This is a genomic window from Aeromicrobium sp. UC242_57, from assembly GCF_044452305.1.
Classification (GTDB): domain Bacteria; phylum Actinomycetota; class Actinomycetes; order Propionibacteriales; family Nocardioidaceae; genus Aeromicrobium.
This window is the reverse complement of record NZ_JBIOAM010000003.1, coordinates 961,503-1,014,861: the sequence shown is the minus strand read 5'-3', so window position 1 is coordinate 1,014,861 and position 53,359 is coordinate 961,503. Positions and strand designations below refer to the sequence as shown.

At 67.5% G+C, this 53,359-nt stretch carries 62 protein-coding genes and 19 pseudogenes (2 of these 81 only partly in view); 21 read left to right on the top strand and 60 right to left on the bottom strand.

Annotated features, from left to right (window positions below):
- Positions 1-360: pseudogene (gene tsf, locus ACHMWU_RS16475) on the bottom strand (translation elongation factor Ts); it reaches 460 nt to the left of the window's first position.
- Positions 361-396: 36 nt separating this feature from the next.
- Positions 397-1,375: pseudogene (gene rpsB, locus ACHMWU_RS16470) on the bottom strand (30S ribosomal protein S2).
- Between the two features lie 331 nt (positions 1,376-1,706).
- Between rpsB and ACHMWU_RS16465 the strand changes: the two are divergent.
- Complete coding sequence (locus tag ACHMWU_RS16465; RefSeq protein ID WP_396045229.1) at positions 1,707-2,375, top strand: peptidoglycan DD-metalloendopeptidase family protein; 669 nt, start codon at positions 1,707-1,709, stop codon at positions 2,373-2,375.
- A 2-nt stretch (positions 2,376-2,377) separates the two neighbouring features.
- Positions 2,378-2,566: a M23 family metallopeptidase gene (locus ACHMWU_RS16460; RefSeq protein WP_396045227.1), complete on the top strand. Its 189-nt coding sequence runs from the start codon at positions 2,378-2,380 to the stop codon at positions 2,564-2,566.
- Positions 2,567-2,570: 4 nt separating this feature from the next.
- Here ACHMWU_RS16460 and ACHMWU_RS16455 read toward each other — a convergent pair whose 3' ends face one another.
- The 13 genes and pseudogenes from ACHMWU_RS16455 to rplS form a co-directional block, all read right to left on the bottom strand.
- Positions 2,571-3,458 carry a tyrosine-type recombinase/integrase gene (locus ACHMWU_RS16455; RefSeq protein ID WP_396046840.1) on the bottom strand — a complete coding sequence of 296 codons (888 nt, stop codon included), beginning with the start codon at positions 3,456-3,458 and terminating at the stop codon, positions 2,571-2,573.
- A gap of 74 nt (positions 3,459-3,532) precedes the next feature.
- Positions 3,533-4,258 (bottom strand): DNA-processing protein DprA, encoded by a 726-nt coding sequence (locus ACHMWU_RS16450; protein ID WP_396045225.1) that lies wholly within the window; start codon positions 4,256-4,258, stop codon positions 3,533-3,535.
- 34 nt (positions 4,259-4,292) lie between these two features.
- Positions 4,293-4,475 (bottom strand): annotated as a pseudogene (locus ACHMWU_RS16445) (DNA-protecting protein DprA); the annotation flags it as partial.
- The gene (locus tag ACHMWU_RS16440; protein ID WP_396045223.1) at positions 4,472-4,669 is read right to left on the bottom strand and encodes a hypothetical protein; all 198 of its coding nucleotides are present in this window, start codon (positions 4,667-4,669) and stop codon (positions 4,472-4,474) included. The gene ACHMWU_RS16440 and the pseudogene ACHMWU_RS16445, both read right to left, overlap by 4 nt.
- Complete coding sequence (locus tag ACHMWU_RS16435) at positions 4,666-5,016, bottom strand: hypothetical protein (protein WP_396045221.1); 351 nt, start codon at positions 5,014-5,016, stop codon at positions 4,666-4,668. Before ACHMWU_RS16435 ends, ACHMWU_RS16440 begins: the two co-directional genes overlap by 4 nt.
- A complete protein-coding gene (locus tag ACHMWU_RS16430; RefSeq protein WP_396045219.1) occupies positions 5,013-5,783 on the bottom strand; it encodes an ATP-binding protein in 771 nt (256 codons plus the stop codon). Before ACHMWU_RS16430 ends, ACHMWU_RS16435 begins: the two co-directional genes overlap by 4 nt.
- The gene (locus tag ACHMWU_RS16425; protein WP_396045217.1) at positions 5,744-6,244 is read right to left on the bottom strand and encodes a magnesium chelatase domain-containing protein; all 501 of its coding nucleotides are present in this window, start codon (positions 6,242-6,244) and stop codon (positions 5,744-5,746) included. Before ACHMWU_RS16425 ends, ACHMWU_RS16430 begins: the two co-directional genes overlap by 40 nt.
- Positions 6,244-6,606 (bottom strand): YraN family protein, encoded by a 363-nt coding sequence (locus tag ACHMWU_RS16420; RefSeq protein WP_396045215.1) that lies wholly within the window; start codon positions 6,604-6,606, stop codon positions 6,244-6,246. The genes ACHMWU_RS16425 and ACHMWU_RS16420 overlap by 1 nt, the downstream gene beginning before the upstream one ends.
- 71 nt (positions 6,607-6,677) lie before the next feature.
- The gene (locus ACHMWU_RS16415) at positions 6,678-7,019 is read right to left on the bottom strand and encodes a DUF2469 domain-containing protein (protein WP_396045213.1); all 342 of its coding nucleotides are present in this window, start codon (positions 7,017-7,019) and stop codon (positions 6,678-6,680) included.
- 9 nt (positions 7,020-7,028) lie between these two features.
- Positions 7,029-7,568: a ribonuclease HII gene (locus ACHMWU_RS16410; RefSeq protein ID WP_396045211.1), complete on the bottom strand. Its 540-nt coding sequence runs from the start codon at positions 7,566-7,568 to the stop codon at positions 7,029-7,031.
- Positions 7,569-7,738: 170 nt separating this feature from the next.
- Entirely contained in the window at positions 7,739-7,981 is a 243-nt protein-coding gene (locus ACHMWU_RS16405) for a S26 family signal peptidase (RefSeq protein WP_396046838.1), read from the bottom strand.
- A complete protein-coding gene (gene lepB / locus ACHMWU_RS16400; RefSeq protein ID WP_396045209.1) occupies positions 7,905-8,396 on the bottom strand; it encodes a signal peptidase I in 492 nt (163 codons plus the stop codon). The genes ACHMWU_RS16405 and lepB overlap by 77 nt, the downstream gene beginning before the upstream one ends.
- Before the next feature lie 120 nt (positions 8,397-8,516).
- Entirely contained in the window at positions 8,517-8,867 is a 351-nt protein-coding gene (rplS, locus tag ACHMWU_RS16395; protein WP_396045207.1) for a 50S ribosomal protein L19, read from the bottom strand.
- Positions 8,868-9,092: 225 nt separating this feature from the next.
- Here rplS and ACHMWU_RS16390 point away from each other — a divergent pair.
- Positions 9,093-9,884 (top strand): annotated as a pseudogene (locus tag ACHMWU_RS16390) (acyl-CoA thioesterase domain-containing protein); the annotation flags it as partial.
- A 111-nt stretch (positions 9,885-9,995) separates the two neighbouring features.
- Here the strand turns inward: ACHMWU_RS16390 and ACHMWU_RS16385 are convergent.
- From ACHMWU_RS16385 to ACHMWU_RS16360, 6 genes and pseudogenes are all read right to left on the bottom strand, one after another.
- Complete coding sequence (locus ACHMWU_RS16385) at positions 9,996-11,216, bottom strand: ammonium transporter (protein ID WP_396046836.1); 1,221 nt, start codon at positions 11,214-11,216, stop codon at positions 9,996-9,998.
- 154 nt (positions 11,217-11,370) lie between these two features.
- Positions 11,371-12,051 carry a tRNA (guanosine(37)-N1)-methyltransferase TrmD gene (gene trmD, locus ACHMWU_RS16380; RefSeq protein WP_396045205.1) on the bottom strand — a complete coding sequence of 227 codons (681 nt, stop codon included), beginning with the start codon at positions 12,049-12,051 and terminating at the stop codon, positions 11,371-11,373.
- A gap of 1 nt (position 12,052) precedes the next feature.
- Positions 12,053-12,586 carry a ribosome maturation factor RimM gene (rimM, locus tag ACHMWU_RS16375; protein WP_396045203.1) on the bottom strand — a complete coding sequence of 178 codons (534 nt, stop codon included), beginning with the start codon at positions 12,584-12,586 and terminating at the stop codon, positions 12,053-12,055.
- Between the two features lie 2 nt (positions 12,587-12,588).
- On the bottom strand, positions 12,589-12,840 hold the full coding sequence (locus tag ACHMWU_RS16370) for an RNA-binding protein (protein WP_396045201.1): 252 nt from the start codon (positions 12,838-12,840) through the stop codon (positions 12,589-12,591).
- Positions 12,841-12,842: 2 nt separating this feature from the next.
- Positions 12,843-13,327: pseudogene (gene rpsP / locus ACHMWU_RS16365) on the bottom strand (30S ribosomal protein S16).
- Positions 13,328-13,511: 184 nt separating this feature from the next.
- Complete coding sequence (locus tag ACHMWU_RS16360; RefSeq protein WP_396045199.1) at positions 13,512-13,763, bottom strand: hypothetical protein; 252 nt, start codon at positions 13,761-13,763, stop codon at positions 13,512-13,514.
- 236 nt (positions 13,764-13,999) lie between these two features.
- Here ACHMWU_RS16360 and ACHMWU_RS16355 point away from each other — a divergent pair, with 236 nt between their 5' ends.
- On the top strand, positions 14,000-14,341 hold the full coding sequence (locus ACHMWU_RS16355; RefSeq protein ID WP_396045197.1) for a zinc ribbon domain-containing protein YjdM: 342 nt from the start codon (positions 14,000-14,002) through the stop codon (positions 14,339-14,341).
- Positions 14,342-14,352: 11 nt separating this feature from the next.
- On the opposite strand, the gene ACHMWU_RS16350 is transcribed toward ACHMWU_RS16355, so the two are convergent.
- The gene (locus tag ACHMWU_RS16350; protein ID WP_396045195.1) at positions 14,353-15,222 is read right to left on the bottom strand and encodes a sterol desaturase family protein; all 870 of its coding nucleotides are present in this window, start codon (positions 15,220-15,222) and stop codon (positions 14,353-14,355) included.
- 47 nt (positions 15,223-15,269) lie between these two features.
- On the opposite strand from ACHMWU_RS16350, the gene ACHMWU_RS16345 reads away from it, so the two are divergent.
- Complete coding sequence (locus ACHMWU_RS16345) at positions 15,270-15,488, top strand: hypothetical protein (protein ID WP_396045193.1); 219 nt, start codon at positions 15,270-15,272, stop codon at positions 15,486-15,488.
- Positions 15,397-15,624, top strand: coding sequence for an arsenate reductase family protein (locus tag ACHMWU_RS16340; protein WP_396046834.1), 228 nt, complete (start codon positions 15,397-15,399; stop codon positions 15,622-15,624). The genes ACHMWU_RS16345 and ACHMWU_RS16340 overlap by 92 nt, the downstream gene beginning before the upstream one ends.
- 84 nt (positions 15,625-15,708) lie before the next feature.
- Here ACHMWU_RS16340 and ACHMWU_RS16335 read toward each other — a convergent pair whose 3' ends face one another.
- The 15 genes and pseudogenes from ACHMWU_RS16335 to ACHMWU_RS16265 form a co-directional block, all read right to left on the bottom strand.
- Positions 15,709-16,131: a hypothetical protein gene (locus ACHMWU_RS16335; RefSeq protein WP_396045191.1), complete on the bottom strand. Its 423-nt coding sequence runs from the start codon at positions 16,129-16,131 to the stop codon at positions 15,709-15,711.
- A gap of 378 nt (positions 16,132-16,509) precedes the next feature.
- The gene (locus ACHMWU_RS16330; RefSeq protein WP_396045189.1) at positions 16,510-18,318 is read right to left on the bottom strand and encodes an ABC transporter ATP-binding protein; all 1,809 of its coding nucleotides are present in this window, start codon (positions 18,316-18,318) and stop codon (positions 16,510-16,512) included.
- Positions 18,315-20,050 (bottom strand): annotated as a pseudogene (locus tag ACHMWU_RS16325) (ABC transporter ATP-binding protein). The gene ACHMWU_RS16330 and the pseudogene ACHMWU_RS16325 overlap by 4 nt, the downstream one beginning before the upstream one ends.
- A 45-nt stretch (positions 20,051-20,095) precedes the next feature.
- Positions 20,096-21,477 (bottom strand): annotated as a pseudogene (locus ACHMWU_RS16320) (gluconate:H+ symporter).
- Positions 21,474-22,001 carry a gluconokinase gene (locus ACHMWU_RS16315; protein ID WP_396046832.1) on the bottom strand — a complete coding sequence of 176 codons (528 nt, stop codon included), beginning with the start codon at positions 21,999-22,001 and terminating at the stop codon, positions 21,474-21,476. Before ACHMWU_RS16315 ends, ACHMWU_RS16320 begins: the two are co-directional and overlap by 4 nt.
- 186 nt (positions 22,002-22,187) lie before the next feature.
- Positions 22,188-23,726: a signal recognition particle protein gene (gene ffh, locus ACHMWU_RS16310; RefSeq protein ID WP_396045187.1), complete on the bottom strand. Its 1,539-nt coding sequence runs from the start codon at positions 23,724-23,726 to the stop codon at positions 22,188-22,190.
- A gap of 84 nt (positions 23,727-23,810) precedes the next feature.
- Positions 23,811-25,055, bottom strand: a complete 1,245-nt coding sequence (locus ACHMWU_RS16305; RefSeq protein ID WP_396045185.1) for an HD domain-containing protein — start codon at positions 25,053-25,055, stop codon at positions 23,811-23,813.
- Positions 25,052-26,089 carry a nucleotidyltransferase domain-containing protein gene (locus ACHMWU_RS16300; RefSeq protein WP_396045183.1) on the bottom strand — a complete coding sequence of 346 codons (1,038 nt, stop codon included), beginning with the start codon at positions 26,087-26,089 and terminating at the stop codon, positions 25,052-25,054. Before ACHMWU_RS16300 ends, ACHMWU_RS16305 begins: the two co-directional genes overlap by 4 nt.
- Before the next feature lie 4 nt (positions 26,090-26,093).
- Complete coding sequence (locus tag ACHMWU_RS16295) at positions 26,094-26,432, bottom strand: P-II family nitrogen regulator (protein WP_396045181.1); 339 nt, start codon at positions 26,430-26,432, stop codon at positions 26,094-26,096.
- Between the two features lie 2 nt (positions 26,433-26,434).
- Positions 26,435-26,797: a hypothetical protein gene (locus ACHMWU_RS16290; RefSeq protein ID WP_396046830.1), complete on the bottom strand. Its 363-nt coding sequence runs from the start codon at positions 26,795-26,797 to the stop codon at positions 26,435-26,437.
- Positions 26,698-27,078, bottom strand: a complete 381-nt coding sequence (locus tag ACHMWU_RS16285) for a hypothetical protein (RefSeq protein WP_396046828.1) — start codon at positions 27,076-27,078, stop codon at positions 26,698-26,700. The genes ACHMWU_RS16290 and ACHMWU_RS16285 overlap by 100 nt, the downstream gene beginning before the upstream one ends.
- 43 nt (positions 27,079-27,121) lie before the next feature.
- Positions 27,122-27,682, bottom strand: a pseudogene (locus ACHMWU_RS16280) (ammonium transporter); the annotation flags it as partial.
- A gap of 141 nt (positions 27,683-27,823) precedes the next feature.
- The gene (locus ACHMWU_RS16275; protein WP_396045179.1) at positions 27,824-28,327 is read right to left on the bottom strand and encodes a cupin domain-containing protein; all 504 of its coding nucleotides are present in this window, start codon (positions 28,325-28,327) and stop codon (positions 27,824-27,826) included.
- 59 nt (positions 28,328-28,386) lie between these two features.
- Positions 28,387-29,456: pseudogene (gene ftsY / locus ACHMWU_RS16270) on the bottom strand (signal recognition particle-docking protein FtsY); the annotation flags it as partial.
- Between the two features lie 82 nt (positions 29,457-29,538).
- On the bottom strand, positions 29,539-30,417 hold the full coding sequence (locus tag ACHMWU_RS16265; RefSeq protein WP_396045177.1) for an ATP-binding cassette domain-containing protein: 879 nt from the start codon (positions 30,415-30,417) through the stop codon (positions 29,539-29,541).
- Between the two features lie 245 nt (positions 30,418-30,662).
- Here ACHMWU_RS16265 and ACHMWU_RS16260 point away from each other — a divergent pair, with 245 nt between their 5' ends.
- The gene (locus ACHMWU_RS16260) at positions 30,663-30,854 is read left to right on the top strand and encodes a hypothetical protein (protein ID WP_396045175.1); all 192 of its coding nucleotides are present in this window, start codon (positions 30,663-30,665) and stop codon (positions 30,852-30,854) included.
- Between the two features lie 88 nt (positions 30,855-30,942).
- Here the strand turns inward: ACHMWU_RS16260 and ACHMWU_RS16255 are convergent, their stop codons facing one another.
- The 8 genes and pseudogenes from ACHMWU_RS16255 to ACHMWU_RS16220 form a co-directional block, all read right to left on the bottom strand.
- Positions 30,943-31,122 carry a hypothetical protein gene (locus ACHMWU_RS16255; RefSeq protein WP_396045173.1) on the bottom strand — a complete coding sequence of 60 codons (180 nt, stop codon included), beginning with the start codon at positions 31,120-31,122 and terminating at the stop codon, positions 30,943-30,945.
- A gap of 469 nt (positions 31,123-31,591) precedes the next feature.
- Positions 31,592-31,978: pseudogene (locus ACHMWU_RS16250) on the bottom strand (ATP-binding cassette domain-containing protein); the annotation flags it as partial.
- Between the two features lie 22 nt (positions 31,979-32,000).
- Positions 32,001-32,309 (bottom strand): annotated as a pseudogene (locus tag ACHMWU_RS16245) (ABC transporter transmembrane domain-containing protein); the annotation flags it as partial.
- A gap of 11 nt (positions 32,310-32,320) precedes the next feature.
- Complete coding sequence (locus ACHMWU_RS16240; RefSeq protein ID WP_396045171.1) at positions 32,321-32,707, bottom strand: hypothetical protein; 387 nt, start codon at positions 32,705-32,707, stop codon at positions 32,321-32,323.
- A gap of 61 nt (positions 32,708-32,768) precedes the next feature.
- On the bottom strand, positions 32,769-33,773 hold the full coding sequence (gene cydB / locus ACHMWU_RS16235) for a cytochrome d ubiquinol oxidase subunit II (protein WP_396045169.1): 1,005 nt from the start codon (positions 33,771-33,773) through the stop codon (positions 32,769-32,771).
- Positions 33,774-33,789: 16 nt separating this feature from the next.
- Entirely contained in the window at positions 33,790-34,263 is a 474-nt protein-coding gene (locus ACHMWU_RS16230) for a cytochrome ubiquinol oxidase subunit I (RefSeq protein ID WP_396046827.1), read from the bottom strand.
- Between the two features lie 88 nt (positions 34,264-34,351).
- A pseudogene (locus tag ACHMWU_RS16225) lies at positions 34,352-34,651 on the bottom strand (cytochrome ubiquinol oxidase subunit I); the annotation flags it as partial.
- A 17-nt stretch (positions 34,652-34,668) separates the two neighbouring features.
- A pseudogene (locus ACHMWU_RS16220) lies at positions 34,669-35,192 on the bottom strand (cytochrome ubiquinol oxidase subunit I).
- Positions 35,193-35,300: 108 nt separating this feature from the next.
- On the opposite strand from ACHMWU_RS16220, the gene ACHMWU_RS16215 reads away from it, so the two are divergent.
- From ACHMWU_RS16215 to ACHMWU_RS16205, 3 genes are read left to right on the top strand one after another with little or no spacing between them, the layout of a single operon-like run.
- A complete protein-coding gene (locus ACHMWU_RS16215; RefSeq protein WP_396045167.1) occupies positions 35,301-35,669 on the top strand; it encodes a BlaI/MecI/CopY family transcriptional regulator in 369 nt (122 codons plus the stop codon).
- On the top strand, positions 35,666-36,088 hold the full coding sequence (locus ACHMWU_RS16210) for a hypothetical protein (protein WP_396045165.1): 423 nt from the start codon (positions 35,666-35,668) through the stop codon (positions 36,086-36,088). The genes ACHMWU_RS16215 and ACHMWU_RS16210 overlap by 4 nt, the downstream gene beginning before the upstream one ends.
- The gene (locus tag ACHMWU_RS16205) at positions 36,033-36,551 is read left to right on the top strand and encodes a M56 family metallopeptidase (RefSeq protein ID WP_396045163.1); all 519 of its coding nucleotides are present in this window, start codon (positions 36,033-36,035) and stop codon (positions 36,549-36,551) included. The genes ACHMWU_RS16210 and ACHMWU_RS16205 overlap by 56 nt, the downstream gene beginning before the upstream one ends.
- Before the next feature lie 151 nt (positions 36,552-36,702).
- Here ACHMWU_RS16205 and ACHMWU_RS16200 read toward each other — a convergent pair whose 3' ends face one another.
- Together ACHMWU_RS16200 and ACHMWU_RS16195 are read right to left on the bottom strand one after the other, a co-directional pair.
- Positions 36,703-36,993 (bottom strand): acyl-CoA thioesterase, encoded by a 291-nt coding sequence (locus tag ACHMWU_RS16200; RefSeq protein WP_396045161.1) that lies wholly within the window; start codon positions 36,991-36,993, stop codon positions 36,703-36,705.
- A gap of 277 nt (positions 36,994-37,270) precedes the next feature.
- Positions 37,271-37,405 (bottom strand): annotated as a pseudogene (locus tag ACHMWU_RS16195) (hypothetical protein); the annotation flags it as partial.
- A 499-nt stretch (positions 37,406-37,904) separates the two neighbouring features.
- Here ACHMWU_RS16195 and ACHMWU_RS16190 point away from each other — a divergent pair.
- Complete coding sequence (locus tag ACHMWU_RS16190) at positions 37,905-38,234, top strand: hypothetical protein (protein ID WP_396045159.1); 330 nt, start codon at positions 37,905-37,907, stop codon at positions 38,232-38,234.
- A 425-nt stretch (positions 38,235-38,659) separates the two neighbouring features.
- On the opposite strand, the gene ACHMWU_RS16185 is transcribed toward ACHMWU_RS16190, so the two are convergent.
- The 6 genes from ACHMWU_RS16185 to ACHMWU_RS16160 all read right to left on the bottom strand — a co-directional run bounded on the left by ACHMWU_RS16185 (position 38,660) and on the right by ACHMWU_RS16160 (position 40,956).
- A complete protein-coding gene (locus ACHMWU_RS16185) occupies positions 38,660-39,007 on the bottom strand; it encodes a hypothetical protein (RefSeq protein ID WP_396046825.1) in 348 nt (115 codons plus the stop codon).
- A 133-nt stretch (positions 39,008-39,140) separates the two neighbouring features.
- Positions 39,141-39,308, bottom strand: a complete 168-nt coding sequence (locus tag ACHMWU_RS16180; RefSeq protein ID WP_396045157.1) for a hypothetical protein — start codon at positions 39,306-39,308, stop codon at positions 39,141-39,143.
- 200 nt (positions 39,309-39,508) lie between these two features.
- Positions 39,509-39,907: a hypothetical protein gene (locus ACHMWU_RS16175; RefSeq protein WP_396045155.1), complete on the bottom strand. Its 399-nt coding sequence runs from the start codon at positions 39,905-39,907 to the stop codon at positions 39,509-39,511.
- On the bottom strand, positions 39,904-40,053 hold the full coding sequence (locus tag ACHMWU_RS16170) for a hypothetical protein (RefSeq protein ID WP_396045154.1): 150 nt from the start codon (positions 40,051-40,053) through the stop codon (positions 39,904-39,906). The genes ACHMWU_RS16175 and ACHMWU_RS16170 overlap by 4 nt, the downstream gene beginning before the upstream one ends.
- 85 nt (positions 40,054-40,138) lie before the next feature.
- Positions 40,139-40,702: an AAA family ATPase gene (locus ACHMWU_RS16165; RefSeq protein WP_396045152.1), complete on the bottom strand. Its 564-nt coding sequence runs from the start codon at positions 40,700-40,702 to the stop codon at positions 40,139-40,141.
- A gap of 53 nt (positions 40,703-40,755) precedes the next feature.
- Entirely contained in the window at positions 40,756-40,956 is a 201-nt protein-coding gene (locus tag ACHMWU_RS16160) for a hypothetical protein (RefSeq protein WP_396045150.1), read from the bottom strand.
- A 158-nt stretch (positions 40,957-41,114) separates the two neighbouring features.
- On the opposite strand from ACHMWU_RS16160, the gene ACHMWU_RS16155 reads away from it, so the two are divergent.
- From ACHMWU_RS16155 to ACHMWU_RS16145, 3 genes are read left to right on the top strand one after another with little or no spacing between them, the layout of a single operon-like run.
- A complete protein-coding gene (locus tag ACHMWU_RS16155; protein ID WP_396045148.1) occupies positions 41,115-41,606 on the top strand; it encodes a PH domain-containing protein in 492 nt (163 codons plus the stop codon).
- Positions 41,593-42,792 (top strand): PH domain-containing protein, encoded by a 1,200-nt coding sequence (locus tag ACHMWU_RS16150; protein WP_396045146.1) that lies wholly within the window; start codon positions 41,593-41,595, stop codon positions 42,790-42,792. The genes ACHMWU_RS16155 and ACHMWU_RS16150 overlap by 14 nt, the downstream gene beginning before the upstream one ends.
- A complete protein-coding gene (locus tag ACHMWU_RS16145; protein WP_396045144.1) occupies positions 42,776-42,919 on the top strand; it encodes a hypothetical protein in 144 nt (47 codons plus the stop codon). The genes ACHMWU_RS16150 and ACHMWU_RS16145 overlap by 17 nt, the downstream gene beginning before the upstream one ends.
- 78 nt (positions 42,920-42,997) lie before the next feature.
- Here the strand turns inward: ACHMWU_RS16145 and ACHMWU_RS16140 are convergent.
- The 5 genes and pseudogenes from ACHMWU_RS16140 to dusB all read right to left on the bottom strand — a co-directional run bounded on the left by ACHMWU_RS16140 (position 42,998) and on the right by dusB (position 48,188).
- Positions 42,998-44,132 (bottom strand): annotated as a pseudogene (locus tag ACHMWU_RS16140) (uracil-xanthine permease family protein).
- A gap of 223 nt (positions 44,133-44,355) precedes the next feature.
- The gene (locus ACHMWU_RS16135; RefSeq protein WP_396045142.1) at positions 44,356-44,919 is read right to left on the bottom strand and encodes a TetR/AcrR family transcriptional regulator; all 564 of its coding nucleotides are present in this window, start codon (positions 44,917-44,919) and stop codon (positions 44,356-44,358) included.
- Positions 44,920-45,017: 98 nt separating this feature from the next.
- Positions 45,018-45,185, bottom strand: coding sequence for a hypothetical protein (locus ACHMWU_RS16130; RefSeq protein WP_396045140.1), 168 nt, complete (start codon positions 45,183-45,185; stop codon positions 45,018-45,020).
- Positions 45,118-46,941 carry an ELWxxDGT repeat protein gene (locus ACHMWU_RS16125; RefSeq protein ID WP_396045138.1) on the bottom strand — a complete coding sequence of 608 codons (1,824 nt, stop codon included), beginning with the start codon at positions 46,939-46,941 and terminating at the stop codon, positions 45,118-45,120. The genes ACHMWU_RS16130 and ACHMWU_RS16125 overlap by 68 nt, the downstream gene beginning before the upstream one ends.
- Before the next feature lie 104 nt (positions 46,942-47,045).
- Positions 47,046-48,188: a tRNA dihydrouridine synthase DusB gene (gene dusB, locus ACHMWU_RS16120; RefSeq protein WP_396045136.1), complete on the bottom strand. Its 1,143-nt coding sequence runs from the start codon at positions 48,186-48,188 to the stop codon at positions 47,046-47,048.
- 143 nt (positions 48,189-48,331) lie between these two features.
- Between dusB and ACHMWU_RS16115 the strand changes: the two are divergent.
- A pseudogene (locus tag ACHMWU_RS16115) lies at positions 48,332-48,430 on the top strand (DUF6458 family protein); the annotation flags it as partial.
- Here the strand turns inward: ACHMWU_RS16115 and ACHMWU_RS16110 are convergent.
- Together ACHMWU_RS16110 and ACHMWU_RS16105 are read right to left on the bottom strand one after the other, a co-directional pair.
- Positions 48,430-49,137: a hypothetical protein gene (locus ACHMWU_RS16110; protein ID WP_396045134.1), complete on the bottom strand. Its 708-nt coding sequence runs from the start codon at positions 49,135-49,137 to the stop codon at positions 48,430-48,432. The pseudogene ACHMWU_RS16115 and the gene ACHMWU_RS16110 overlap by 1 nt on opposite strands.
- Before the next feature lie 25 nt (positions 49,138-49,162).
- Complete coding sequence (locus ACHMWU_RS16105) at positions 49,163-50,548, bottom strand: glycine--tRNA ligase (protein WP_396045132.1); 1,386 nt, start codon at positions 50,546-50,548, stop codon at positions 49,163-49,165.
- Between the two features lie 383 nt (positions 50,549-50,931).
- Between ACHMWU_RS16105 and ACHMWU_RS16100 the strand changes: the two are divergent.
- The 6 genes and pseudogenes from ACHMWU_RS16100 to ACHMWU_RS16075 all read left to right on the top strand — a co-directional run.
- Positions 50,932-51,650 (top strand): annotated as a pseudogene (locus ACHMWU_RS16100) (metal ABC transporter substrate-binding protein).
- Positions 51,647-51,802, top strand: a pseudogene (locus ACHMWU_RS16095) (ATP-binding cassette domain-containing protein); the annotation flags it as partial. The pseudogenes ACHMWU_RS16100 and ACHMWU_RS16095, both read left to right, overlap by 4 nt.
- A gap of 97 nt (positions 51,803-51,899) precedes the next feature.
- Entirely contained in the window at positions 51,900-52,427 is a 528-nt protein-coding gene (locus ACHMWU_RS16090) for a metal ABC transporter ATP-binding protein (protein WP_396045130.1), read from the top strand.
- Positions 52,318-52,749 (top strand): annotated as a pseudogene (locus ACHMWU_RS16085) (metal ABC transporter permease); the annotation flags it as partial. The gene ACHMWU_RS16090 and the pseudogene ACHMWU_RS16085, both read left to right, overlap by 110 nt.
- 106 nt (positions 52,750-52,855) lie before the next feature.
- The gene (locus ACHMWU_RS16080; RefSeq protein ID WP_396045128.1) at positions 52,856-53,317 is read left to right on the top strand and encodes a metal ABC transporter permease; all 462 of its coding nucleotides are present in this window, start codon (positions 52,856-52,858) and stop codon (positions 53,315-53,317) included.
- Positions 53,318-53,327: 10 nt separating this feature from the next.
- Positions 53,328-53,359: the 5' end (the start) of a Fur family transcriptional regulator gene (locus tag ACHMWU_RS16075; protein WP_396045126.1), read on the top strand. 355 nt of this gene lie beyond the right edge of the window; only the first 32 of its 387 coding nucleotides appear in the window; the start codon lies at positions 53,328-53,330; the stop codon falls past the right edge of the window.

Genomic DNA, 53,359 nt, shown 5'->3' with positions numbered 1-53,359 from the left:
CTGGCCGACCGTCTTGCCGTCTTCGAAGACGACCTCGGAGAACGCTGCTGCGTCAGCCGGCTTCGTGGCGTCAGCCAGCTGGGCAAGCTTCTCAGCCAGTGTGATGAACTGCTCGTTCTTGGCGACGAAGTCGGTCTCGGAGTTGAGCTCGACGATGGCGCTGCCGTAGTTGGCGACGAGACCAGCAGTGGCCTCACGCTCGGCTCCACGCTTGGCGGCCTTCGCAGCGCCCGAGATGCGGAGCACCTCGATCGCCTTGTCGAAGTCGCCGTCTGCTTCGGTGAGCGCCTTCTTGGCGTCCATCATGCCCGCGCCGGTGGCGTCGCGGAGCCTCTTGACCTCAGTGGCGGTAATAGCCATGTATGTGTTCTCGCTTCTCAGTAGTCGGGTGCGGCGTCACTCAGCGGCAGGAGCGGCGTCAGCCGTCTCCGCAGCCTCGTCGGATGCGGCAGCAGCCTTCTTGGCGGGAGCCTTCTTGGCCGGAGCCTTCTTGGCGGGGGCCTCTTCAGCAGCCGCTGCCTCAGCAGCAGGTGCTTCGGCGGCGGGGGCCTCGGTCGCAGGAGCGGCTTCAGCGGCCGCAGCAGCCTCAGCGTCCTTCTTCTCGAGGGAGCTCGCGCTCCCAGTCGGCCAGCGGCTCGCCTGCACCCAGCTCGGCGCCCGGCTCTTCTTCACCGGTCTTGGCGCCACCGCGGGCCACCAGGCCCTCGGCAACCGCGTCGGCGATGACCCGGGTCAGCAGGCCGACCGAGCGGATCGCGTCGTCGTTGCCCGGGATCGGGAAGTCGACGTCGTCGGGATCGCAGTTGGTGTCGAGGATCGCGATGATCGGGATGTTCAGCTTCTTGGCCTCGTCAACCGCGAGGTGCTCCTTCTTCGTGTCGACGATCCACACGGCCGAAGGCGTGCGGCCCATGTCACGGATGCCGCCGAGGGTACGCGACAGCTTCGCGTACTCGCGGCTCATGTGAAGGAGCTCCTTCTTCGTGCGGTTGGAGCCCGCGACGTCGTCGAAGTCGATCTCTTCGAGTTCCTTCATGCGCTGCAGACGCTGGTGCATGGTCTGGAAGTTCGTGAGCATGCCGCCGAGCCAACGCTGGTTGACGTACGGCATGCCGACGCGCTTGGCCTGCTCTTCGATGGGCTCCTGCGCCTGGCGCTTGGTGCCGACGAACAGGATCGTTCCGCCACGGGCGACGGTGTTCTTGACGAACTCGTAGCCAGCATCGATGTAGGCCAGCGACTGCTGGAGGTCGATGATGTAGATGCCGTTGCGCTCGGTGAAGATGAAGCGCTTCATCTTCGGGTTCCAACGACGGGTCTGGTGCCCGAAGTGAACGCCGCTCTCGAGCAGCTGGCGCATGGTGACGACTGCCATGGTCGTATCTCCTAGTGGCACACGTGTGCCTGATTTGGTTGACTCATCACCGGTTGGCGATGACCTGGCGCCTGCCCGAAGTGATCCACCGTCCGGCTGTGCCGAACGGACCAGGACCACTATCCCGCATTCAACGTGCGTGTCACGCGGAAGCAGGCGCGCGAATTTCACCTCAGAAGAAGTGATCGGCCGGTCTCAGGGCACGTCACCCCTCCTCGCGAAATCCACAACGACAGCCGTGGGATTCGGTGTCCACAGGTCGGCGCGCGGGGGTGATCCGGAGCTGGATGACGGCTTGGCTGGCGTCATGCCACGCCACGCCACTCTCATCTTGACCGCCATCTTCCTGCTGCCCGGCGGGGCGTCCGCTGACTCGCCGGGTGCCTGGTCGTGGCCGCTCGACCAGCCCTCAGTCGAAGCACGCTTCGCACCACCCGCGGACCGGTACGGGGCCGGTCATCGCGGTATCGACTTGTCGGCCGACGTCGGTGACTCGGTGCGCGCCGTGGCGGCTGGACGGGTCGCCTTCGCCGGTGACGTCGGGGGCGTGCCGGTGATCACGATCGACCACGGCGGCGAGCGCTCGACCTACCAACCGGTGCGCGCCCGTGTTCGGGCTGGCGATGCGGTGGTCGCGCGTGAGGTCATCGGCACCTTGCTGGGCGCCCACAGCCACTGCCCGAGAACCTGCCTGCACCTCGGACGTCGCGCAGGCGAGGACTACCGCGATCCGCTGGAGCTGCTCGCGCAGGCACGGTTCGTGCTGGTTGATCCGCACGGACCACCGCCGATTCCTCCCACGGGATCGGGCGGCGCCTTGCACCGTCCGGTCGGCGGCCCGATCACCTCGCCGTTCGGTCTGCGAGTCCATCCCGTCACGGGCGTGCGCGAGCCGCACGACGGCACTGATTTCGGCGTCGCCTGCGGAACGCCCGTGCACGCTGCTGGGTCGGGACTCGTGACAGCACGCGCTAGTGGCGGGCCTGCGGACTACGCCTGACGGTGCGCCATGCCGCCGGCCTCGAGACGAGCTACAACCACCTGAGCCGGCAGCGGGCCGCGGTCGGCGATCGGGTCGCCGCAGGCGAGGTCGTCGCCTGGTCGGGCAGCACAGGGATGTCGACCGGGTGCCACCTGCACTTCATGGTCATCAAAGATGGCCGACCTACCGACCCCATGGAGTCGTTGTGACCCGTCAAGCCCGTGGGTGGGCCAGCTTGTAGGCATGGCGGAGGCGTTCGTTGCTGACATGGGTGTAGATCTGAGTCGTCCCGAGCGAGGCATGCCCCAAGATCTCCTGGACGCTGCGCAGGTCGGCCCCACCTTCGAGCAGGTGGGTTGCCGCCGTGTGCCGCAGCCCGTGCGGACCGATGTCGGGGAACTCCGTCGACTGCAGCGAGCCGGTCGTGGACGACGCGACGGACGGCTCGCTGATCGATGCGCCCGCCGCGGACGCCCAGAAACACAGCCGCTCCGCTGGACTCCGCCGCCATCTCGGGACGCCCTCGCGCGAGCCACAGCTCGACGGCGTCGGACGCCGGTAGCCCGTACGGCACCGAACGTTCCTTGCGGCCCTTGCCGAACACCCGGACCACGCGTCTCCCCGGTCGAGGTCGTCGATGTCGAGCCCCGCCAGCCGCCCACCCGGATACCGGTCGCGTGAGCAGGCTCGAGGATGGCCAGATCGCGCAAGCCGCGGGCTCCGTCGTCGGTCAGAGCCGCAGTGGTCGCATCGAGCAGCGCCCGGACGTCGGCCTCGCTCAGTGCGATCGGCAGCTCGCGGTGCGACTTGGGGTTGACCAGGAGCGCGCCGGCGTCTGACTCCGCGCGACCGGTGCGAACCAGCCAGGCCGTGAAGACGCGGGCCGACGTCGAGCGCCGGGCCAAGGTGGTGCGCGCCTTGCCCTTCGTCTGGAGAACTGGCCAGCCAGCTGCGCAGCGTGCGGATCGTCAGACCTGCAGGCTCGTCGATGCCCAGACGGTTCGCGTGCGATGCGAGGCTCTGCAGATCGGTCAGGTAGGCCCGCACCGAATGGGCCGACAGGTCACGTTCTGCCACCAGGTGCCGCTCGTAGGCAGCCAGGACTCCCGACCAGGCCTCGGTCAGGTCATCGGCGTCTCAGCGTTCATCTCCTCCAGTGTCGACTGCGTCGCCCGTCACGCGGTGTCGGCGCGCCGAGCCAGCACCCATCCCGATCCCTGCCTGGACGCCAGCCCCTGTCTCTCGAGCACGACCAGCGCGTCGCGCACCTCTCTGGCACCCAGCCGGCTCACCGCTGCGAGCTCCAGCAGCGATCGGGACGTGCGCCAGTCGAGCCCGTCGAGCGTCGCCCGCAGCATCGCGGGCAGTCGGTCGAACTCGGTCGTGGCAACCTCGACCGGGGCCGGCTGCCCGCCGAGCCCGTTCAGCTCTTCGACCACGTCGGCAGCCGCGGTGACCAGGATCGCGCGGCCTTCGCGGAGCGACACATGGACTCCACGTGATGCCTTCGACGTGACCGGCCCAGGCACCCCCATCGTGACCCTGCCCAGCTGATCTGCCCAGCTGAGCGTGTTGAGCGAGCCGCTGCGATCAGCTGCCTCGACCACGACGGTGCCTGCCGCGAGTCCGGCGATGATGCGGTTTCGCGACAGGAAACGCTGCTTCATGGGAGGCTCGCCGGGTGCGTGCTCGCTCACGACGAGCCCCTCCTCGGCGATTCTCGCCAGCAGCGCAGCATGCGACTTCGGATAGTCGACGTCGACCCCGCACGCCAGCACGGCCACCGTCGGCCTGCCCATCGCCATGGCCCCGCGATGCGCGCATGCATCGATGCCGTAGGCCGCACCGCTGACGACGGTCCAGCCGGCGTCGCTCGAGATCGGCGCCGAAGTCGGAGGCACACTCCGCGCCGTAGGTCGTGCAGTCACGTGCGCCCACGACAGCAACCGCCTGCCGGCACAGCTCGGCAAGGTTGGCCCCACCCCGCACCCACAGGCCCACCGGCGCTCCTGTAGACGCCTGTAGCGGCGAGACGTGGTCGAGGTCGTCGAGCTGGGCTGGCCAGTCACGATCGCCCGGGCAGATCCACCGCAGCCCTGATCGCTCGGCCCGGCTCAATGTTCGGTCGACGAGATCGTCGAGATCCTCGCCCGCTCGGTCCAGGCGTCAGGCATCAGGACGTCTGGCACCCTCGGTCCGCCGCGGATCGCTGCGACGATGCGGTCAGGCTCGTGGACCAGCAGCAGGTCACGGAGTCTCGGGTCACCCGGCTGGACCAGCAGGCTCAGCGCCAGGCGCGACTCACGGCTCATCGCGGCTGCACCAGGTCGCGCAGCTGTCCCCCGAGCGCGGTGCCCCGTCGCAGCGACAGGGCGGCTTCCACGTCGTCGGCATCGGGCACGTCGTGACCGTTGAGGTCGGCCACGCTCCACGCGAGTCGCAGGATCCGGTCAGCCGAGCGGGGGTTGAGCTTGTTGCTGCGCAGCTGCTGGTCGACTAGCACCCGCCCCTTCTCAGTGACGGGCCACAGCTTGCGCAGGTCAGTGCCCGGGACGTCGCTGTTGACCCGCCATCGTGTGCCGGCGAACCGGCGGTGCTGCCGCTCACGGGCATCCAGCACCAGGGAGGCGAGCTCAACCGACGAACGCGCTCCGGTCATCGCCGTGACCAGCCAGGCCGGGACAACGCCGACAACGAGCGATGGATGTCGATGCGATCACGGATCGGTCCGGAGAGCCGATCTGCGTACCGACGACGCATCAGCGGTGTGCAGCGGCACTGATCGGCGACTGCCGAGCTCAGACCGCACGGGCAGGGATTCGCAGCGAGCACCAGCTGGAACCTGGCCGGGTAGGCCGCCGTCATCGCTGCTCGCGAGACGATGACGACTCCGCTCTCCAGCGGCTGACGCAGTGCCTCGAGCACGTTCGACGCGAACTCCGGAGCCTCGTCGAGGAAGAGCACCCCGTGGTGGGCGAGGCTCAGCGCGCCAGGCTTGATGGCCCGGCTGCCGCCGCCGACGATCGAGACCGCGCTGGCTGTGTGGTGCGGGTCGAGGAAGGGCGGTCTCACCAGCAGGGGCGTGTCACTGGGCAGCATACCCGCGACCGAGTGGACGGCGCTGACCGACAACGACTGGTCGTGGCTCAGATCGGGCAGCAACCCCGGAAGTCGTTGCGCCAGCATCGTCTTGCCGATTCCGGGAGGCCCCGTCATCAGCAGGTGGTGACCGCCAGCTGCGGCGACGAGCAGAGCCAGTCGCGAGTCTTCCTGGCCAGCGATGTCGGCCAGGTCGAGATGGGCCACCCGATCGGCCGACGTCCACGAGATGCTTGCGACGTCGTCGAGGGGCCGGACGGGCGGGTCGTCCGGCTCGGGCGTGCCCGTCAGCAGCGCCACGGTCTGCCGCAGCGAGCGCACGCCCACGACGTCGATCCCCGTGACGACTCGGCCTCGGGAACGTTGACCTCTGGGACGAAGACCCGGTCGAAACCGGCCTCTGCCGCAGCGAGCGTCGCCGGCAGCACGCCACGGATCGCCCGCAGCCGACCGTCGAGCGCCAGCTCACCCAGGAACACGGTGTCGACGAGCCGCTCGGTCGGCACGAGGTTCTTGGCCGCGAACACGGCCAACGCAATGGCCAGGTCGTAGTGCGACCCGGTCTTCGGCAGGGTCGACGGCGCCAGGTTGATCGTGACCCGCTGATCGGGCCAGGTCGTGCCGGAGTTGGACACCGCGGCACGGCACCGGTCGCGAGCCTCGTTGACCATCGTGTCGGCCAGGCCGACCAGCACGGTCACCGGCAGTCCCCCGCCGATGTCGGCCTCGACCTCGATGGGACGTCCGCTGAGCCCGTCGAGGGTCACCGAGTGCGTTGCGGCCGCCATCACGCGACTCCGGTGATGCGCTCGACGACGGGCCCGCCTCGTGGCGGCACCACGACCGAGACGACGTCGATCCGCACGCTGGGCGGCGAGATGTCGTGGACCTGCAGCCATTGCATCGCGAGACGGCGCAGCCGTGCGGCCTTCTGTCCTGTGATGGCTTCGAACGGGCCACCGTGCCCGTGGGACGTGCGCGTCTTGACCTCGCAGATCACCAAGGTCGCGCCGTCGCGCGCGACGATGTCGATCTCGCCGAACTGACAGGTCCAGTTGGTCGCCAGCACGACCATGCCGATCCCGCGGAGGTGATCGGCCGCTACTCGTTCGCCGTAGGTGCCGACGGCCTTGTTGCGTTGATAAGACATGCCTCGAGCCTGGTCGGCTAGGGCACGGCACACCACGGGTCGTTCACGGCCTGTGGATTCCCGGCGACGCGTCAGAGGCTGTGGACAGCCTGGACGTCACTGCTAGTCGGTGCCCGGCAGCTGAAGTCGGAACCTTGCAGCTCCTCGACGTTGACGTCCTTGAACGTCAGCACCTTGACGTTCTTGGCGAAGCGGGCCGGACGATAGATGTCCCAGACCCACGCATCGTTCATCGACACCTCGAAGTACGCGTCACCGGTCTCGGAGCGCACCTTCACGTCGACTGCATTGCACAGGTAGAAGCGACGGTCGGTCTCGACGACGTACTTGAAGATCGACACGACGTCGCGGTACTCGCGGTAGAGCGCGAGCTCCATCTCCGACTGGTAGCGCTCCAGATCCTCAGAACTCATGGCGCAAGGCTACAGACACGGTTCGGCATGTCCAGCGTGGACCAGTTCGGCGCGCTCGGGAAGTCGCCAGCTGCGGCGGTGGTGATCGCACGGGCCGTGCTCGCGCAGTGCCTCGAGGTGCTTGGTGCTGGCATAGCCCTTGTTCTCGTCCCAGCCGTACTGCGGGTGCTGCTCGGCGAGCTCGAGCATCATGGTGTCGCGCGCTGTCTTGGCCAGGATGCTGGCGGCCGCGACGGCGGCACACCGCAGATCGGCCTTGACCATCGTCACGACCGGCGGGACGTTCACCAGCACGCGTGGCGGTTCTACCAACGAGGTCTGGGCCGGGAAGCTGAGATAGTCGTGATTTCCGTCGAGCAGCACCGTGTCGGGCACGATGTCGAGGGAGCTCAAGGCTCGATGGGCGGCCAGACGCAGCGCGGCGATGATGCCGTACTCGTCGATCTCGGCCGGGGACGAGTGACCGACACCCCAGGCCGCAGCCCAGCCTTGGATCCGAGGCACCAGGGCATGACGTGCCGGGGCCGACAGCAGCTTGCTGTCCCGCACTCCGACCGGTGCCGGGCGGCTGTCGGGCGGTCACCACGACCATGGCGGCCGTCGCAGGTCCGCTGAGGGCGCCACGGCCCACCTCGTCGCATCCGGCCAGCGCCGTCAGACCCGAGCGCAGCATGCGCCGCTCGATCCGCAGGCTCGGTGCAGCTGGACTCATGGAGCGATCACTTGTCGTTGAGGACTTCAAACGTCGACGGCTTGTGGATGAAACCAGCGCGGCCCAACGGCCACACCCGGAGCCAGGCCTTGCCCACGACGTTGTCGACCGACACCTGGCCGCCGCCCGGATCGCCCTGGTGCGCGCGGGAGTCCGACGAGTTGCCGCGGTTGTCACCCATGACCCACAGGTAGCCGTCGCGGACCTTGACCTCGAATGTCTGGTCCTTCGTCGCTGCCTGGTCCTGCAGGTACGGCTCGTCGCTTGACGCCGTTGACCGTCAGCTTGCCGTCGGTGCAGCACTTGACCGTGTCGCCCTCGACGCCGATGACGCGCTTGATCAGGTGACCACCAGTCGGGAACAGGCCGACCTTCTCCAGGCCCTTCTGGATGAAGTTGCTGGCCTGGCGGGAGTCACCCTCGCCCAGCCACCCTCCTGGATCGTCGAACACGACGATGTCGCCGCGCTTGGGCTCGCCGCCCCAGTAGGAGACCTTCTGCACCAGGATCTTGTCGTCGACGAGCATCGTCGGCTCCATCGACTCCGACGGGATGTAGAACGCCTGGAGGAAGAAGGTCTTGACGACCACCGCCATCACCATGGCAGTGGCGACCAGAAGGATCGACTCCTGCCACACAGGTAGCTGCCGCTTCTTGTCAGTCACGCGGAGAGCCTAGCCGCTCATCACAAGATCGTGTGCCGCACCGTGCCGACAAGTTGCCGGAGACGACAACGCGCCCCAGATGCCAGGCATCGGGGGCGCGTCGGCCGTGAAGTCGACGACTCAGATGTCGCGCTTCTCCTTGATCTTGGCTGCCTTGCCGCGCAGGTTGCGCAGGTAGTACAGCTTGGCGCGACGCACGTCACCGCGGGTCACGACGTCGATGTGGTCGATGACCGGCGTGTGCAGCGGGAACGTACGCTCCACGCCAACACCGAAGCTGACCTTGCGGACCGTGAAGGTACGGCCGACGCCCGAGCCCTGGATCTTGATGCAGACGCCCTTGAAGACCTGGATACGCGAGCGGCTGCCCTCGATGACCTTGACGTGCACGTCGAGCGTGTCGCCCGCGCGGAACGTCGGCAGGTCAGTGCGCAGCGAATCTGCGGCGATCTGATCGATGATGTTGGTCATAGCTGTACTCCTCGCCGGTGCCACAGGTCACCCAACGGATGGGGGTGTGAATAAAAGTCGTTGCGGCGATCGACGACGGCTCCCCTGTGGCAGATCCGTCCTACGCCAAGGGTCAATATTGCCATACCGGCCCCCGCACCATGAAATCGCTCCCCTTCGTCACGCGTGAGGCCGCGACGCCTAGGGTTTCTTCTGCTCGTCCCCCAGGAGAGAAGAGCTGATCTGATGGCCCGCACTCGCAGCGAACCGCTCATCTTGGACGCCGCCACGTCGACGATCGGCGTACACCTCGGCCACGATTCTGCTGACCGTCCCGTCCTTCGGCAGGAGATCGGTCCGTGGCTTCACGATCGCCAGGGACGCACGACGTTGGCTTCGGTGGGCGTGCTGGCCGACCTCGTTCTCGGCCTCGGTTCGCTACCGCCGAACAGCACGGCGGTGCTCGCCTCGATCACCGTCTCGATAGTGGGTGATCTGCCTGCCACCGGCATCGTGGCGGGATTCAACGAGCACCACGATCACGATGAGAACACCGCAACGTCCCTGCTCGGCGGGCAGCTCGTCGACGAGTACGACAATCCCCTGATTCGAGTGCGGGGCCGGGCCGCCATCGTCGATCGGCCACGGACGGCCCCTGCCATGGCGGTGTCCGATGCCATCGACCTACGCGTTCGACGAGGAGCGACCGCCGCCCTTGGCCCCTATTCCGAGCACATCGGTCTGGCCCTGAGTGACGCAACCCCCGAGACCGCGCTCGGAACCTGGGCCCCTCCGGCGTGGACCGCCAACGCCGTGGGTGGCGTTCAGGGCGGAGTCGTCCTCGGCGCACTGTCGACGGCAGCTGAACTGGCCAGCGGACCGCTGGCCCAACCGGGTCAGCTACCGCGCCTGGCCGAGATCTCGATCGACTACTTCCGGCCACCTCAACCCTCTTCAGGCGTCCTGACCTGGCGCACGACGACCGTCCGCAAGAGCCGACGATTCGCGAACATCGATGTGGTGCTGACTGACGCCTCGTCCAAGGTCATGGCTCAATCGCGAGGCACCGTCCTGTTTCCCCATCCTCTGAACGCAGCAACGCGCTCGCCAGGCGTGCTGGCGAGCGCGTTGGACTGTGGTTGCAGTAGATCAGTCGAGTGCGTAGCCCTCCGAGCCGTGGAGCACCGGATCGATACCGGCGACCTCTTCCTCGGCGGTGACCCGGAAGCCGAGCGTCGCGTCGATGGCCTTGGCCAGGACGAAGGCCACGACGAACGAGAAGACCATGACGACGGCGACCGGGACGATCTGCGTCAGCAGCTGGTCGAGGTTTCCGCCCACGAACAGACCCGTGTCGGTGGCGAAGAAGCCCAGGTACAGGCAGCCGAGCAGACCGGCGACCAGGTGCAGACCGACCACGTCGAGCGAGTCGTCGAAGCCGAGCTTGTACTTCAGCTCGATGGCGTAGGCGCAGATCACGCCAGCCAGCAGACCGAGCACGATGGACCAGCCGGGCGTCAGGTTGGCGCACGCCGGGGTGATGGCGACGAGACCGGCGACTGCACCGGAGGCGGCACCGACTGCGGTGGCCTTGCCCTCCTTGAGGTGCTCCATGACCAGGAAGCCGATGATGCCAGCGGCCGGCGCGGCGATCGTGTTGAGGAAGATCAGCGATCCCGTGCCGTTGTCGGCTGCTGCACCGGCGTTGAAGCCGAACCAGCCGAACCACAGGATCGCAGCACCGATGAGCACCAGCGGGACGTTGTGCGGGCGGCTCAGCTCCTTGCTGAAGTTCGCGCGCTTGCCCAGCACGAGGGCGAGAGCCAGGGCGGCAGCACCGGCGCTGATGTGGACGACAGTTCCGCCGGCCCAGTCGATCACCGCGGTGTCGCCGAAGCCGAACTTGCCGATCCAGCCGGTCAGGTTGCCGTCACCGTCGAGGCCCCAGACCCAGCCCTGCGAGGGGAAGTAGACGATCGTGGCCCAGAGGCCGGCGAACACCATCCACGGGAAGAAGCGGGCGCGGTCGGCGACAGCACCCGAGATGAGAGCGGTCGTGATGACGGCGAAGGTCGAGCCGAACGCGACGCCGGCGAGGGCCTCAGGGTTGTTGGCCGCCATGTCCGACAGACCGAAGTCCGAGAACGGGTTCGCCAGGACGCCGTCGATGAGGTCGTCGCCGTTCGAGCCCATGTTGAATCCGTACAGGATCCACAGGGTGAACACGAGGCCCATCGCGCCGAAGCTCAGCATCATCATCGAGACGACGCTCTTGGCCTTGACCAAGCCGCCGTAGAAGAACGCCAGACCTGGAGTCATGAACAAGACAAGCGCTGCGCACAGCAGTAGCCAGATAGTTCCCGGTTCCATCATTACCTCTTCACATATGGAGATTCAGGTGTCACCGCAGCGCCTTTGCTGCAAGCAACTGAATCTTCGCGGAGGTACGTTTTCACAGCCTTGCCCGCAGATTGCGGCAAGGTTACGGCGTGTGCCCGGAAGTTAACTTCGCGTGTCGGCCCGCTCAGCCGAGCAGGTCGGGGCGACGAGCCCGAGTGCGGTCGAGCGCCTGCTCGCGCCGCCAGGCCGCGATCGCGGCGTGATTTCCTGAGCGCAGGATCTCGGGGACGTCGCGTCCACGCCAGGTTGCGGGCTTGGTGTAGACCGGGTACTCCAGCAGCCCGTCGTCACCGTGCGACTCTTCGACCAACGAGTCGGGGTTGCCCATGAACCCGGGGATCAGCCGCACGATCGCCTCGATCATCGCGAGCGCCGCGACCTCTCCCCCGTTGAGCACGAAGTCTCCGAGCGACAGCTCTTCGACCCGCCACCGCGAGCCGGCCTCGTCGATGACGCGCTGGTCGATGCCTTCGTACCGCCCGCACGTGAACAGCAGATGCGTCTCACCGCTGAGCCGTTCGGCGATCCGCTGGTTGAACGGGGTGCCTGACGGCGTCGGCACGACGATGACGGTCTCGGCGGACGTCAGCGTGTCGAGCGCCTGCCCCCATGGCTCGGCCTTCATGACCATGCCGGCGCCGCCGCCGTACGGGGTGTCGTCGACGCTGCGGTGCTTGTCTGTCGTGAAGTCGCGCAGGTCGTGAGCGGCGATCTCGAGCAGGCCGGACGACTGCGCCTTGCCGGCCAGCGACAGCTGCAGTGCGTCGAGGTAGGCCGGGAAGATCGAGACGACGTCGATCCTCACGTCAGTCGTCCACGAGGTCGGCGGCGGCGTTCTCGGCCTCCGACGGATCCAGCAGCCCTGGCACGTCGGCGATGGTCACGAAGCCGCCCGGGACGTCGACGACCGGAACCAGCTCGGTCACGAACGGGATGAACACTTCGCGTCCGTCGACGTCGACGGTCAACGTGTCCTGGTAGGGCAGGTGCACCAGGCCGGTCACCGTGCCGACGACCGTGTCGCCACTGCGGACCTGGAGGCCGACCAGCTGGTGGTCGTAGAACTCGTCAGGATCTTCGGGGGCGTCGTGCGGGTCGACGACCGCCTCGAGGATCGTGCCGTGCAGCAGTTCTGCCGCGTTGCGGTCGGGGATCTCCTTGAAGGAGACGACCAGACGACCGCCATGATGACGGGACTTCGCAACGGTCAACGTGCGAGTCCCACACACGACAGACGAGCCCGGGGCGAAACGCCGCTCGGGCTCGTCTGTGCGAATGTCAACGTTCAGCTCACCGCGAATGCCATGAGCTCGGCCGATACGGCCGATGACGACGTGCATCGTCAGTTGCGGCGATCGACGTCCACGAAGTCGATACGCGCGCCGCCACGTCCCGCGATCGCGCCAGCGACCTTGCGGATGGCGGTCGCGGTACGACCTTGACGGCCGATGACCTTGCCGAGATCTTCGGGATTGACCCGGACCTCGAACAGGTCGCCCCCACGCGTCTGCTTGGCGCGGACGTTGACATCGTCAGGATTGTCGACGATGCCGGAGACGAGATGTTCGATGACCTCGATGAGGGGGGCGGCCATGATCAGGCCTTCGCCTCTTCAGACGGTGCAGCGTCAGCGGCAGGCTCTTCAGCCTTGGCCTCGTCGGCGGGAGCCTCTTCTGCCTTGGCTTCGTCGGCCTTGGGCTCTTCAGCCTTCTCGGCCTTCTTGTCAGCCTTCTTGGTGACGGCTGCAGCCTTGGGCTCGGCGTGGAGGTCCTTCAGTGCTTCCTGGAAGATGTCTTCCTTCGAGCGCTTCTCCTCGGCGAACTTGAGGGTGTTCTTGCCACCGATGTCACCGGTGGCTTCAGCAGGGCGGCGACGGCCTCGGTCGGCTGCGCGCCGACTCCGAGCCAGTACTGCGCGCGCTCTCCGTCGACCTTGATGATCGACGGCTCAGCCTTGGGGTTGTACGTGCCGATCTCTTCGATGACGCGGCCATCGCGCTTGGTGCGCGAGTCGGCGACGACGATGCGGTAGAACGGGGTACGGATCTTGCCCATGCGCTTCAGGCGAATCTTGACTGCCACGAGTGTGGTGTCTCCTCAGATGTATGTGTGTGGTTGACCTGCCGGTATCGCGTGGGGACACGACCGACGAAATCTGTGAGCCGGGGGTCATGGGGGTGAGAGGGTCCCCACGTCAACCGGACGCAAGTGCCTATTCTGCCAGAACCACCGCGCAGGCTCCAATTCGGTCCCTGCCCTGGAGTGTTCAGCCCGCAGATCCGGCGATGTTGACCATCCAGCCCACTCCGAAGCGGTCGGTCAGCATGCCGAAGGTGTCGCCCCACGGCGCCTGCTCGAGAGGCACGCCGATCGTCGCGCCCTCGGCCAGCCCGTCCCAGTAGCCGCGCAGCTCAGCCTCGTCGTCGCCGCTGAGCGAGACGGTGATCGACTGCCCCTCGTTGAGCTCCATGGCAACGGGGATGTCGGCGCCCATCAGCGTGAACCCGGCGGGGGTCACGCTGTGAGTGCATGATGTTGTCGTTCTCGGACGGATCAGTCGCTGCCTGGAACTCGGCAAAGGTGTTGGACGTCAGGTCACCGCCGAAGACCGACTGGTAGAACTGCATCGCCTCACGCGCCTGGTTGCGAAAGGAGATGTACGGGTTGAGTGTCGATGCCATGTCCGCTCCTCGAATAGGTCGTTCTCGCATTGTCGACCCCGAGGACGACATTTCCAACAGATAGCCTGTGCCGGTGAATCTTCCCGCCTGCCCGTCCTGCTCCAGCGCCTACACCTACGAGATGGGCGCGCTCCTGGTGTGCCCCGAGTGCGCACACGAATGGTCCGCCGAGCAGGTCGACGACGAGGCCGCAGAGCCGGTCGTCACCGACGCCTTCGGCACTCCCCTGACTGACGGGGACACGGTGACCGTGATCAAGGACCTCAAGGTCAAGGGGCAGTCGCAGTCGATCAAGGTCGGCACCAAGGTGCGAGGCATCCGGCTGATCGACGGCGTCGGCGATCACGACATCGACTGCAAGGTGCCCGGGTTCGGCCCGATGCAGCTGAAGTCGAGCGTCGTCAAGAAGGCCTGACCTCGGCGTCGTCACGGTGCCGAGGCGCCCACCCCGGCGGCCCGAAGACATAGCCGAGCTTGTCCCTGACACTGGTCGCCCGGCTGGCGTCCTGCCAGATCTTGACGTACTCGCCGTACTGCAACGAGAAGACGTTGTAGGTCTCGACCGGATAGGTCAGCCCGTACGTCGGACGGTGCAGCTCGGCCTGGAAGCTGCCGAACATCCCGGTCCCACACGATCAGCATCCCGCCGTAGTTCCGGTCGAGGTAGATCGGATCGGAGCCGTGGTGCACCCGGTGGTGCGATGGCGTGTTGAAGACGTACTCCCACCAGCGCGGGAACCTGCCGATGCGCTCGGTGTGCAGGTGGAACTGCCAGATCAGGTTGATCGAGAAGACGAAGTAGATCATCCACGGCGGGACGCCCAGCAAGGGCAGAGGCAGCCAGATCAGCACCTCGAACCATTGATTCCACTTCTGGCGCAGTGCCGCTGAGAAGTTGAAGTAGATGCTCGAGTGATGTGCTTGGTGTCCGGCCCAGCCGAGCCTGACCCGGTGGGCGAAGCGGTGATAGAGGTACCAGAGCAGGTCGACGCCGATCAGTACCCCGATCCACGTCCACGGGCTGCTGGCCGACAGGTGCCAGGGCGCCAGGTGCACGTAGATGACGGTGTACAGCAGGAAGGCGGCCGTGCGGAACACTGCGGAGAACACCAACGAGATCGCGAACATCGTCAGGCTGGCGCGGGTGTCGACCGCGAGGTAGCCCATGCCGGTACGGGGGCGATCTTCGCGCTCCTCGCGTCGCACCATCGCCATCTCGATGACCATGAACAGCAGGAAGAACGGGATCGCAGCGCCGGCTGGATCCTGCAAGGTGTGCGAAAAGGCCTCCCACATCCGGACATCGTTGCACGACGGAAGGGCGCCAGTCCTACGATCAGGACATGTCTGATGTGACCGTGCTGCACAACTCCGCCTGCTCGACCTCCCGCCACGCGATCGACGAGGTCGCGGCTGCGGGCGTTGACGCCGAGGTCGTCCAGTACCTCAAGAAGCCGTTGACCCGGGACGCTGCTGGCGCTGATCGCCAAGCTGGAGGACCCGGCTGCCGATCTCGTCCGCAAGGACGGCTTCTTCAAGGGGCTCGACCTCGACGCTGCTGACTACACCTCCCCTGAGGCGGTGGCCGATCTGCTCGTCGAGCATCCACGACTGATGCAGCGTCCCGTGCTCGTACGAGGCGAACGGGCGATCATCGGTCGGCCGAAGGACCGGGTCGCACCCTTCCTCGCAGGCTGAACGCGCCTCACAGGCCGTCGGGGACCAAGGAATCTGGTTCTGTCCGCGATATCGCGGACAGAACCAGATTCTTGTGTCTCCCGGTCAGAGCTGGGCGGCGACGTTCCAGAAGTCGGTGTCGGGCTTGTTGACCAGCCGATAGTCGAAGAACGAGCCGTCGGTGAACGTGATCCGTGCGACCGGGACCCCGCCCTGCGCCTTGGTACCCGTGTCGACGAAGGACGCAACATCCTTGCGGGCAACAGTCACGACGTGCTCGGCCGGCAGCTGCGTACCGGTGTAGCCGAAGTCCCACAGCGAGATGGCCGCCTCGCTGATCACGAGCACCCGAAGATCAGACTCGCGGGGCAGGCCCTGGGCGATGGATCCCTCGTCACCGCCGACGTGCCGCGAGCCCGAGACGGCATTGGACGCCGCATCGACGGCCTTGCTGAGCAGCTTGTTCGCGCCCGACCCCGATGCTCCGCCGCGCTCGTAGGCGCTGGGAATCACCTGGCAGTGGGTCACGTAGCGATCGCCATCTGGCAGCACCTGGTTGAGCCAGCTGCGTAGTCGGGCGCTGCGGGGGTCAGCTTCGAGACGAGCTTGTCCATGAATCCCATGTGGTCTCCTGCGGGTGAGATGAATGTGGCATCAGCCTAGTGCGGCGCCCGACAGCAAAGAGACTCCCTGTCACCTCGGCCCTCAGGCGGGACGTAGAAATCTGGTTCTGTCCCCGATATCGCGGACAAAAGCAGATTTCTACGTCCCCCGGAGGTGGTCTCGGGGTGTGGGCGCTTCAGGCCGTCGGAGCGGCGAACTGCGCTGAGTAGAGACGTTCGTACGCTCCGCCAGCCGCGCGCAAGGAGTCGTGCGTGCCCTGCTCGACGATGTGACCGTCCTCCATCACGACGATGTGGTCGGCATCGCGGATCGTCGACAGCCGGTGCGCGATGACGAAGGACGTGCGTCCGGCGCGCAGCTGCTCCATGGCCCCTTGGACCAAGGACTCGGTGCGGGTGTCGACCGGCTCGTCGCCTCGTCGAGCACCAAGATCGAGGGATCGGCCAGGAACGCCCGCGCGATCGTCAACAGCTGGCGCTGACCGGCACTGACGTTGGTGCCCTCGTCCTCGATCACGGTGTCGTAGCCATCGGGCAGCGTCCGGACGAAGTGGTCGACGAACGCCGCCTCAGAGGCCGCGATGATCTGCTCCTCGGTCGCGTCATCGGCGCCGTAGGCGATGTTCTCGCGGATCGTCCCGTGGAACAGCCAGGTGTCTTGCAGGACGACGCCGAAGTTGCGGCGCAGCGGTCCCCGGTCCATGTGCGCGATGTCGACACCATCGAGCGTGATCCGCCCAGACTGCACGTCGTAGAAGCGCAGGACCAAGTTGGTCAACGTCGTCTTGCCGGCCCCCGTCGGTCCGACGATCGCGACGGTCTGGCCTGGTTCGGCCACCAGGTCGAGATGTTCGATGAGCGGCTCATCGGTCTTGTACGAGAACGACACGTCTTCGAACACGACCCGTCCGCGCACCGGATCGGGGAATGGGGCGTCGGCCCGGCCCGGGCTCTCCTCGTCCTCGTCGAGCAGGCCGAACACGCGCTCGGCGGAGGCGACACCGGACTGCAGCACCTGGATCATCGCGGCGAGCTGGGTCAGCGGCTGGGTGAACTGGCGGGAGTACTGGATGAACGCCTGCACGTCACCGATGCTCAGTGAGCCGGACGCGACCCGCAGACCGCCGATCACGGCGACCAACACGTAGTTGATGTTGCTGACGAACATCATGACCGGCTGGATGATGCCCGAGATGAACTGAGCCTTGAACGAGGCGTTGAACACCGCGTCGTTGCGCTGGTCGAACTCCTCGCGCGCCTCGGCCTGACGTCCGTAGACCTTGACGACCTCGTGGCCGGTGAACACCTCTTCGATGTGGCCGTTGAGCCGCCCGGTGCTGGCCCACTGCTTGACGAACTCTGGCTGCGACCGCTTCGTCACGGCCTTCGTGATCATCAGGGCCAGCGGGATCGTGACGAGCGCGACCAACGCCAGCAGCGGTGAGATCACGACCATCATGACGAGCGTGCCGATCACCATCAGCAGCGAGGTCAGCAGCTGGCTCATGGTCTGCTGGAACGACTGCGCGATGTTGTCGATGTCGTTGGTCGTGCGCGACAGCACCTCGCCGCGCTCGGTACGGTCGAAGTACGACAGTGGCAGCCGGTTGATCTTGGCCTCGACGTCATCGCGCAGGTCTGCCACGGTGTGCTGGACCACGACCGTCGCCAGTCGGCCCTGGAACCACTGCAGCAGTGACGCCAGGACGTAGAGCACCAGCACTCCGCCGAGCACCCACGAGAGGCTCTCGAAGTCGATGCCCGATCCGGGTTGCAGGTCGACCGACGACACCAGGGACGCGAGCTTGTCGTCGCCGTCTGCCCGCAGCTGCGCAACGACCTCGGCCTTGGTCGCGCCGTCAGGAAACTGGTCGGACAGGAAGCCGGTGAAGACGATGTCGGTGGCGTGGCCGAGCACCTTGGGACCGATGACCGACAGCGTCGTGGCGATGACGCCGAATGCCACGACTCCCCACACGAGCATCCGGTCGCGCAGCAGCCGTTCGGCCATGCGCCGCAGGCTGCCCTTGAAGTCCTTCGCCCGTGCCGGAGGCATCCCCATGCCGGCCATCGCCGGTCCGCGTCCGCTCATGCCGATGCCTCCTCGAGGGTCAGCTGGGACAGGACGATCTGGCGGTAGACCTCGCAGGTCTCCATCAGCTCCGCGTGCGTGCCGGTGCCGACGACACGTCCTTCGTCGAGCACCACGATGCGGTCGGCGCCGCGGATCGTGGAGACCCGTTGGGCCACGATGACGACTGCGGCATCTGCCGTCACGGGACGCAGTGCAGCCCGCAACGCAGCATCGGTGCCGTAGTCGAGCGCCGAGAACGAGTCGTCGAACAGGTAGATCGGCGGCCGCTTGATGATCGCGCGAGCGATCGCCAGCCGCTGACGCTGACCACCAGAGACATTGGTGCCGCCTTGGGCGATCGGCGCGTTGAGCTGTTCGGGCATGCGTTCAACGAAGTCTCTGGCCTGGGCGATCTCGAGCGCTGCCCAGACCTCGTCGTCGGTCGCGTCGGGGCGACCGTAACGCAAGTTGGAGCCGACCGTGCCGGAGAACAGGAACGGCCGCTGAGGCACCAGCCCGATCGCAGCCCACACGTCTTCGGGCGGACCGATCGGACGTCGTGACCGTCGATCTCGACCGAGCCGTCGGTGACGTCGAACAGCCGCGGGATGAGCCCGAGCAGGGTCGACTTGCCGCTGCCGGTCGAACCGATGATGGCGGTCGTCTCGCCGGGCCGGGCGATCAGGTCGATCGAGTGCAGGACGTCGTGCTCGGCGCCGGGGAAGGCGAAGGATGCGCCACGGACGTCGATCACGCCGCGCTGCACCGTGACCGGCACCGCGTCATCGGGGGCCTGGACGCTCGGTGTGGTCTCGAGGACCTCGGTGATGCGCTCGGCCGACACCTCGGCGCGCGGCCAGAGCATCAGCATGAACGTGGCCATCATGACCGACATCAAGATCTGGATCAGGTAGTTCTGGAACGCTGTCAGGGTGCCGACGTCGAGGTCGCCGCTGCTGATGCGGAATCCGCCGAACCAGGTGGCGAGCACGACCGAGACGTTCATGATCAGCATGACGATCGGGAACATCATCGCCATGAGCCGGCCGACCGCGATCGCGACGTCCATGTTGGCCCGGTTGGCGTCACCGAAACGTTCGGCTTCGTGATCTTCTTTGACGAAGGCGCGAATGACTCGGATGCCCATGATCTGCTCGCGCATCACGCCGTTGATGCCGTCGATGCGCACCTGCATCAGACGGAACAGCGGCCGCATCTGACGGATCACGAGCCCGATGCTGATGACGAGCGCCGGGATCACGAGCAGCAGCAGCGCCGACAGCTCGATGTCTTGGCGCAGGGCCATGACGATGCCGCCGAAGCACATGATGGGCGCCGTGACGAGCAGGGTCAACGCCATGAAGACGATGAGCTGGACCTGCTGGACGTCATTGGTCGATCGGGTGATCAGGGTCGGCGCGCCCAGCTGGGCCATCTCGCGCGCAGCAAAGGTCTCGACCTTGCCGAAGACACCGGCACGCAGGTCGCGGCCCAGCGCCATCGCGGTGCGGGCGCCGAAGTAGACCGCAACGATCGTGCACACGACTTGCAGGACCGTGATGGCCAGCATGATCATGCCGGTACGGATGATGAAGCCCGTGTCGCCCACGACGACGCCCTTGTCGATGATGTCGGCGTTGAGACCTGGCAGGTAGAGATTGGCCAGGGTCTGGACCAGCTGGAACAACAGGACGATTGCGATGGGCCGCTTGTAGGGCGCGAGGTAGGTCCTCAGCAGCGGAAGCAGCATGGGTTCAGGCTACTCAGCCTGTCTGACAGATGTGCACCAGACTGGTCAGATCACGAGGTTGAGCGCCAGCACGACGACCAGGCCGCTGACCGAGAGGATCGTCTCCATGATCGACCAGCTCTTGATCGTCTGCCCGACCGAGAGCCCGAAGTACTCCTTGACGAGCCAGAATCCCGCGTCGTTGACGTGCGAGAAGAACACCGATCCGGCACCGATGGCGAGCACCAGCAACGAGACCTCGGTGCTGCCGAGATCGGCCGCGATGGGCACCATGATGCCGGCTGCCGTGATCGTGGCGACGGTGGCCGAACCGGTGGCGACGCGGATCACGACCGCCACGAGCCAGGCGATCAGCAGCACCGACACCCCGCTGTCCTGGACGAAGTCGGCCACGACCTGGGCGATTCCGGTGTCGACGAGCGTCTGCTTGAACCCGCCACCGGCGCCGACGATCAGGATGATCCCGGCGATCGGCGGCAGGGCGCTGCTCAGCACGTCGGAGACGTCGTCCTTCGACATGCCGGTGCCGATCCCGAAGGTGAATATCGCGACCAGCACGGCGATCAGGAGCGCGACGAACGGCTCACCGATGAAGTCGAGGACCTTGCGCGTCATGGTGCCGTCGTCGACCAGGATGTCGCCGAGTGCCTTGCCCATCATCAGCACGACGGGCAGCAGGACGGTCGCCAGCGTGATGGAGAAGCTGGGACGGCGCTCACGCTTCTCGGTGGAGGCGTCGAACAGGTCGCCAGCCGGGACGGGCACCCACTTGTCGGCGAACTTGGCGAACACCGGACCAGCCACGATGATCGTCGGGATGGCCACGATGACACCGAGGCCGAGCGTGAGGCCCAGGTTGGCGTCGACGAGGTCGATCGCGGCGAGCGGTCCGGGGTGCGGCGGCACGAAGCCGTGCATCGCGGACAGTCCGGCGAGCGCCGGGATCCCCAACGAGATGATCGAGCGTTCGGCGCGCTTGGCGACCAGGAAGATGACCGGCATCAGCAGCACCAGGCCGATCTCGAAGAACATCGGCAGGCCGATGATCGCGCCGATCGCAGCCATCGACCAGGGCAGCATGCGAGGGCTCGACCGGCCGACGATCGTGTCGACGATCTGGTCGGCTCCCCCGGAGTCGGCCAACAAGCTTGCCGAACATCGCACCGAGGGCGATCAGGACGCCAACTCCTGACACGGTGCTGCCGACGCCGGCACTAAAGCCTGCCGACGACGTCGAGCATCTCTCGGCCCGCTATCGCACCGACCGACAGGGAACCGAGGATCAGGGCCAGGAACGGGTGCAGCTTGAAGTAGGTGATCGCGATGACCAGCACCGCGATGCCGATGAGCGCGGCGGTGACCAGCTGACCTGTCCCGGCGACGGCCTTGACCGGCTCCGGGGTGGCGTTGACCAGGGCGTCGATCATGCGTGTCCTCCAAGAGAGAGCTCGTACTGTCCGAGAAAGTCGTCGACGATCTCCGCGGGGCTCGGCGTGATGTCGAACGCCCAGCCCTGCTCGTCGTCCTGCAGCGGCTCGAGCGTCTCCTCCTGCGACTGCAGCAGCGAGGACGGCATGAAGTGCTCGCGGTGGTCCATGCGCGACTTGATGGGCTCGTGGTCACCTGTGAGGTGCAGGAAGACCGTGCGAGGCGCCGCCTTGGTCAGCACGTCGCGGTAGGCGCGCTTGAGCGCGGAACAGCTGATGACTCCCCCGGTCGAGTCGTGATCGGCGAGCCAGGTGCCGATCTCGGCGAGCCAGGGCCATCGATCGTCATCGGTCAACGGCGTGCCCGCCGACATCTTGGCGATGTTGGCCTCGGAGTGGAAGTCGTCTCCATCGGCATAGTCGAGGTCGTAGCGGTCGGCGAGCCATGTCCCACGACCGACTTGCCGACTCCAGAAATTCCCATGACCACGACCAGCGGCGTTCCACTCATGCCAAGACTGTATGCCGAGTGACGCTCCCGCGCTCGCCGCCCACGCTGAGGAGGTGGTTACCGCCCTCCGGGGAGGCGGTTACCGCCCGCGCATCCCATGACATCACTACCTCGCGCCACAGCAGGGACACTTCCCGCGGCGCCACACCGGGGCGGCAACTACCTCCTCATGGGGCGGTAACTACCTCCTCATGGGGTGCTACATGAGGTCCTTGAGCTCCTCGGGCAGCTCGAAGTCTGCGGCACCGCCCTGGCCGGGGAACCCGAACGCGTTGGCAGCGTCGGCTGCCGGCGGTGTGGCAGTCGCCTCGGCGGCGCGCTTGGCCGGATTGCCCGAGACCCGCTTGCCCTTCTTCTTCTGCTGGGGCTTCTGCTTGGCTCCGGCGCGCTTGCCCGCACCAGGCAGCCCCGGCATGCCGGGCATCCCGGGCATGCCGCCGCCCTTCGCCATCTGCTGCATCATCTTGCGGGCCTCGAAGAACCGCTCGACGAGCTGGTTGACGTCCTTGACCTGGGTGCCGGAGCCCTTGGAGATGCGCAGGCGGCGCGAGCCGTCGATCATCTTGGGGTTGTCGCGCTCAGCCGGGGTCATCGACAAGATGATGGCCTTGATGCGGTCGACCTCGCGCTCGTCGAAGTTGGCGAGCTGCTCCTTCATGGCGCCCATGCCGGGCATCATGCCGATGAGCTTGGTCATCGAGCCCATCTTCGACAGGGCTTCCATCTGCTTGAGGAAGTCTTGCAGGGTGAACGAGCCACCCATGATCTTCTCGGCGTCCTTGGCGGCCTGGTCGGCGTCGAAGGCCTTCTCGGCCTGCTCGATCAGGGTCAGCATGTCGCCCATGTCGAGGATGCGGCCGGCCATGCGGTCGGGGTGGAACGCGTCGAAGTCGGTGAGCTTCTCACCCGTCGAGGCGAACATGATCGGACGGCCCGTGATCGAGCGGACCGACAGGGCCGCACCACCGCGGGCGTCGCCGTCGAGCTTGGTCAGGACGACGCCCGTGAAGTCGACGCCCTCGAGGAAGGCCTCGGCCGTGACGACGGCGTCTTGACCGATCATCGCGTCGATGACGAACAGGACCTCGTCGGGGTCGACGGCCGCACGCACGTCAGCGGCCTGCTGCATCAGCTCGGCGTCGATGCCCAGGCGTCCGGCGGTGTCGACGATCACGACGTCGTGCAGCGTGCGGCGCGCCTCGGCGACACCTGCGCGGGCGACCTCGACCGGGTCGCCTACGCCGTTGCCCGGCTCGGGGGCGAACACCGTGACGCCGGCCTGCTCGCCGACGACCTGCAGCTGGGTGACGGCGTTGGGACGCTGGAGGTCGCAGGCCACGAGCATCGGCGACTTGCCCTGCTCCTTGAGCCAGAGTCCGAGCTTTCCGGCGAGCGTCGTCTTGCCGGCGCCCTGGAGGCCGGCCAGCATGATGACGGTCGGCGGGTTCTTGGCGTACTGGATGCGACGGGTCTCACCACCGAGGATGCGGACCAGCTCGTCGTTGACGATCTTGATGACCTGTTGGGCGGGGTTGAGCGCCTGGCTCACCTCGGCGCCAGCAGCGCGTTCCTTGACGTTGGCGATGAACTCGCGGACGACGGGCACCGCCACGTCGGCGTCGAGCAGCGCAACGCGGATCTCACGAGCGACGGAGTCGATGTCGGCTTCGGACAGTCGCCCCTTGCCGCGCAGGTTCTTGAACGCTGACTGCAGGCGATCTTGCAGGGTGTCGAACATACGGCTGTCGTCATCCTCAGGCAGAAGGTTGGGTCAATCAACTCTATCCGAGGGGCTGAACCCCGACACCGGCATGGGGCAATGTCACGCGAGCGCGTCGGCCAGGGCGGTGCTCAGTGTCTCCGCCTCGGAACGCCCCAGGGCATGCCCGTCGCCGTCGACGACGTAGAACACGTCGCGCACCTCGTCGCCGTAGGTCGACATGTGCGCCGACCTGATCGAGTGGCCGAGGGCCGCGATCTGCTGGCACATCGTCCAGACCAGACCCCGACGGTCGTGCGCACGGACCTCCACGACGGTCGCCGTCTCGGAGACGTGCCCGAGCAGCCGGACCCGCGCGTCGGGCAGGTCGGGGATCGACGACAGCTCGAGACGTCCAGCAAGGTCGAGCTCGCCGGCCATCGCCGGGCGCAGTCGATCGCGGATCCGCGCCGGGTCGACCTCTGAGCGGGTGACCTCCCACAACGATGCAGCGACGTCGCCGAGCGTCACGGTGCGGGCCGAACGGATCTCGAGGCCAGCGAGCGCGAGGCCGCCGGCCAGGTCGGCCATGACGCCGGGCCGGTTGGCCGTCACGATCGTCAGCAGCGATCCGCCCCGGTGCGACTCGACGGTCAGGTCGAAGTCGGTGGGCCCGGTGGTGCCTCGGGCCGGGACGCGCACGTGCTCGGGCCAGCCTTCGTAGGTCTCGGCGTCCGGCGTCCGGACCGATTCGTCGAGGACCTCACGCACCTTGGCCACGAGCCCCTCGATCAGGCCCCGTCGCCACGCCGTCCACGCCGACGGTCCGGTCGACTGCGCATCCGACGCCGTCAGGGCGGCCAGCAGGTCGAGGAAGTCTTCGGTCTCGACGATCTCAGCGACGTTCGCCGCTGTCGACGGGTCCTCGATGTCACGGCGGGTCGCGATCGTCGGGAGCAGCAGGTGCCAGCGCACGAGCTTGCCGACGACTGCCGCGTCGGTGGCGTCGAACCCCCATCGTCGGGCGATGCGGACGGCCATGGGCTCGCCGACCTCGCTGTGCTCGCCGTCGACACCCTTGCCGATGTCGTGGAGCAGCGCTGCGACGGCGAGCAGGTCGGGTCGGGCGACGTCACGCTTGATCTTGGCCGCCTGGACGCACGTCTCCAGGCTGTGCCGGTCGACCGTGAAGCGGTGCACCGGTGACGATGAGCCACGCAACCGGATCGCCGACCACTCGGGCAGCAGCCGGTCGACGACGCCGGCGAAGTCGGAGCTCGTCCCAGACCGGGACCAGCCCCTGCCCCGCCGTGAGCAGCTCGACCAGGTGGCGCCGGGCCGTCGTCGGCCACGGGTCTGGCAGGTCACCCATGTTCTGGGCCAGCCGGGCAGCCGTGCCGGGGCTGATCGGCACCCCCTGGCGAGCAGCCGCGGCGGCCGCACGCAAGGCGAGCTCGGGATCGGCGGCCGGGTCGGCGTCCTTGGTCAAGATGACCTCGCCGTCCAGCACGCCCACACCCACGTCGAGCCGTTGGACGAGCGGACCGGTCGCCGTGATGGTCCGCTTGCGGCCGGGTGCGACGGCGTCGTCGATCCTTCGCCAGGCCAACGAGGCCAGGTGGGCGATCCGACGACCGAGCTGACGGGTGTGCAGGTCGAGCCTCTTCGGCGCCCAGGTCCATGAGCCGGGCGACCTCGGGGATCACGTCGGCGTCGAGCCGTTCGGCCCTGCGCCCGGCCACCTCGTGCAGGGCGTCCCGCACGTCGAGCAGCTCGCCGCGCAGCTGCTCGGACTCGTGATGGGGGACGTCGATCAGCCAGGTCGCGACGAGCGCCCGCAACGTGACGCTGTCGCGCAGGCCTCCCCCGGACTCCTTGAGGTCTGGGACGGCCGCGTGGGCGATCCAGCCAGCCCGCTCGATGCGGGCCAGCCGCGACTCGCGGACCTCTTCGACCCGCGCCCGCGCATCACGACGCCAGTCGGCGAGCACCTGCGAGCGAAGCGCCATGACCTGCCCGGCGTCACCGGCCACGGGACGCGCGTCGAGCATCCCCATCGCGGCCCGGTGGTCGGTGCGGGCCGTCTCGCGCATCTGCACCGTGTCTCGTACCGAGTGGTCGAGCGCCACTCCCCGATCCCACAACGGGTACCAGATCGCCTCGGCGACCTCACGGACTACGGACTCCTCGACCGACGGATCGTGCAGCAGGACGACGTCGAGGTCGCTGAACGGCGACAGCTCGGAGCGTCCGTAGCCGCCGACCGCGACGAGGGCCAGACCTGATCCCTCACGGGGATCGTCCGAGTCGTGGGGCGTTGCGGCAGCGAAGAGCTGGCGCAGCAGCCGATCGGCCTCGAGGGCTCGATCCTTGCGGCGCTGCGCCAGCTCTTGACTGATCACTGCGTCAGAGTGCTGCTTCGTCGGTCTCGCCGGTACGGACGCGCACGACCGAGTCGACAGGGACGACCCACACCTTGCCGTCACCGATCTTGCCGGTCTGCGCGGCGCTCGTGATCGTCGCGACGACGGTCTCGACGTCAGCGTCGTCGACCACGACCTCGAGGCGGATCTTGGGCACGAGCGAGACGTCGTACTCGGCACCGCGGTAGACCTCGGTGTGGCCCTTCTGCTGGCCGTAGCCGCTGGCCTCGGTCACCGTCATGCCGGCCACGCCTGCGGCAGCGAGCGCCTCTCGCACTTCTTCCCACTTGTGCGGCTTGATGACTGCTGTCACGAGTTTCATGCTCAGAGCTCCTTCAGGAAGTGGGATCCGCCGGCGCTGCTGCCGACGTAGTCGTACGCGGTCTCGAGGTGCTCGACCTGGTCGATGCCGGTCACTTCGTCCTCCTCGCTGATGCGGAAGCCGATCGTGACGTCGATCAACTTACCGATGACGTAGGTGAGGACGAACGAGTAGGCCAGGACGGCGGCTGCGGCGACGAACTGCTTGACGAGCAGGTCGAGGTTGCCGCCGTAGAACAGCCCGTCGCCGACGGCGAGGAAGCCGATCAGCAGGGTTCCGACGAGTCCGCCGACGAGGTGGACGCCGACGACGTCGAGCGAGTCGTCGTAGCCGGCTCGTACTTGAGGCCGACAGCCAGGGCGCACAGGGCACCGGCGACCAGGCCCAGACCGATCGAGCCGACCGGCGACAGGGCTCCTGCTGCCGGGGTGATCGCGACGAGACCGGCGATCGCGCCGGAGGCGGCGCCAAGGCTGGTGCCCTTCTTCTCGCGGACGAACTCGACCGCGATCCAGCCGATGATCGCTGCAGCGGTCGCAGCCGCGGTGTTGACCAGCGCCAGGCCAGCGATGCCGTTCGCGCCCACAGCCGAGCCGCCGTTGAAGCCGATCCAGCCGAACCACAGCAGTCCCGCGCCGAGCAGCACGAACGGCAGGTTGTGCGGGACGCATCGGGTCACGCTTCCAGCCGACGCGCTTGCCGAGCACCAGGGCGAGCGCGAGGCCCGCAGCACCGGCGTTGATGTGCACCGCGGTGCCACCGGCGAAGTCGATCGCGTCGAGCTTGGTCGCGATCCAGCCGCCGTTGTCACCGAAGTCGAACACCCAGTGGGCGACCGGGAAGTACACGACCGAGACCCACACGACGACGAACACGAGCCATGCCGAGAACTTGGCCCGGTCGGCGATCGCGCCGCTGATCAGGGCCAGGGTGATGATCGCGAACATCATCTGGAAGCCGACGAAGACGTACTCGGGGATCGTGCCGTACGCCGTGTCGACCGAGATGTTCTGCAGTCCGAGTCGCTCGAAGCCGCCGAGGATCGAGCTGCCCTCAGGGCTGAATGCGATCGAGTAGCCGTACAGGACCCACAGGACCGGGACGATGGCGAGCGCCGAGAAGCTCATCATCATCATGTTGAGGACTGTCTTGGAGCGGACCATGCCGCCGTAGAAGAACGCCAGTCCTGGTGTCATGAGCAGGACCAGGGCCGAGCTGGCCAAGATCCACGCGGTGTCGCCGGTATCCATGAGACCTCCGAGGTCGATTCGTGCGGGCTGGTGCCACCCGCTACGTCACAGCCTGATGTCGGAGAGTTTCTGAATACGGCCCTCGGTGTTTCGGGACCGTGACGAAATCACAGGTCAGGTAAACAGCGTGTTACGCAGACCTCAGGCGTCACAGTTCGCGAGATCGGGCTCCGCGAGCGGCTTGCCCTCCGGGATGACGTAGGTGACCCACAGCACGACGTCGTCGTCGCCCTCGTTGCGCCCCTCGTGGGCGTAGCCTGCCCCTTCGATGATCGAGGCGCCCGTCTCGTAGACGTGCACGCCGTCGGGATAGGTGTCGGCGTAGTGCGTGAGTGCACCCTTCTTGACCACGGCGATGAGCTGGCCGTAGTGGCAGTGCTTCCCGGTGCTCGCGCCCGGCGCAAGGGTGATCTCGCGGAACGTGACCCCGACGCCGTCCTGGCCTGCGACCGAGACCTTGACCGGGCCGTCCTGACGCCCCGCAGCATGATCGACCGCTGACACGGGCGCCTGCGTGGCGGCCTCAGCATGCGGCGCGGGGACGCTGTGCCTGCCGCACGACGACAGTGCCAGGGCCAGGACGATCACTGGCGCAAGAAGCAGCGCGCGGAGGAGGGAAGGGGTCGTGCTGCCGAGTCTATTCACGGTGCGCCTTTGAGGTCTCCCCGAACATGTGCCGCGAGGATCGTCCCACGGGGGCAGGGTCAGGACAGCAGGGCGTCGACGAACTCTTCGGCGTCGAACGGGGCCAGGTCGTCGGCGCCTTCGCCGAGACCGACGAACTTGACCGGGACGCCGAGCTCGCGCTGCACCGCGATGACGATGCCGCCCTTGGCGGTGCCGTCGAGCTTGGTCAGCACGATTCCGGTGACGTCGACGACCTCGCCGAACACGCGCGCCTGGGTCAGGCCGTTCTGCCCCGTCGTCGCGTCGATCACGAGCAGCACCTCGGTGACGGGAGCCTGCTTCTCGATGACGCGCTTGACCTTGCCGAGCTCGTCCATGAGACCCGACTTGGTGTGCAGCCGGCCCGCCGTGTCGACCAGCACGACGTCGACACCGTCAGCGATGCCCTTCTGCACGGCCTCGAAGCCCACGCTGGCCGGGTCGCCGGCCTCAGGTCCACGAACTGTCGGGACGCCGACGCGCTCGCCCCACGTCTGGAGCTGATCGGCTGCGGCAGCACGGAACGTGTCGGCGGCGCCCAGCAGCACCGACTGCTCCCCCGCGACCAGCACGCGTGCCAGACGACCCACCGTCGTGGTCTTGCCGGTGCCGTTCGACACCGACGACGAGCACGACGCCGGGCTTGCCCTCGGCACCCTGCGACTTCAGCGACCGGTCGAAGTGAGGGTCGATCAGCCGCACGAGCTCGTCGCGCAGGGCTGCCTTGGCGACCTCGGGATCCTTGATGCCCTCGACCTTGCTTGGTGCGCAGGTTCTCGACCAGCTCGTCGGTCGCCGTGACTCCGACGTCGGCGGCCAGCAGCGTGTCCTCGATCTCCTCCCACGCGGCGTCGTCGAGCGTCGAGCGACCGAGCACCGCGAGCAGTCCCTTGCCAAGCGAGCCCTGCGACTTGGCCAGGCGGGCCCGCAGCCGGACGAGGCGGCCTTGCGGAGCCTCGGGACGGTCGAGGGTCGAGACCGGGGCGACCGGCTCGTCGATGTCAGGCTCCAGCACGACCTCGGGCTGCAGCTCGGGGGCTGACGTCGCGTCCTCGGGCTGCGCGGGCGCCTCGATCTTCGGGTGGGTGCCTTCGGTGGCAGCTGCTCGCGGTTGCGGGTCGTGACGAGCGCCGCGCCTCCACCCAGGAGGATGAGCGCAGCGACGACGATGAGGGCGATGATCGGAGTGGTCACACCGCGATCCTATGGGTGGCGGTGCGTGCGCCGCCAAGTGACGTGACCTGGGCGATCCGATCGAGCACGGCCGCAGAATGACTGATGACCACCAGGCTGCGCTGGGGTGCCAGGGCCAGCAGATCGTCCATCAGCGCCTCCGCTGCGGGCGCGTCGAGGTGCTCGGTCGGCTCGTCCACGATGAGGATCCGGTGTCCACCCAGGACGAGCCTGGCCAGGCACAGTCGCTGACGTTCGCCGCCAGAGAGCCGATTGCCCCGTTCACCGAGCATCGTGTCGAGTCCTTGCGGCAGGGTCGACACGAACTCCGCGAGCCCGGCGGTCGACAACGCCGCCAGCATCTGGGTCTCGTCGGCAGTCGGGTCGGCGATGCGCAGGTTCTCCCGGATGCTGGTGTCGAACACGATCTCGTCCTGGCCGAGGTAGCCGATGACTGAGCGCACCTCGGCCGCCGCCAGCTGGGCGACGTCGACACCGCCGAGCAGCACGTGCCCGCCGCGGGGTTCGACGACCCGGGCGAGGGTCTGGGCCAGGGTGCTCTTGCCGGATCCGCTGGGTCCTCGGATGCCGACGACAGCACCGGGCGGCACGTCGAGGCTCAGTCCTTCGGCGATGGTCGACGTCCAGCCGACTGCGAGGTCACGCACGACGAGGTCGGTGCTCGCCGGGAGCGGCGGAGGCGCACCCGGATCGGTGATCGCGGCCGGGGCGTCCGCCAGCTCGGCCAGCCGTCGCTCGGCGCCTTCGATCTCGGGACGCAGGCGCTCTGCCTCGGTCAGGGCCGTCAGCGGTTCGATGAGAGCCAGAGGCGCCAGCACGACGACGCCGACGACGACCGGCGCGAGCCCACCTGACAGCGCAGCGATCGAGGCCACCGCGAGACCCGTGACGACCAGGACGAATGCCTCGCCGGAGCCGCTCAGCCAGGCTGCCCGCCGTTGCGCCCCGGCCAGGTGCGTGATGCTCTGGTGGGTCTTGTCCTGCAGGACACCGGTTGCCTCGTAGGCGACGAGGTCGGGGGCGGCCAGGACGGATTGGGCGACATCGGCGGCGAGGTCGCCGCGCCGAGCTCGCGGTTTGCGCTCCGGTCGTGCGTACCGTCCACGGGACGATGACGCGGATGAGCAGCATCGCCGCGGCCGCAGCTGCGGCCAGGACGAGGCCCGACGTCACGTCGAGGATCGAGATCACCACGACGGTGATGGACGTCGACGACAGGGCCACGATCCATGGTCCCCGCAGCCGCAGCACCCGGTCCAAGATCGCGTCGACGTCGGAGACGACCCGGCTGACCAGGTCTCCACGCCGGTGAGCCGGCATGCCGGCTGGCGCGATGCGGTCGAGGTCACGGTAGACCTTGACGCGAGCCTCGGTCACCAGGGCGAAGGCAGCGTCGTGGGTCAGCAGCCGTTCGACGTACTGCAGGGCCGCGCGTGACAGCCCCAGAACCTGACCGAGACGATGGCGACCATCAGGTAGAGAACGGGCGGCTGCTCGGCGGCGCGCACGATGAGCCACGCCGACGTGAGCAGCAGGCCGATACCAGCGAGCTGGACAGGACGCCGAACACGCGTCCCCATCCGAGCTTGCTCAGGAGACGCGCCCTCATGCCAGCACCATCCGTCGACTGAGCCGGAGCTCGCGATCTGCGACGGCGATCGTCTCGGGACGATGCGCCACCACGACGACCGTCACGTCGAGGTCGCGGAGCGTCGTCAGCACGATCGTCTCGCGCTCAGCGTCCAGGCCTGCCGTGGGCTCGTCGCAGCAGCACCCAACGAAGCGTCTCCTCGACGCACGCGCAGCACCGCACGGGCGACCGCGATCCGGCGCCGCTCCCCTGCCGAGATGTCGTCTCCGGTCTCGCCGATCGTGCGGTCGAGATCGAGGTCGGCGGCACCGGCTCCTCGCAGCGCATCCGCGACGTCGGCCCGGCTCGACGACGTGTCGCCGAGCCGCACGTTGTCCTCGATCGTGCCCGCCACCAGACCGGGGACCCTGGGGCACCCAGGCGATCTGACGACGCCAGCTGACCGGGTCGATCGTCGCGAGGTCGACGTCGTCGACCAGGACGTAGCCCGACGTCGCGCGGTCGAAGCCCATCAGCACCGACAACAGGGTCGACTTGCCGCAGCCCGACGGCCCGGACACTGCGACGAACTCGCCGGGCCGGATGCGGATGTGACTGATGTCGAGGCTCGGCTCTCGACGGCTCTCGTGACGCACGACGACGCCGTCGAGCACGATCGCGGAGGCCCGCAGGTCTGGCGACGGTGTCGTGCCGAGGTGCCGATCGTGGTCGAGCAGCGACAGCAGCTCGACCGTGGCCTCTGCCCCGGCGGTGCTGTCGTGGAAGTGGGAGCCGAGACGCTTGATCGGCGCGAACGCCTCCGGAGGCCAGCAGCAGCACGAACAGCGCCGGGCCGAGCTCGACATGACCTTCGACGACCCGCAGGCCGATGCTGACCGCGACCAGGGCGACCGAGAGGGTCGCGAACAGCTCCAGCACGAACGACGACAGAAACGCCAGCCGCAGGGCGCGGACGGTCTCTCGGCGGTGCCGGTCTCCGACTTCCCGCAGCCCGGTCTCCTGGCGGCGGCCGAACACCTTGAGCACCGTCAGTCCGTCGAGCACGTCGGCGAAATGACGTCCGAGCCGTTCCAGCGCCTGCCAGCGCCGGTCGATCCGGTCCTTGGTCACCAGACCGACCAGGACGAGGAAGACGATCGCCATCGGCAGCGTCACCGCGATGATGACCGCCGACATGACGTCAGCGGTCAGCATCGCGACGAGCACGAGCGGCGGCACCAGGGCCGACAGCACGACCTGGGCAGGAAGCGGCCGATGTAGCCGTCGAAGGCATCCAGGCCCGGTCCCAGCAGAGCGACGAGGCTGGAGCTGCTGGGTCGTGGTCCGACCCGTCGCGGGTCGAGCAGGTCGTCGACCACCTCGTGCCGCAGCTCGGCCTTGACCGTTGCGGCCGCTCGCGCCGAGACGGCGGTGTGCAGCCAGGCGACCAGCGCACGGACCGCCAGGCCGACGATGATCGCCACACCGAGGCCGGCGATCGGCTGGTCGGCAAACCTGTGCGCGACGACCTCGGAGACGCTGTAGGCGACGGCGATGACCGTCGCAGCGGTCGCGAGGCCCAGCGCGACGCTCACGAGGAGGAGTCGTCGCACTCCTCGTGAGCGTCGGACGAGCCGTGGATCCAGCGGTGCCATGTCAGTGCGCGTCCTCGGGAATGTGTTGCACGCCGATGCGCTGGCGGAACACCCAGTACGACCAGCTCTGGTACAAGATCACGATCGGCGTGAAGACCACCGCGACCCACGACATGATCTTGAGCGTGTACGGGGTCGAGGCCGCATTCGTCGTCGTCAGGTCCCAGGCCGGATCGAGCGAGGACGGCATGACGGCCGGGAACAGCGAGGTGAACAGCATCGCGACGAGCAGCGCGATCGCCAGGGCCGTTCCGGCGAAGGCCCAGCCATCGCGACGACCGAGTGCGGCGACCATCGCGAGCACGAACGAGGCGAGCACCGCCAGGCCGAGGAGCCAGACCACGAGGTCACCGTCGCTGGCCGCCGTCCAGGCCACGAACGCCGTCGTCAGCAGGGCCGCGACGACACCGATCCGCAGGCCGAACGTGATGGCCCGCTCGCGGATCTCGCCGACGGTCTTGAGCCCGACGAAGAATGCGCCGTGCACCAGGAACACCGAGACCGTCACTGCGCCGCCCAGCAGCGCATAGGGGTTGAGCAGGTCGAACAAGTTGCCGACGAACTCCTTGTCGGCGTCGATCGGGACGCCGCGCACGATGTTGGCCAGGGCCACGCCCCAGAGCAGCGCCGGAAGCACGGAGCCGAAGACGATGGCGGCGTCGCAGCGCGCCCGCCACCACGACTCGGGTCGCTTCGAGCGGAACTCCAGGCCGATGATCCTCACGATCAACGCGACCAGGATCAGGAACAGCGGCAGGTAGAAGCCGCTGAACAGCGTCGCGTACCACTCGGGGAACGCCGCGAACGTTGCTCCGCCGGCCACCAGGAGCCAGACCTCGTTGCCGTCCCAGACCGGCCCGATCGTGTTGATCAGCACCCGCCGTTCCTTGTCGCCCCTGGCCAGGAGGCCGACGAGCATGCCGACACCGAAGTCGAATCCTTCGAGCACGAGGTAGCCGACCCACAGCACCGCGATGATGATGAACCAGAAAGTTGTCAGTTCCATGATCACTCTGTCCTCATCAGTAGGCGTACGCGAGCGGCGCGTCGACGTCGTCGGGGTCGTGGGGCGGCTCGAGCTCGGGCAGGCCCTTCTTGACGTACCTCAGCAGGAGCTTGACCTCGATGATCGCCAGCACGCCGTACAGCAGGGTGAAGCCGATCAGGGAGGTGGCGACCTCGGCGACCGAGGTGCTGGGTGAGACACCCGCCGAGGTCTTCATGAGGCCGAACACGACCCAGGGCTGGCGGCCCATCTCGGTGAAGATCCAGCCGAAGGAGTTCGCCACCAGGGGCAGCAACGGCAGCACGATCGCGCCGCGCAGGAACCACTTCGACGTCGGTGTTCGGTCGCGTCGCGTCACCCACAACATCAGCGCGCCCATCGCCATCGCGATGCCGCCGGCGGTGATCATGAGGCGGAACGTCCAGTACGTCACGGGGATGTTGGGCGTGTAGTCGCCAGGACCGAATCGCTCCTGGTACTCGGCCTGCAGCGAGTTGATGCCCGCGCACCTTGCCGTCGAACGTCCCGGTGGCGAGGTAGGACAGGACCTTGGGGATCTCGATCTGGAACAACGGCTCGGAGCCGTCGAGGGTGCCGATCGTCAGAGGCGAGAACGGCGCAGGTTGGGCGTCTTCGTACAACGCCTCAGCGGCAGCCATCTTCATGGGCTGCACCTCGGTCATGACCTTGCCCTGGAAGTCGCCGGTGATGATCGTGCCGAGCCCGGCGACCAGCAGCACGACGGCGCCGAGTCGGAAGGCGGGACGGAAGGCGTCGTCGTCGCGCCCCTGCCCCTTCATCATGTGCCACAGGGCAATTCCTGCGACGAAGGCGCCGGCCACCATGAAGCAGCCGAAGATCTGGTGCGGGAACGTCACGGTCAGGACCTTGTTGGTCAGCACGGCGCCGAAGTCGGGGCGAGCTCGGCGCGCCCCTTCTCGGGGTTCATGGTGTAGCCGACGGGGTTCTGCATGAACGAGTTCGCGGCGAGGATGAAGTAGGCCGAGAAGACCGTGCCCAAGGCGGCGATCCAGATGCAGGCCAGGTGCAGGCCGGGCTTGAGCCGGTTCCAGCCGAAGATCCACAGGCCGAGGAAGGTCGACTCGAGGAAGAAGGCGAGCAGCCCCTCGATCGCGAGGGGCGCTCCGAAGATGTCGCCGACGAAGCGCGAGTAGTCGCTCCAGTTCATGCCGAACTGGAACTCCTGCACGATGCCGGTCGCGATGCCCATCGCGAAGTTGATCAAGAACACTTGCCGAAGAACTTGGTCAGTCGAAGCCAGCGTTCGTTGCCGGTCTTCCACCAGAACGTCTGCATGATCGCAACGAGGACGGACAGGCCGATCGTCAGCGGCACGAAGAAAAAGTGGTAGACGGTCGTGATGCCGAACTGCCACCGCGCCAGATCCAGGACTTCCATGCTCGACTCCTTCGTCTACTACGTCGCGTAGTAAGTACTACCGACTGTAGTAACCATCACGGGTCACTCGCAACACCAGGTACTACTTCACGTAGTAGAATGGGTCACATGCCCCGACTCGGAGAGCTCGAACGCTCCGTCATGAACGTCCTGTGGGACGGTGACACGCCGTTGACCGTCCGCGAAGTGCTCGACCGGCTCGACGAACGCGACCTGGCCTACACCACCATCATGACCGTTCTCGACCGTCTTGGCACCAAGGAGATGGTGCGACGCGAACGAGACGGCCGTGCCTTCCGCTACGCCCCCGCGCTCAGCCGTGACGCCGCGACCTCCGAGCTGTTGCACGCCGCCCTCGACGAGGCCGGCACAGATCGCACGGCCGCACTGGTGCACTTCGCTCGGACCGTCGACCCGGCCGAGGCCAAGGCGCTGCGTGCCGCCCTCGACGAGATCGAGTCCCGGAACTCCGGATGACCCCGCTGCTGCTGGGCCTGATCGGACTTGCCCTCGCGCTGCCGGTTCCGGCGGTCCTGGCCACCATGACGTGGCCACGACTCTCGCCCGCGGCTGGCGTGGTGCTGTGGCAGTCCCTCGCGCTCGCAGCCGTGCTCGCGATCTCCGGCGCTGCCCTGTCGACCGCCCTGTGGCTCGTCACCGACGACCACCTCACCTGGTGGCGCATCGCCCTGCACCTGACGATCCTCGCGATCGGCGTCATGGTGTGGGCCCGCTTCTGGTGGGCAGCCTGGCAGGCATGGAGCGAGACATCGGTCCGGCGGCGGCGTCACCGAGAAGCTCGTCGACCTGCTGGGCGCACCTCACGGCGCCCTGCCCGCGGTGCGGATCCTGGCCGAGCAGACCCCCATCGCCTACTGCATCCCCCGTCGACGTGATCCGCGAGTCGTCATCTCGCAAGGGACGCTCGACGCCCTCGACGACGACTCGTTGCAGGCTGTCCTCGAGCACGAGCGCGCGCACGTGCGCATCCGCCACGACCTGGTGCTCGAGGCGTTCGGCGTGCTGCACCGGGCCTTCCCCCGTCCGCTGCGCACCGATGCCCCGCTGAAGCAGAGCCAGGTGCTCGTCGAGCTGATGGCCGATGACGCGGCCCGCAAGGTCGCCGGCGACAGCGCCCTGGCCCGAGCCATCGTCGCGCTGGCCGGCGGCTCGACACCGGCTGGTGCCCTAGGCGCCGGGAGCGAAGCCATGATCCGACTCGAACGACTCCACGCTCCGCGCCGCAACAGGTGGTCCACAGCCCTGAGCCTGAGCATCTCGGCCGTCGTGCTGATCGTCCCGACCGTCCTGATCGCCATCCCGTGGATGTTCCACGCCTGGCAGACCCTCAACCTCTGACCTCCCCACCGGCGCGGTGACTCAGCGACGCATCCCACGCCAGTCCGGTGACTCAGCGACGCATCCCACGCCAGGATAGGTCGCAGTTGTCACCGCCACGTCCTCTGATAGGTCACAGTGTCACCGCCACGTCCTCTGATAAGTCGCAGTGTCACCGCTTCGGCAGGCTGGCCAGTGGCTCCAGCGCCGCGCGGATCTCGTCGGGGATTGGCGTTGGCTTGCGGGTCGTCGAGTCGACGTAGACATGCACGAACTTGCCGATCGCGGCCGGTTCGTCGGTGTCTCCCTGGAACAGACCGATGCGGTAGACGATGCTCGATGTACCGAGCTTCGTGATCGCCAGCCCTGCCTGGACGTCGCCCGGGAAGTTCAGCTGACGCACAGAGCGCGCAGCCGGTCTCGGCGACCAGCCCCACGGCGGGAAGCCCACGGATGTCGACACCCGTCGCATCCATCAGGTAGCCGTTGACCGCGGTGTCGAAGTACGAGTAGTAGACGACGTTGTTGACGTGCCCGTAGACGTCTTCGTCCTCCCACCGCGTCGAGATCGTGCGCAGCACCCGGAACTCAGAGCGCAGCACCGGTTCGGACGCCATCTCCGGCATCAGGTGGCCACTTCCTCGCGCAGACGCTGACTGATCACCGCGGACACGCCGTCGCCGCGCATCGGACACGCCGTACAGCGCGTCGGCGACCTCCATCGTGCGCTTCTGGTGAGTGATGACGATGAGCTGGGAGTTGGCACGCCAGCTCTCGTACAGCTCGAGCAGGCGGCCGAGGTTGGCGTCGTCGAGCGCTGCCTCGACCTCGTCGAGGATGTGAGAACGGACTGGGCCGCGCCTTGAACAGGGCAACCAGGGAAGGCCACCGCCACCAGCGAGCGCTCGCCACCCGACAGCAGCGACAGGCGCTTGACCTTCTTGCCGGCCGGCCGAGCCTCGACATCGATACCGGTGGTCAGCATGTTCTGCGGGTCGGTCAGCAGGATGCGCCCCTCACCCCCGGGGAACAGGCGGGTGAAGACGTGCTGGAAGGCGCTCTCGACGTCGTACCAGGCCTCGGTGAAGACCTGTTCGACCTTCGCGTCGACCTCTTCGACGATGTCGAGCAAGTCTTGACGGGTCTTGCGCAGGTCGTCGAGCTGCTCGGACAAGAACTGATGACGTTCTTCGAGGGCCGTGAACTCTTCGAGCGCCAGCGGGTTGACCTTGCCCAGCATCGCCATCGATCGTTCGGCGTTGCGCAGCCGCTTGACCTGGGCCTCGCGCTCGTACGGGATTCGGCTCGGCGGGCAGGGAGTCCTCCTCGCCCTCGACCGTGATCGGCGGCACCAGCCGATCGGGACCGTACTCGGTGACCAGCGTCTCTACCTCGATACCGGCTTCCGAGCGCCCGCGACTCCAAGCCTTCGAGACGCAGTCGCAGCTCGGCACGAGCCATCTCGTCCTTGTGGACCGTGTCGGTCAAGCCGTCGACTCGCTGCTGAGCTCGCGCAGGCGTCCACGCACGCTCCGCAGCGCCTCTTCGCTGCCCGAGCGCGAGGCCTCGATCGTGGCCCGCAACGTCGACGCCGCTGGCGATCGACCGGTCGAGCCTGGCCAGCACCTGGTCGCTGGCCAGGATCACCGCCCGGGCCGTCTCGGCCTCGCGCAGCTGGCGGGCGCGACGCTGGGGCGGCCTTGAGCCGGGCATCGCGCTCAGCGGCCGCGGCTTCGAACAACGCCGGCGACCTGCCCGGCCAGTGCCCGGCACGCTCCTCGTTGGTGCGCAGCGCGAGCCGCGCCTCGGTCTCCGGCCTTGCGGCCAGCAGAAGCAGACTCGGCCAGCTGTTCCAGCAGGGCCGTGTCGGGCTCCTCCTCTGGTGCCGACTCGGCCTGACTCAGCCGCTCTTCCAGGCTCGGCCAGACCTGACTCGTCGCCGGCCATCGACTCTTGCGCCTTCTCGATCGCGGCCGACAGCCGGTCGGCCTCGCCGCGCGCGGCGCGAGACGTCGCACCGAGGTGACCGAGATTCTCTGCCACCGCGGCCATCGTGGCATCGGACTCGCGGCCTGCCCAGCGCCGCGCTCGACCTGCTCCTGCGCGGCAGCACGGACGGTCTCGCGCCCTCACGCTCGAACCTCAGCCGTTCGAGGGTGTGCACCGCGTCGGCGAGGTCTTCGTCGGCCTGCGCGATCGCAGCCTGCACCTCGATGAGGCTCTGCTTGGACGTCGAGCCGCCCGCCGCAAAACGCGCGCCCAGCACATCGCCGTCGCGCGTGACCGCCGTGACGTCGGACGCCAGGCGCACGACCTCGTGCCTGAGGCAGCGTGTCGACGACGGCCACCTTGAACAGCAACCGGCGCAATGCACCCTGCAGGGCATCTGGCCCGTCGACGACATCGATCGCATAGGTCGCGAAGTCGGGCAGTCCGGGCCAGGTCGAGTCGTCGACCTCTCCCCCGCCCAGCAGCATCCCGGCCCGGCCGAGGTCTTCGGACTTGCTGTCCCATCGCCGACAGCAGCCGTGTCGAGGTGGTCGACAGCCACCGCATCGGCGGCCGAGCCGAGTGCCGCCGCGATCGCGGTCTCGCTGCCGGCCCGCACGGTCAGCAAGGCGGCCACCGAGCCCAGCAGACCGCTCGATCTCGTCGGTGGCGGGCGAGCAACGCACCGGCGCCGTCCTTGCGGGCCAGGCCCAGCTCGAGGGCCTCCTTGCGGGCCGCCAGGGCAGCCTGCTGCCGTTCGGCATCCTGCACCTGGGTCGCCAGCGCCACGATGACCGCGGCCGCCTGGGTCAGCTTCTCCTCGGCCGACTCCAGCCTCCGTCAAGGCCCGACTCACCGGCGTTGAGCCCGGCGATCTCGTTCTCGAGCGCAGTGAACTCGCCGTTGCGCCTCGACGGCGCGTGACTCGGCCTCGTCGCGCGCGACCGTCAGACGGCCGATCTCCTCGCCGGCAGCCGTGGCACGACTCTCTAGGGCGTTGACCTGACCGTGCAGACGAGCCAGCCCTTCACGCTGATCGGCTGCCGCCCGTAGGAGGCCGGCAACGCGACGCTCCTCGGCCGTGTAGGCCGCTTCGGCCTCGTTGCGTTCGATGATGACCTGTTCGAGAGCTGTCGTCGCTGCCGCAACGGCCGTGCCGAGCTCGCCGTGCTGCTCCTGGGCCCGGCGCGCATCGGCCTCGAGCCTTCGGGCTCGCGTCCCGTCTGACGGTCATCGGCCTCGACCGCCGCCAGGCGCACCCGCTCGTTGGCGAGTCCGGCGGTTCCGCGGATGTGTTCACGCAGACCCGAGAGGCTGTACCAGGTCTCCTGGGCCGCGGACAGCCGCGGCGAGTCCTCACGCTGGTCCTCGAGGATGATCTTGTTCACGCGCGGCGGCGATCGCCTTCTCGACCTCGTCGCGGCGGGCCTTCAGCGCGGTCTCGTCGGCGGCCTTCGGCAATCACGGTGCGGGCCGTGACGATGTCGTCAGCCAGGATGCGGGAACGGGCGTCGCGCACGTCGGCCTGAATCACGGCGGCGCGGCGAGCAACCTCAGCCGACGGCCCAAGGGCTTCGAGCTGGCGCCGCAGTCCTCGGTCAGCACGTCGTTGAGGCGGGTCAAGTTGCCCTGCGTCGCATCGGCTTGCGGAGCGCCTTCTCCTTGCGCTTGCGATGCTTGAGCACGCCAGCAGCCTCTTCGATGAACCCGCGACGCTCCTCGGGGGTCGCCCGCAAGACGCTGTCGGCTGTCCCTGCCCGACGATGACGCGCATCTCGCTGGCCGATGCCGGAGTCGCTCAACAGCCTCCGGACGTCGAGCAGCCGGCAGGTCTGCCCGTTGATCGCGTACTCGGATCCGCCGTTGCGGAACATCGTCCGCGAGATCGTGACCTCGGTGTACCTGATCGGCAACGCGCCGTCGGAGTTGTCGATCGTCAGGACGACTTCAGCACGTCCCAGCGGCGGACGCCCAGAGGTGCCGGCGAAGACGACATCTTCCATCTTGCCGCCGCGCAGGGACTTGGCGCCCTGCTCGCCCATGACCCACGACAACGCGTCGACGACATTGGACTTGCCCGAGCCATTGGGTCCGACGACGCACGTGATGCCCGGTTCGAGCTGAAGGGTCGTCGAGGACGCGAAGGACTTGAACCCACGCAGAGTGAGGCTCTTGAGGTACAACTGGGGCTCCTACGACGTACGACCGGTGGGAGCAACCCTAGTGCGCGCTGCGGCTAGTGGGCGACAGGCTCGGCGAGGTCGCTGGCAGTGACCTGGTCCATGCGCTCGCGCAGGGCCACGAGCAGGCCGTCGTTCTCGACCTTGAGGCGCATCACTTCAGCCTCCAGATCGGCTACCCGCCGACGCAGGACTGCGGTCTGCCGCGCCTGGTCGGCCGTAGGTCCACCGATGTATCCGACAAGTGCCTTGGCCATGACTGTTCTCCGCGAGCTGGACTGGCGATCTTCTGAAGATCTGGGATCGAGGGACTGCGCACTAAGCGGCAGTGGCAGAAACCGACGTCTGCGTCTCTCGAGTCTCCCACTGTCGACGGCATCGGGTCAACCGAGCCCCGGCTGGCTACTGTGGCGGCATGGACGATCTCTTCGCGCCGATCGGCAGCGAGTGGCAGCGGGTGTCCCCGCGGCTTGCCACCGTGCGCCGCATCCTCGTGCTCATCACCGCCGCCATCGCCGCCGTCATCGGCGTCGCGCTGACGATGCTGTGGTCCGATCTCGCGTGGATCGGCATCGTCGTGATCGTCGCTGCCGTCGGTGGCGCGGGATTCGGCTGGTTCTGGGCCGACCGCAACCAGCGCAGCTGGGGCTACGCCGAGAACGCCGACGACCTGCTCGTCACGAGCGGCGTGATGTTCAAGCGCCTGGTGGCGATCCCGTACGGGCGCATGCAGTTCGTCGACGTCCAGGCCGGTCCCCTGCATCGTGCCTTCGGCATCGCCACAGTGACCCTGCACACCGCGAGCACCGAGACAGCCGCCGACATCCCGGGCCTGAGCGCCCCGGAAGCCACGAGGTTGCGCAATCGGCTGACCGAGCTCGGAGAGGCGCACGGTGCCGGGCTCTGACGCCGTGGCCGAGTCGACCGGCCTGCGGACGCACCCTCTCACCGCGATCGTCCAGGGCGCAGTCTTCGCCGCGGCCGCCACGATCGGTCTGTTCGGCTCGATGATGAGTGGCGAGGGACTGGGCAACCTCCACCCTGTCCTGGCGGTGCTCATCGCCCTGGCCGGAGGCATGGCGCTCGGCCTGACGTTCGGCTTCGTGACTTGGCGATTCACCCGCTACGTCATCGACGGCACCGGCTTGCGGATCAACTCCGGCGTCATCACCAAGGCATCGCGTCGCATCCCGTACGAGCGGATCCAGTCAGTCGACATCGCCGAGCCGATCGTCGCCCGTGCCCTCGGGCTCGCCGAGCTCCGCATCGAGATGGCCGGCGGCAAGGAGTCACGCACGACGTTGAAGTTCCTGCGACTCAGCGATGCCCAAGACCTGCGTCATGTCCTGCTGTCGCGTGCGCACGGCGAAGAGGTGGCGTCGAGCCACGACGAGCAGCGCAGCATCATCACGCGGGTGCCACCCGAGCGCATCGTGATCGGCACGCTCCTGTCGCTCGACTTCGTGTTCGCGGCGGCAGGCACGATCGCACTGGTCGCCGCGGCGATCTGGTTCAACCAGATCGTGATCTTCCTCGGTGGCGTGATCCCGCTGGCGACCTGGCTGGGCCAGATCGCGATGGGACGTGTCGTCCAGCAGTGGGACTTCACCCTGTCGCGTGGCGAGCGCGGGCTGCGGATCGAACGCGGCCTGCTGTCGCGGACGTCGCAGACGATCCCCTGGGACCGGGTGCAGGGCATCGCGATCAAGGAACCCTTCGTGTGGCGCCGGTTCGGCTGGCAGCGCCTCGAGGTCGACATCGCGGGCTACGCAGCCGGTGCCGAGGAGCAGGGACAGAACTCGTCGTCGACCTTGCTGCCGATCACCGATCCGGCCCTCGCCCAGGCGATCATCGGCGAGCTGCTCCCCGGCACCTCACTGGGCCATCCTGCGCGGGCCGACCTGGTCCGCACGGGTGCACCGGGCAGGTCGTCGATCTTCGCACCGGTCGGCTGGCGCTACCGGTGGATCGCGGCCGATCCCGCGACGTTCATCGCGCACGAGGGCTGGATCGAGCAGACCACCAGCATCGTCCCCCCACCGCAAGACCCAGTCGGTCGAGCTGCGGCAGGGGCCGTTGCAGCGGTGGCGTGACGTCGCGACCGTCGAGGTGCACAGCCCCAAGGGCCCCGTCGACGCCGACGGCCGCAATCTCGACCAGGTCGATGCCCGTGCCGCGATGCTCGCGCAGCTCGACCGGGCACGAGCATCAAGAACCTGAGCCACCCACCCCCAGGACGTCATCACCTCCGTACGTAGGTCAGCACGTGTGGGATGACGTCCGGGAGCGGCTCGTTGGTCAGCGGGAGCGCAGCCGTTCGATCGTCGACATGACGTGGAACACCACAAGAGCTGCGATCGTGCCCAGGGCGATGCCCTCGAACGTCATGTCACCGACGACGATCGTCATGTTGCCGATGCCGATGACAAGAGCGACGGCAGCCGTGAACTGGTTGACCGGCAGCGAGAAGTCGACGTTGTTGTCGATCCAGATCTTGATGCCGATGATGCCGATCAGGCCGTACAGCGCGACCGTCACACCGCCGAGCACTCCCGGCGGGACCGTGCTGATGAGTGCGCCGACCTTCGGGGAGAGTCCCAGCAGGATCGCCACGATTCCCGCGACCCAGTACGCGGCGGTCGAGTAGACGCGAGTCGCCGCCATGACGCCGATGTTCTCGCCGTACGTCGTGGTGCCCGATCCGCCGCTGGCGCCCGCGAGAGTCGTCGCGATGCCGTCGGCGAGCAGAGCCCGGCCGGTCAGCTGGTTGATCGAGTCATCACCTGACAGCTGGGCGACGCTGCGGACGTGACCGACGTTCTCGGCGATGAGGACCAGCACGACCGGGATGAAGGCCGGCAGCACCGACCAGGCGAAGGTCGGTGACTGGAAGTCGGGCAGGCCGACCCAGGAGGCATTCTCGACCGCCGTGAAGTCGATGGCCCCGGCCGCAAGGGCCACCAGGTAGCCGACCACGACGCCGACCAGGATCGCGAGGCGGGCGATGAGTCCGCGCGCCACGACCACGACGAGCAGCACGACGGTCAGCGTGATGAGTGCCGTCCACGGAGCCTTGGCGAAGTTCGCCGTCGCAGCGCCTGACAGGTTGAAGCCGATCAGTGCGACGATCGCGCCGGCGACCACTGGAGGCATCAGCGCCTCGATCCAGGCCGTTCCGGTGACCAGGACGATGACGCCGACGAGCGCGAGCAGCAGACCGCACGCGAGCACGCCGAACAGCGCCGTGCCGATGTCGTCGCCGCCAGCCTTCGCCGCAGCGATCGGGGCCAGGAAGGCGAAGGACGAGCCCAGGAGCTGGGCAGCTGTTGCCGGTCAGCACCAGGAACAGCAGCGTGCCGATGCCGGAGAAGAAGATCGTCGTCGAGGGCGGGAAACCGGTCAGCACCGGCACCAGGAACGTCGCGCCGAACATCGCGATGACGTGCTGGGCGCCGAAGCCGATCGTGCGCGGCCAGGTCAGCCGCTCGCCGGGGGTGACGATCTCACCGTCTGTCACGGTTCGGCCGTCGCCGTGCAGGGTCCAGGGCAGAGGCATGCGTGTCCTTGTCGTCAGGATGCGCTGGCGCGCGCACCGGGCAGGACGTTATCCGCCTGAGGTCCCGTCCTCGCCAAGGGGGTCGGACGAAGCCGCGCGGTCAGCGCGACCGCACCCCGTTGACCCACTGCTGGATGACCTGCTGGACCTCGGGCCCGTCGGGGTCGAGACGGTAGAGCAGGATCGAGAAGATGACGCTCGTCCCGAGTGCCACCTTGGCGGTGAGGAAGTCGAGCTCTGGATCGACTTCGCCGCGATCGACGCCGCGCTCCCAGATCTGCTGCATCAGCTCCAGCGTGGGGTGAGCCATGTTGTCGAGGAATCGCTGCGAGGACGACTCGTCGGCGATCGCCATGCCGAGCTGAGGACCTGCGACGTTGCGGGGCATGGTCTTGAGCGAGGCGATGAGACTGGCGCAGACCGCGCGGATGTCATCGCCGAACGAGCCGGTGTCGATGCTGACAGCGGGCACCGAGTCTGCGATGTTCAGCGACAGGACGATCTCGTCCTTGTTGGCGTAGCGGCGGTAGATCGCCGGCTTGCTGACATTGGCCTCGACCGCGATCGCGTCCATCGTCAGGTGCTCGACGCCTTCGCGTTCCAGCAAGCGCCTGGTGGCGTGCAGGATCTGCGAGTCGAGCTGAGGATTGCGGGGACGCGCCATGGATCGAGCCTATCTTCTTGACTGTCGCGGACCGGTGCACCGCGGCGGGTACAACGCGGTGGCCGTCCCGGTCTGGGACGGCCACCGCACGTCAGCGCCTACTTCTTCTTGATCTTCGCCGTCTTCTTCGATGTCTTGACGACGGTCGTGTAGCCGGGCTTCTTGACCGTGACCCTGACCTGGATCCGCTTGCCCTTGTCAGCTGAGCGCAGCTTGTAGGTCGACTTCTTGGCAGCGCTGCCCTTGATGGTCTTGCCGTTGCGCAACCACCGGGTCCTCTGCTGACGCCGCTGTCGAAGGAACGCTTCTTGACCTTGAGCGTCCGGCCGACCTTCTTGGTCCCGGTGATGCTGGGCGTCGGCCGCTTGACCTGCGTGCCGGCCTTGACGGTGACGGCTGCCGACGTCTTGCCGAGCGAGACGTTGCCGTCCTTGTGGCCAGTGACTCGAGCGCTGGCTTGTGACCGTGATCCTTGGCGGTCGCTCGGTACGTGGCACCGGTGGCGCCGGGGATCGACACCCCGTCGCGCAGCCAGGTGTAGGAGCAGCTCGCGCCGGCTTCCCAGACGCCCGTGACGGCGGTCAGCATGCGACCCACTGCGGCCTGGCCCGAGATCGACGGCGTGCCGGCCAGGACGACCTCCAACCCGTTGGTCTGCAGGACCCACAACTTCGATCCGCCCTGCCCGTTGGTGCGGAAGAGCGCGCCGCTGCCGACCGCGCCGACGGGCGCCGGATCGCTGGTCGCAGACCCGGGCGCGAGGTCGGAGACCCGCGCGGTGCCGTCGGCCGTGCCGTTGGTGAGCCACAGCTCGACGCCGGAGGACCCGTCGTCGGCGCTGAACAACGTCCGCCCGGTGTCGGGGTTGACCGAGAAGTCGCGTGGACTGCTGCCTGCTGCGCCAGGACGGATGTCCTTGACCAGGCGGGTACCAGCAGCGGAGCCGTCGCTGGTCCACAGCTCGGCGTCATTGGCCGATCCGGCTGCACGGAACACGATCGTGTCGCCGTTCGAGGTGGCTCGTTGGGCGTCGACCCATTGGTTCCCGGTTGGATGTCCTTGACGAGCACCGTGCCGCCGATCGTCCCGTCTGTCTTCCACAGCGTCGCCGTGCAAGGGATCCTGTGCGGTGAAGAACGTCGCTCCCCCGGTGGCCGTCAGGCGCGTCGGATTGCTGTTGGCCGTTCCGGGGTTGATGTCCCGCATCCGGTAGGTGCTCGGCGCGGTGCCCTTGGAGCGGAAGATCTCCCGGCCCTGCGCGTCGACTGCGGAGAAGAGGAGGGTCGAGCCGTCGCTGACCAGCTCGGCCGGGCTGCTGCTGCCATTTCCGGGATTGACGTCATCGACCATCACGGTGCCCCCGGTCGTGCCGTCGGTCTTCCACAGCTCACGACCGTGGGATCCGTTGTGGGCTGCGAAGTACACCTCGCCGTCGTGCAGCGTGAGGTTGCTGGGCGATGAGTCGCCCACGGCGTTGATGTCCTTGAGCAAGGTCGTGCCGGCCGGCGTGCCGTCGGAGATCCAGAGCCGTCGCCGCCGCTGGCCTCGACGTCGGCGCTGAAGACGATCTTGTCGCCGAGAAGCTGCGATGTCGTCGATCGCTGGTCCGCCGGTGCCCGGCACGAGGTCTTCTACCTCGACAGTGCCGCCGGACGTCCCGTTGGTCTTCCACAAGCTCACGCCCGTGCGCTGCCGTGGTCGCGACGAAGTAGGCCGTGCTGCCGGCGCGGGTGAAGAGCCGCGGAGCGCTGCCCGGTCCGCCGACGTTGATGTCCTTGACGCCTTGGGTGCTGGCGGCGGTTGCGCTCGTGCGCCACAGCCGATGCCGGCATCGGTCGATCCTGCGAACAGGAGGTAGGGGCCCATGTCGACGGTCTCGGAGTGGATCTGCAGGCCCACGTTTCCGAAGTTGCCGAGATCGACGGGGGCGGGCGCGGCGGCCGAGGCCGGCGTGGCCAGGAGTAGGGACGAGGCGAGCGCGATCGACGCCGCGCCGCCGATGGTGCGGGATGCAGTCTGCATGGTTGTTCCTTCGGATGAGCGGCCCGACGGGCCATTACGTGACAAACAATTACGTAATGAAACGTAACGTAACGTAATGGCAGTTGCAAGCCCTTCCCGAAAGTTCAGCCGCCAGACGTACCGTCCTCCGCCAAGGGATCGAGCGGGGCGTCGATCGTGCGGCTGTCGAGCCACCCATCGGGCACCGAGACGCGCTTGGGGGTTCCCTGACGTCCCCGTGGCGTGCCGAGCTCGCCGACCGGGTACTCCTCGGTCGGGTCGAGCCGCGACAACAGCTCGTCGAGGTTGGCGAACGACGAGACCATGCCGAGCTGGTGCCGCACTTCCTTGCCGGCCCGGAATCCCTTGAGGTACCAGGCGATGTGCTTGCGGAACTCGATGCAGCCGCGATCCTCGCCCATGATCCCTGCCAGCAGCTCGACGTGCCGGCGCATGATGGCCGCGACCTCTCCGAGCGTCGGCAGCTCCACGACCTGCTCACCGGCGAAGGCAGCAGCCAGGTCGCGGAACAACCACGGCCGCCCCAGGCAGCCGCGACCGACGACGACGCCGTCGCAACCCGTCTGCTCGACCATGCGGATCGCGTCGGCAGCCTCCCAGATGTCGCCGTTGCCGAGCACCGGGATGTTCACGGCCGCCTTCAGCTCGGCGATCGAGTCCCAGTCGGCATGACCCGAGTAGTGCTGCACAGCAGTGCGTCCGTGCAGCGCGATCGCGGCGGTACCGGTGTCCTCGGCGATCCGTCCGGCGTCGAGGAAGGTCAGGTGGTCGTCGTCGATGCCCTTGCGGGTCTTCATCGTCACCGGCACGCCGTACGGTGCCGCAGCCTTGACCGAGGCCGTCAGGATCTGGCCCAGCAGGACGTCCTTCCACGGCAGCGCCGCTCCCCCGCCCTTGCGAGTCACCTTCGGCACGGGACAACCGAAGTTCAGGTCGACGTGGTCGACCCCGTGATCGGCACACAGGATCTCCACGGCACGCCCGATCGTGTCGGGGTCGACGCCGTACAGCTGGACCGACTTGTACTGCTCGTTGGGCGCGAAGGTCAGCATCGACAGGCTGGTGCGATCACCCTCGACGATGCCGCGCGACGTGATCATCTCGCACACGTACAGCCCTGCACCCTGCTCGGCGCACAGCTGACGGAACGCCGCATTGGTGACCCCGGCCATCGGCGCGAGCACGACGGGCGTGTCGACCTCGATGCTGCCGAGCCGCAACGACGAGGGCAGGGTGGCAACAGGCATGGGTCCATTGTCCCCGTCGGCCGCGGCCTTGTCGAAACCGCCACTGTGCGGCGGCCCCGGACCGTTTGACAGTGCGAGAGCCGGGTACGTCACCCATCACCGGCACATCGCCTGTGCCATGACGCTCAACGAGAGGACCGGCCATGTACTTCGGTGGATCGATCGCACTTATTGCCCTCGGCGCAATCCTGGCCTTCGCCGTCCAGGACCGCCTTTCCGGTGTCGACCTCGTCGTCGTCGGCTACATCTGCATGGCAGCCGGTGTCCTGGGCATCGTGCTCAGCCTGGTGGCCAACGCCCAGCGCACCCAGGCCGCGCGGCGGGGACGAGCTTCCCCCGCGCTGACGTGAAGTGGTGCGGTCAGGGCTTCCAGGTGATGGCGTCCTTGGCGCTTCCGGTCTGGAGGTCGACCGAGACCAGCGCGCGACCGGCCGGAACCAGGTAGACCAGGCAGAGCTTGGCGGTCGCCCCGGGCAGGAAGCTGGCGCGGCAGCTTGGCGGTCTGGCAGGGCTTGAACGTTCCGAGGATGTCGCTGGCCTGCAGGTTGGTGTTGCTGTCGTCGTGCGCGTAGATCGGCAGTGCCGCACCGCCGAGTCCGGCCGGGCCTTCGTTCTTGACCTCGACTGTGACGTAGAAGGGCGTCGCCTTCTTGGTGGAGGCGTCGAGCGAGAAGAACTCGAAGTCCTTGATCGAGCCCTTCTTGACCTGGGCGATCGTGACGGTGATGGCGCTGGCTGCCTTGTCGGCGACCTGGTAGACGACGCTCGCCGACTTGTCTTGCGACAGCTGCGTGCCGGCTTTCGTCAAGGTGACGCCAGCCGGCACGTCGAAGCCCCGGGGCACCGCCGCGCTCGACGCCGCCGGCTCAGGCTTGTCAGAACCGGACGAGCAGGCGCCCAGCACGCACGCGGCGGCGACCGCCGTGGCAGCAATCCTCGTTGTGAGCACGAGCCGATTGTCTGCCACGAACGGTTCAGCAACCGGGCAGGCGCGCCGCAAGGTAGGCCGTGACCTGGTCGAGCGCGATGCGCTCCTGCTGCATCGTGTCGCGCGAGCGGATCGTGACCGCCTGGTCCTCGAGCGTCTCGAAGTCGACCGTGATGCAGTGCGGCGTGCCGATCTCGTCCTGGCGACGGTAGCGCTTGCCGATTGCCTGGGCGTCATCGAACTCGATGTTCCAGAACCCACGCAGCTCGGCGGCCAGGGCACGCGCCTTGGGTGACAGCTCTTCGTTGCGCGACAACGGCAGGACGGCCGCCTTGACGGGGGCCAGCCGGTGATCGAGCTTGAGCACGGTGCGCTTGTCGGTGCCGCCCTTGGCGTTGGGCACCTCTTCCTCGACGTACGCGTCGATCAGGAAGGCCATCATCGACCGGTTGACGCCGGCAGCAGGCTCGATGACGTACGGCGTCCAGCGGGTGTTGTTGGCCTGGTCGAAGTACTGCAGGTCCTTGCCGGAGTGCTCGCTGTGGGTCTTGAGGTCGAAGTCGGTGCGGTTGGCGATGCCCTCGAGCTCACCCCAGGTCGAACCGGCGAACTCGAACTTGTACTCGATGTCGACGGTGCGCTTGGAGTAGTGCGACAGCTTCTCGGCGGGGTGCTCGAAGAAGCGCAGGTTCTCGGGGTTGATGCCGAGCCCGGTGTACCAGTCCATGCGGATCTGCATCCAGGTCTCTTGCCACTCCTCGTCGGTTCCGGGCTCGACGAAGAACTCCATCTCCATCTGCTCGAACTCGCGGGTGCGGAAGATGAAGTTGCCCGGCGTGATCTCGTTGCGGAAGCTCTTGCCGATCTGGCCGATGCCGAACGGCGGCTTCTTGCGCGCGGTCGTCATGACCTGCGAGAAGTTGATGAAGATGCCCTGGGCCGTCTCGGGCCGCAGGTAGTGCAGGCCCTCCTCGGACTCGACCGGGCCGAGGAACGTCTTGAGCAGGCCGTTGAACATCTTCGGCTCGGTCCACTGGCCGCGGGTGCCGCAGGCCGCGCAGACAATGAGATCCATGGTGACCGAGTCGGGGTCGTCGATGTTCTTCTTCTCTGCATACGCCTCTTGCAGGTGGTCCTGGCGGTAGCGCTTGTGGCAGCTCTGGCACTCGACCAGCGGGTCGACGAATGCGGCGAGATGGCCGGAGGCGTTCCACACCGCAGTGGGCAGGATGACCGAGGAGTCGAGGCCCACGACGTCGTCGCGGCCCTGGACCATCGAGCGCCACCACTGCTTCTTGATGTTGTCCTTGAGCTCGACGCCGAGCGGTCCGTAGTCCCACGCTGACTTGGTGCCGCCGTAGATCTCGCCGCACTGGTAGACGAATCCCCTGCGCTTGCTGAGGCTGATGACGTTGTCGACGGTTGATGCCATGAGGGATGTTCCAATCCGGCTGGGTGTCGGCGGGCCTTGGTCCGTCATCGTGATGAGGGACGCCCGAGGTGCATCCGAGGATACCGGCGAGCCATCTCACACCCGGGACCGGTCATCCTGGATTGACAATCATTCCCACTTTGTTTGAGAATGATTCCCATGAAGAAGTCCCTCGCCCTGCTTGCGTCGATTCCGCTCGTCGCCCTCCTTGCCGCCTGTGGAACCGATGCGAAGGATGACGGCAAGATCTCCGTGGTCGCGTCGTTCTATCCCTTGGCCTTCGTCGCCGAGCAGGTCGGGGGCTCCTTCGTCGACGTCAGCAACCTGACGACCCAGGCGTCGAGGCCCACGACGTCGAGCCCAAGCCCAAGCAGGTCGCCTCCGTGCAGGATGCCGACCTGGTGCTGTACCAGTCGGGATTCCAGACCGCAGTCGACGAAGCCGTCGACCAGGCAGATCGTTCGGACGACGACCTCCTCGACGCCGCCTCGCTGGTCTCGCTCAAGCCGGCACTCGCGGAGGACGAGCACGACGAGGGTGAGCACGACGACCATCACGCCGATGACGGCCACGACCACGGCGAGGACGACCCGCACACCTGGCTCGACCCGACCAACATGGTCCTGTTCGCCCAGGGCATCTCGACCCGCCTCGCCGCAGCCGATCCGGCCCACGCCGCCGAGTTCAAGGCCAATGCCGACCGCCTGATCGCCGAGCTCACCGACCTCGACACCGCTTTCAAGACCGGCCTGGAGACCTGCCGCACCCGCACGATCGTCACGAGCCACGCCGCCTTCCAGTACCTCGCGGCACGCTACGACCTGCAACAGGTCGCGATCGCCGGCATCGACCCCAGCAACGAGCCCTCCCCGTCCCAGCTGGCCGCCATCACCCAGCTGGTGCGCAAGGAGAAGATCACCACGATCTTCACCGAAAGCTCGTGAGCCCGGCCATCTCCGACACCATCGCGAACGAGACCGGTGCGGTGACCGCTACGCTCGATCCCATCGAAGGCTTGTCCAAGAACACCCAGGACGAGACCTATCTGACCCTCATGCAGAACAACCTCGAGGCACTGGAGAAGGCGAACACCTGCGAATGAGCGAGCTGCCTGCGGAGCAACCCCTGGCCGTGCGGGGCCTCACCGTCGCACTCGACGGTCGACCTGTCCTGCGACAGGTCGACCTCGACGTGGCTGCCGGCGAGTTCGTCGCACTGCTGGGCTCCAACGGCTCGGGCAAGTCGACGCTCGTGCGCGCCGCCGTCGGGCTGGTACCCAGCAGCGCCGGGAGCGTCGAGCTCTTCCGGCACTCCCCTGGCCAAGTTCCGCGACCGCCAACGGCTCGGCTACGTGCCGCAGCGCACCCGCGCGGTCGCCGGCGTCCCGGCCACCGTGCAGGAAGTCGTCATGAGCGGACGCCTGGCGCGGCGCCGCTTCGTCGGGTGGCGCACCAAGGACGACGTCGCTGCGGTCCAGGCTGCGATCTCCCGGGTCGGGCTCGCCGACCGGTCACGGTCGTCGGTCAGCGAGATGTCCGGTGGCCAGCAGCAGCGCGCCCTGATCGCCCGCGCCCTGGCCTCCCAGGCCGAGCTCCTGATCATGGACGAGCCAACCGCCGGAGTCGACCACGACAACCAGGAGTCCTTGGCAGAGCTGCTGGCCGGCCTGGTCCACGAAGGCACCTCCGTGCTGCTCGTCGCCCACGAGCTCGGACCATTGCGTCCACTCATCGACCGAGCCGTCGTGCTGAAGTTCGGCGAAGTCTCCTATGACGGACCGGTCGACGCGGTGCGCGACGACGAGCACTCGCACGTCCATCGGCACGGCGGCGAGCCCGACCGGCCCGACGGCTTCAGCGCAGAGGGAATCTGGCGATGACAGAGCATCAGCACCTGAACCACACGGCCCACTTCTACGAGGTCACCGCATGATCGAGATGCTCGACTACGACTTCATGCGCCGAGCCCTGGTCGCTGCCGTGTTCACGGGGCTGGCCGCCCCGGCCATCGGCACGTTCCTGGTCCAACGTCGGCTGGCGCTGCTCGGCGACGGCCTCGGTCACGTGGCACTGACCGGCGTCGCCTTGGGCGTGCTCACCGGCGTCGCGCCGATCCTCACCGCCGTCATCGTCGCCTCTCTTGGAGCGATCGTCATCGAGCTGCTGCGGATGTATGCCCGCACCAGCGCCGACGTCGCTCTCGCGATGCTGTTCTACGGCGGCATCGCCGGCGGCATCCTGCTGATGAATCTCGCCGACGAGAGCTTCCAGCGGTCTCAACGCCTACCTGTTCGGGGCGATCACGACGGTGTCATCGAGCGACCTCGTCGTCGTGGGCATCCTGGGCGTCGTCGTGATCGGACTGTCGCTGGGCCTGTCTCCCCAGCTCTTCGCGGTCTGCCAGGACGAGGAGCACGCCCAGGTCAGCGGCGTCCCCGTGCGGCTCTACAGCATCCTGATTGCGATACTGGCGGCTGTGACGATCACCGTGGCGATGCGTACCGTCGGGCTGCTGCTCGTCTCGGCGCTCATGGTCGTGCCGGTGGCCGCATCGCAACAACTGACCGGCAGCTTCCGCACGACCCACCTGGCCGCGATCCTGATCGGACTGATCGCCGCCGTCGGTGGCCTCGTCACGAGCTACCAGATCGAGACGCAGCCCGGGCCTACCATCGTGCTGGTGGCCCTCGTCATCTTCGCCCTCGCGTCGGTCGCCGCGGCGATCCGTAGCCGGGGCAATGCACGCCGTCACCGCGTGGAAGCAACCTGAGGAGAAGTTCATGGTCGAAGCCCCGCGCAACACCCGCCAGCG

Excerpts from the sequence above, each read along its gene's own strand:
- rimM (WP_396045203.1), bottom strand. The coding sequence starts at position 12,586 with ATGCACGTCGTCATCGGCCGTATCGGCCGAGCTCATGGCATTCGCGGT.
- ACHMWU_RS16345 (WP_396045193.1), top strand. The coding sequence starts at position 15,270 with ATGTCTGATGTGACCGTGCTGCACAACTCCGCCTGCTCGACCTCCCGC.
- ACHMWU_RS16155 (WP_396045148.1), top strand. The coding sequence starts at position 41,115 with ATGGACGATCTCTTCGCGCCGATCGGCAGCGAGTGGCAGCGGGTGTCC.
- ffh (WP_396045187.1), bottom strand. The coding sequence starts at position 23,726 with ATGTTCGACACCCTGCAAGATCGCCTGCAGTCAGCGTTCAAGAACCTG.
- ACHMWU_RS16385 (WP_396046836.1), bottom strand. The coding sequence starts at position 11,216 with ATGGAACCGGGAACTATCTGGCTACTGCTGTGCGCAGCGCTTGTCTTG.
- ACHMWU_RS16160 (WP_396045150.1), bottom strand. The coding sequence starts at position 40,956 with ATGGCCAAGGCACTTGTCGGATACATCGGTGGACCTACGGCCGACCAG.
- ACHMWU_RS16125 (WP_396045138.1), bottom strand. The coding sequence starts at position 46,941 with ATGCAGACTGCATCCCGCACCATCGGCGGCGCGGCGTCGATCGCGCTC.
- ACHMWU_RS16425 (WP_396045217.1), bottom strand. The coding sequence starts at position 6,244 with ATGGCGGCCGCAACGCACTCGGTGACCCTCGACGGGCTCAGCGGACGT.
- rplS (WP_396045207.1), bottom strand. The coding sequence starts at position 8,867 with ATGACCAACATCATCGATCAGATCGCCGCAGATTCGCTGCGCACTGAC.
- ACHMWU_RS16295 (WP_396045181.1), bottom strand. The coding sequence starts at position 26,432 with ATGAAACTCGTGACAGCAGTCATCAAGCCGCACAAGTGGGAAGAAGTG.
- ACHMWU_RS16350 (WP_396045195.1), bottom strand. The coding sequence starts at position 15,222 with ATGTGGGAGGCCTTTTCGCACACCTTGCAGGATCCAGCCGGCGCTGCG.
- ACHMWU_RS16435 (WP_396045221.1), bottom strand. The coding sequence starts at position 5,016 with ATGACCGGAGCGCGTTCGTCGGTTGAGCTCGCCTCCCTGGTGCTGGAT.
- ACHMWU_RS16415 (WP_396045213.1), bottom strand. The coding sequence starts at position 7,019 with ATGAGTTCTGAGGATCTGGAGCGCTACCAGTCGGAGATGGAGCTCGCG.
- ACHMWU_RS16210 (WP_396045165.1), top strand. The coding sequence starts at position 35,666 with ATGACCCCGCTGCTGCTGGGCCTGATCGGACTTGCCCTCGCGCTGCCG.
- ACHMWU_RS16135 (WP_396045142.1), bottom strand. The coding sequence starts at position 44,919 with ATGGCGCGTCCCCGCAATCCTCAGCTCGACTCGCAGATCCTGCACGCC.
- ACHMWU_RS16260 (WP_396045175.1), top strand. The coding sequence starts at position 30,663 with ATGAGCAGCATCGCCGCGGCCGCAGCTGCGGCCAGGACGAGGCCCGAC.
- cydB (WP_396045169.1), bottom strand. The coding sequence starts at position 33,773 with ATGGAACTGACAACTTTCTGGTTCATCATCATCGCGGTGCTGTGGGTC.
- ACHMWU_RS16185 (WP_396046825.1), bottom strand. The coding sequence starts at position 39,007 with ATGCTGCTGGGCGGGGGAGAGGTCGACGACTCGACCTGGCCCGGACTG.
- ACHMWU_RS16420 (WP_396045215.1), bottom strand. The coding sequence starts at position 6,606 with ATGTCTTATCAACGCAACAAGGCCGTCGGCACCTACGGCGAACGAGTA.
- dusB (WP_396045136.1), bottom strand. The coding sequence starts at position 48,188 with ATGCCTGTTGCCACCCTGCCCTCGTCGTTGCGGCTCGGCAGCATCGAG.
- ACHMWU_RS16370 (WP_396045201.1), bottom strand. The coding sequence starts at position 12,840 with ATGGCCGCCCCCCTCATCGAGGTCATCGAACATCTCGTCTCCGGCATC.
- ACHMWU_RS16440 (WP_396045223.1), bottom strand. The coding sequence starts at position 4,669 with ATGAGCCGTGAGTCGCGCCTGGCGCTGAGCCTGCTGGTCCAGCCGGGT.
- ACHMWU_RS16255 (WP_396045173.1), bottom strand. The coding sequence starts at position 31,122 with ATGGGGACGCGTGTTCGGCGTCCTGTCCAGCTCGCTGGTATCGGCCTG.
- ACHMWU_RS16330 (WP_396045189.1), bottom strand. The coding sequence starts at position 18,318 with ATGAGCGGACGCGGACCGGCGATGGCCGGCATGGGGATGCCTCCGGCA.
- ACHMWU_RS16215 (WP_396045167.1), top strand. The coding sequence starts at position 35,301 with ATGCCCCGACTCGGAGAGCTCGAACGCTCCGTCATGAACGTCCTGTGG.
- ACHMWU_RS16105 (WP_396045132.1), bottom strand. The coding sequence starts at position 50,548 with ATGGCATCAACCGTCGACAACGTCATCAGCCTCAGCAAGCGCAGGGGA.